Below are 56117 nucleotides of genomic sequence, written 5' to 3' on the forward strand. Positions count from 1 at the left end.
GGTTCGTTCGACTACACGCCGGACTCCGGCTTCATTGGCAGCGAGACGGTGACCTACACGATCAGCGATGGCTTCGTCACGAGTTCGGGGAGCCTCACGATCGAGGTTGCCAATGCGGCGCCGGTTGCCAACGACGACAGCTATACGATGCGCCCGGGCGACGTGCTGAACATCGCCTCGCCGGGCGTTCTGGCGAATGACACCGACCCGGATGGCGACGCGCTTGTCGTCGTCTCCTACCAGTCGCCGAGCAACGGGTCCCTGGTGATGCGGACGGACGGTTCGTTCGACTACACGCCGGACTCCGGCTTCATTGGCAGCGAGACGGTGACCTACACGATCAGCGATGGCTTCGTCACGAGTTCGGGGAGCCTCACGATCGAGGTTGCCAATGCGGCGCCGGTTGCCAACGACGACAGCTATACCACCGCCTTTGGCGAAGTGCTGACCGTGGCGGCAGGCGCCGGGCTTCTGATTAACGACACCGACGCGGATGGCGATCCACTGAACGTGGTCAGCTACCAGCAGTCGTCGCTGGGCGTGGTGAATATGACGGCGGACGGGTCGTTCACCTTTACGCCTGGTGCGGGCGTGTCCGGGACCGAGACGCTGACCTATACGATCAGTGACGGCTTCGGAACCAGTTCCGGGAGTTATTCGCTGACCATCGAGCCGGAAAATATGCCGCCGGTCGCCGCGGATGACAGTTTTGCCATTCTGGAAAGCGACCTCATATCGGCGGGCGAGGTGTTCGCGGACAATGGATCGGGGCCGGACAGCGATCCGGAGGCCGATCCTTTCTTCGTGACCGAAGTCAATGGCTCGGCCGCCTCGGTCGGTACGCAGATCCTTTTGGCCTCGGGGGCGTTGCTGACGCTGGGGGCGGATGGTCTCTTTGAGTATGATCCCAACGGCGCGTTCGACAGCCTGCCCGCAGCCGGTTCGGGGGCTGCGAACCTCGGGGCGACCGACAGCTTCACCTATACGCTGACCGGTGGGGATGCAGCGACGGTGACGATCACCTTGAGCGGTGAGGACAGCGACGACCTGCTGTTGGGAACCTCGGGAGATGACCAGCTTGACGGTGGCATCGGCGACGACACCATGATCGGCAATGAGGGGGCGGACCAGTTCACCGGCGGCGACGGGTTCGACATCATCAGCTATGCCGGCGCGGCCGAACGCGCGCGGGTCGACTTCCTGAACGACGTGGCGGGCAACGGCCGGGCTGCGGCGGGCGATCTCTTCACCGATATCGTTGTGGGTAAGGTGGTCGACATCGAAGGCGTGATCGGCACCGATTTCGACGACCTGCTGATGACCGACCTGAGCGACAATTCGCTGGACGGCGGCCTTGGCGATGACGTGCTGCGCGGGCGCAAGGGCCGCGACACCATGACCGGTGGCGACGGCAATGACGAGCTCGATGGCGGCAAGGGCCGCGACCGGATGGAAGCGGGCGACGGCGACGACACCCTGATCGGTCGGCGCGGGCATGACAACATGCGCGGCGGCACGGGCAACGACACGATGGATGGCTGTACCGGTAAGGACATCCTGGTCGGAGGCAGAGGCAGTGACGTGCTGATCGGGGCCCAGGACAACGACACGATCCAGGGCAACACGGGCGACGACGTGTTCGTGTTTGCCGATGGGCACGGCGTCGATATCGTGCTGGATTTCGAGGCGACGAACGACAACGAGAAGCTGGATTTCTCGGGTCTGAGCTCGATCTCGGACATCGCGGCCTTTGGTCTGGCAGCGAGCCAGGTCGGCGCGGATGTGCTGATCGACACCGGCGGCGGGAAGTCGATCCTGCTGGAGAACGTCGATCTGGGCCAACTGGACGCGGCCGACTTCATCTTCTGAGGCTGAATATCCCCACCCGCCATGCGCGGGTGGGGTATTCCTGACTGATGCGATGCCGCGTTGCGTGGCATCATGGGGTCATTTCCTGGAGGGATTGACCCATGCGTTTTCATCACAAGATCATTTTGCTGGCCCTTGTCGTCGCGGCCCTCGCGACAGGGGTGTCAGGCGTTGCCGCCGATACTGCACGGGTGGCCGACCCGGGCTGGTGGCTGGCGCTGGGCGAGGGGCTGATCGGGGCCTCCGAGAACGGCTGGTGCAGCTGCGGCTGATCAGAGCGAGGGGTAGAGCCGCAATCCGTGGCGCGAAAAGGCGACCGTGGTGCCCGACAGGAGCTCTTCGGCGAAGTGGCGCGCGATGGTCTGGCGCGCGGTCACGACGCCCTTGCGCACGAGCGCGGAGCGGCGCGGAAGCGGCGTGTTGGCGCCGGGGCCGATGGCCGCCTGGGCCCAGACCAGCGGATGCAGTTCGAAAAGGTACTCGGCCAGGATCCAGTCGAGCGTTTCGGTCACTGCCACGCGGGTCTTTCGCACGATATCGGGGGCGTCCTTGGGCAGGCGTGCCGGGTCCATCTCGATCGCGGCATAGGCGGCCATGAGATTGGCGAAATGCTGGTCCGGGCGGTTGGCGAGGATGTCGCGCATCCCGTCGATGAAGAAATCGAGATCGACGATACGCGAGGCCCCAGGATCGACCGAAAGCGCATCCATGAAAACCCAGGTATAGGCGCCGTTGCCCCAGGTTTCGCCGGTGCGCGCGGCGGTGCGGCGGGCCTCGAGCTCGAGCGCGTCGTAGGAGCCGAACCAGCGCGGCAGAAGGTGATAGCCGAGTGCCCGCATCGGGCGCGGATTGCGCGGGTCGAGATCGATCAGGCGCTCGTAGTCGTCGGCGAGCCGGTTCTGCGGGGCGGGATCGCCGATCAGCAGGGTGCAGAGCGCCGAGGCGACGAGCGGCGAGTCGGGATGGGCGGGAACCATCGGCGCGAGGATTTCGCGGGCGCGGTCGAAATGCGTCTCGAAGAGCTTGATGTTGCGTTCCGGGATTTCATGCGGCCAATCACCGCCGCGCCAGGCCCAGCCGATATCGGCATGTGTGAGCGCCACGGTGACGGCGACCGGGTAATCGTCGGGATATTCGGACAGCAGTTCCTCGAACGCCTCGATGCCCTCGATCGAGGGGCGGACCCCATCGGCCAGGGCCTCTTCGGTGGCGTGGACCACGTCGGCGCGGGCGCCGAAGCAGTAGAGCTCGGCATGCGACATCGCGCAGGTGGTGGCCTGGCGTTCGGCATCCGCGGTGCGGATCAGCTCGGATAATTCGTCCCAGCGGTCCTGCCGCGAGAGGAACTGGCCGCGATCCTGTATGGCGCCGCGCGAAAGCTCTTCGGCGGGATCGTCGGCGCAGGGCAGGATCAGCTGCCGGTCGAGCCGCTCGGCGAGTGCCTTGTCGAGCGCATCCTCGGCCCGGGCCGCGAGACGGCGCAGGGGCACGTTGCGCATGCCGCCCTGAAGGTTGGCCAGCGTGCGCGCCATCACATCCTGAATACCGCCGATCCGTTTCATTGCCTCACCGTGCCGTCGTTCTGCGCGATTTCACACGGCGCCCGGTATGGTCCGGCATTCGGGCCAAAAGAGGGCGCGGCCAAGGAGTTTCGCGGGTAAAATCCCGCGAGAAGCGGGCGGAAATTGGCGCAACGCCTGCGCCAGTCGGGTGAGGCGAGGCGCGCAAGTGCTTGCCTTTGATGAAAAATGCCGCTTTGATCGCGCGATGACCTGGGGTTTGACCTGCGCGCGCCTGGGCGCGCTGGCCGCTTTGCTGCTTGCGGCCATTCCCACGGTAGCACCCGCCGAGGCGGTGGCGCCGCCCGTTGGCGTGGACAATCCCGCCGCGCCCGCGCCTGCCGCCATCGAGATCGTGCGCGCCGAGCCGGCCCGCGCCGCCGCCCCGGGCCCGAGGCCGCAGGCACGGCGCGAGGCGGTGCCGCATGCGCGCTGGGCGCATCGCGGAGAGGCCTATCTGTGGACCCGCGCGGCGCTGTCGGCGCTGGGCGATCACGGCGCGCCGTTGGTGCGGATGGTGCCGGGCGACATCCAGACCTGGTGCCCGGCCTATCCGCAGGCCAGCCCCGATCAGCGCGCGGCCTTCTGGGTGGGGTTCCTGTCGGCGCTGACCAAGCATGAAAGCACCTATCGGCCCGAGGCCGTGGGCGGCGGCGGGCTGTGGTACGGGCTGTTGCAGATCCTGCCGTCGACGGCGCGGCTCTACGATTGCCGGGCGCGCTCGGGCGCGGCCCTGAAGAACGGGGCGGCGAACCTGAGCTGCGCGATCCGGATCATGGCCAAGACGGTGCCACGCGACGGCGTGATCCATGCGTATTCGAGCCAGTACAAGCGCAAGTGGCGCGGCGTTTCGGCCGATTGGGGGCCGATGCGGTCTTCGGCGAAGCGGGCGGATATGGCGGGCTGGTTGCGGGCGCAGAGCTATTGCAAGCCGTTGTCGAGCCTGCGGCCGCGGCCACGGCCCAAGGGGCTGGTGCCGGGCTGAACCGCGAGACGCGCGGTGCGGCGGCCCACCCGCCCGCCCATGCCGCGCGCACCGCGCGTTGGGGGCGTCAAGAAGGGGTGGCGTTGGCCACCATGGCAAGCGGTTGATTGAGAATTTTTGCCAAGAAAGAGCGGCGGGTCAGCCCATAAGGGAAAAGTGGTGGCGTTCGGTGGCGATGCCGCGCGATCTGAGCGCGTCTTCGAAGGGTTGATGCGGGGGCGTGGCGGCGTGCGGCAGGCGGATGCGGCGCCCGTCGCGCAGGTGCAGGGTGACGCGCACCGAGAGATCGAGCCGCGTGTCGAGGCGGACCTTGTCGAGGAGCGCCAGCGGCAGCTCATCGCCGGTGCGGTGGGTGCGCCACCTGAGTCCGCGATCGTCGAGGACGAGTTCGGCGCGCGGATCGGTGACGAATTCCCAGAGCGCGGGCAGGGTGAAGAGCGCGATGCCAGCGGCGATCCACCAGGCCATGTCGATGAGCCCCACGAGCAGGAGCAGCGCGGCATAGATCGCGACGAGCACGAGCGCCGCCCTGGGGCTGCGGCCGCGGTTTTCGAACCGGAATTCGGTCATCGTCCGCCGGCGACGTCGAGGAAGCTCTTGGTGACGTAGGACGCCTGGGGCGAAAGCAGCCAGAGCACGGTTTCGGCCACTTCCATGGCCGAGCCGGCGCGGCCCATGGGCACGGTATGCGAGAGCCGCGCGAGGCGGTCTGGCTCACCGCCCTTGGCGTGGATGTCGGTTTCGATGAGGCCCGGGCGCACGGCGTTGACGCGGATACCTTCGGGGGCGAGTTCGTCGGCCAGCCCCAGTGTGAGCGTGTCGATCGCGCCTTTGGTGGCGGCGTAATCGATATACTGGTTGGCCGAGCCGAGCCGGGCGGCGGCCGAGGAGATGTTGACGATATGGCCGATACGCGGCGCCGCGCGCATATGCGCGACGGCGTGTTGCGCCACGAGGATGGCGCCCACGACGTTGACCGCGAAGATGCTGGTCAGCCGGTCTGACGTGAGATCGGCGAGCGAGGCTTTGGCGCCGACGATGCCCGCGTTGTTGACGAGATCGATGGGCGTGGCCGGGTCGATCGCGGCGAAGAGCGCCGCGATCTGGGCCGGATCGCCCACATCGCAGCGCAGCACCTGCGCCGATTGGCCGGCGGCGCGGATGTCGCTGGCCACGGCCTCGGCCCCTGCGAGGTCGGAGTTGTAGGTGAGGATCACGTCGCGGCCCTGGCGGGCGGCGAGGCGGGCGCAGGCGGCGCCGATGCCGGCGGAACCGCCGGTGACGAGGAGGGTGTTCTGATCGGTCATGTGATACGGAAGGCGCGGCGGACGTCGTCCAGCGCCTCTTTCTGTTTGAGGTTGAGACTGTCGGTGCACGAGGCAAGCGTGCCGTTGACCACGGTCAGGAGCGCGGTGAGGCTTTGCTGGCCGGAGAGGCGCACCAGTTTGCGGGTGAGGCGGGAGATCGCGGCCTGGGCGGTGCCGCATTCGCTGGCCAGCCAGCGGCCGAGGATCGAAAGCTCGTCCGCGTCCTGCGCCGAGAGATCGAGCGTGTCGCGCATCGCGCGCGTGAGCGCCGAGCGCTGGTTCGAGGTGGGCAGGTCGTCGAGTTCGAGAAAGGCCGAGGCAATGCCGGCAATGGCGATATTCGGGTCCTCGATCGATTCCACCGGATGCAGGTTGGCCTGTCGGCGAAAGCCGAAGCGGCGCGCCGCATTGCGCACGTCATGGGCCATGTCCATCAGATCGGAAGCCGTGCCGGCGGCATTGCGGGCGCGGATCACGACGATGAGCACGGCAGTAACAAGGCCGAGAAGGGCAAGGATGGCGGGCATGAAGACACCTGTAGCACCGGATACCGGGCGAGGGTATGCGCCCGGTCCCGCGCGGGCAAGGCCCTGTCAGGCGGTTTCGACCGCGGCGTAGCCTTCGTAGGCGATGTCGCCCGACCAGCGCCAGGCGGCGATGAAAGGGGCATCGCGCGTCAGGGTCTGGTGCGGGATCATCGAGGGGTGAAAGATGATCTCGCCGGTGTGGCGGCGCGCCGGGGCATCGCCGTTCGTGGCCCAGAAGGAGCCGCCGCCGAGAAGGATATAGGTTTCTTCCGCCGGATGGGTGCGCAACCCGTAATGAAAGCCGGGCATCTGGACGAAAAGCCCGACCCGGACGGAGGGGTGGTGGAACTGTCCCGAAGGGCCGAGAAGTTCGTTCACGAGCATGCCCGAGGCCCAGTCGGGTTTGAGCCCCGGCATGGCGCCGCTGGCATCGGTCCAGGCGATGTGCGGCAGGGCGCGTTCGATCACCTCGCGGCCCGGGTGGGCGTCGGTCGCGAGCGCGTCGAGCGCGACCTGTGGTGGGGTATCGACGGGCAGCGGACCCGAGGGTTCGGTGGCAGCGGCGATCAGCGCCTGCGCGGTGTCGCGGCCGCCGGGGCGGCCTTCGCCGGAATAAAGACCGGCAAGAAACAGCTTGAGCGAGCTGAGCGGGTGCGGAGATGTCTGCTGCATGGCGCCACCTGTTGAACGTGGTTGGCGCTGTTTGACTGGATTCGCGGCTCTTCTCTGGCTGGAAAGCGGCGTGGGAAAGTCGTGATCAGGGGGCTTGAAAGCGACCGGGTGGGTCGCTTTCAAGCGGATGCGGTCCTAGCCGAGGATGCGGGTGACCATTTCCGTCGTGTCGCGCGAGAGACCAGGGGTTGAGAGGATGCGCTCCAGCTGGGCCCTGATCAGCGCCTGGCGGGCATCGTCGTAGCGCCGCCAGGTTTCGAACGCCGTGCACATGCGCGCGGTGGTCTGCGGGTTCAGCGGGTCGAGCCGGATCAGCCAGTCGGCCAGCAGCGCATAGCCCGCGCCGGAGGCATGGTGGAAGCCCGCGCCCGACATCGCCAGCGCGCCCAGGGTGGCGCGGAAGCGGTTGGGGTTTTTCATCGTGAAATCGGGGTGTTCGGTGAGGGTTTTCGCAACTTGAGCCACGTCTTCGGGGCGGGCGTTCACGATCTGGGCGGAGAACCATTTGTCGATCACCAGCCGGTCATGCTGCCACTGGTCGTAGAACCGGGTGACCGCCGCATCGCCCTTGCCTGCGGAGATGAGCGCGGAGAGCGCGGCGAGCTGCTGGGTCATGTTGTCGGCGCTGTCGAACTGTTTCTGTGCCAGCGCGCCGCCATCGAGGCGGTTCAGCATCGACATCGCCGCATTGGCGAGCGCCCGGGCGCCGGTTTGTTCGGCGCTGGCGGCGTAAGCTTCGGTCACCTGATATTGGGCATGCAGCCGGGTGGCGGTGTCCTGGTAGGCCTCGGCCCGGGCCTGTTTGAGGGTTTCCAGCGCGTCCCAGATGGCCTGCGGATCGGGCGTGGTTCCCTGATCGTGGAGAGTCTGAGCCAGTTCGTCCTGCGAGGGCAGGCCGAGCGCGAGGGCGCGAAAGGCGGGGTCCTGCGCGTCATCGCGGATGAGGGTGTGGAGCGCGTCGAGATAGGCGCTGTCGGGCGTGGCGCCATCGCGGATCATGCGGATCAGGCAATCGAGCGCCAGATCGCGGCCCGCCTGCCAGCGGTTGAACGGGTCGGTGTCATGCGCCAAGAGGAAGGCGCGTTCGGCATTGTCGCTTTCGCGCTCGAGGATCACGGGGGCCGAGAAATCGCGCAGGATCGACGGCACCGGTTTGGAGGCGAGCCCTTCGAAGCTGAAGCTTTGCTCGGCGTCGGTCATCTCGAGAATGGTGGTGGGCTGCACCTCGTCCCCGTTGGGGTTCAAAAGGCCCACGGCGATGGGGATGACGCGCGGGTCTTTCGTGGGCTGGCCGGGTGTGGGCGGCGTTTCCTGTTTGAAATGAAGGGTGTAGGTGCCATCGTTGAAGCTGTCTGACACGGTCAGACGCGGGGTGCCTGCCTCATCATACCAGCGCTTGAACTGGGCCAGGTCGCGGCCGGTGGCGTCTTCGAACACCTTGAGCCAGTCCTCGATCGTGGCGGCATCGCCATCGTGGCGCTGAAAATAGAGATCGAGCGCCTTGTAATAGTCGGCCTCGCCGACAAGCGTTTTCAGCATGCCGATGAGCTCGGCGCCTTTTTCGTAGACGGTGGCGGTGTAGAAGTTGTTGATCTCGACAAAGCTGTCGGGGCGGACGGGGTGGGCGAGCGGGCCGTTGTCTTCGCGGAACTGCCGGCCGCGGAGCATGATGACATCCTCGATGCGTTTCACCGGGGCGCTGCGCAAATCGGAGGTGAATTGCGCGTCGCGGAAGACGGTGAGACCTTCCTTCAGGCAGAGCTGGAACCAGTCGCGGCAGGTGATGCGGTTGCCGGTCCAGTTGTGGAAATACTCATGCGCGATGATCGCCTCGATCCGTTCGAAATTGGCGTCGGTGCTGGTTTCCGGGCTGGCAAGCACGCAGGAGGAGTTGAAGATGTTCAGCCCCTTGTTCTCCATCGCGCCCATGTTGAAATCGTCGACCGCGACGATGTTGAAAACATCGAGATCGTATTCGCGGCCATAGGTCTCTTCATCCCATTTCATCGAGTCCTTCAATGCCTGCATGCCGAAGGCGCATTTGTCTTCGTCGCCCGGGCGGACCCAGATGTTGAGCTCGACCTCTTTGCCGGAGGCGGTAGTGAAGCTGTCGGGGTGGTTCACCAGGTCGCCGGCGACGAGCGCGAAGAGATAGGCCGGTTTCGGCCAGGGATCGTGCCATTCGGCAAAGCCTGCGTCCCGCGCGCCGGGGTTGCCGTTCGACAGCATGACGGGCTCGTCGCCCTCGATGCGCACGGTGAAGGGCGCCATCACGTCGGGGCGGTCGGGATACCAGGTGATCTTGCGAAAGCCCTCGGCCTCGCACTGGGTGCAGTACATGCCGTTGGACATATAGAGCCCTTCGAGCGCGGTATTGGCGGCGGGGTCAATCTCGACCTCGGCCTCGAAGGTGAAGGGGGTGTCGGGGGCATCACATTCGATGCCGCCGGGGACAGGGCGTGGGGTGATGTCGGCCCCGTCGATTTTCGTGGAGATGGGGCGCAGGTCTTCGCCGTGGAGGAAGAAGCGGCGATCGGGGGCGTCGGGGTTGGGCGCGAAGCGGATACGCGACAGGACCCGCGTGGCATTGGGTGCAAGCCGGAAGGTGAGATCGACCTTTTCGATCACGTAGCCGAAGGGGGTGTAATCCTTGAGGTAGATCGTCTGGGGTGCGGCATCCTTCATCGCGCGTCTCCTTTGGCTGTCCTGACGGGCAGACGTTAGGGCGGGCCGGGCGGGGCTTCAATGGGTGATCCGCCAGCGTGGTTGTTGCGTAACCTTTTGGAAAGGGGAAGCGGTATGACAAAACGGCCGGTCATATGCTGGTTCAAGCGGGATCTGCGGGTCGAGGATCATCCGGCGCTGGCCCGTGCGGCGGCGTTTGGGCCGGTGGTGCCGCTTTATGTCGTGGAGCCGGACCTGTGGACGCAGAGCGATGCATCGGGCCGGCAGTATGCCTTTGTGCTGGACTGTCTTGACAGCCTGCGCGAGGGGCTGGCGCGGATCGGCCTGACGCTGATCGTGCGGGTGGGCGACGCGGTGGAGGTGCTGGAGGACTTACGGCGCGAGACCGGAGCGGAGCGGCTGGTGAGCCACGAGGAAACCGGCAACGGGTGGAGTTTTGCGCGAGACCGCCGGGTGGCGGACTGGGCACGCGGGCAGGGGGTGATCTGGGACGAGTTGGCGCAATGCGGCGTGGTACGGCGGCTGGCGAGCCGCGACGCATGGCAGGGCCGGCGGGACGCGTTCATGGCGCGGGACATTGTGCCGGTGCCCGAGGGTGCGCGCGCGTTGAGCGTTTCGGGTGTGGCGCCGCCCGCGGCGCAGGCGCTGGGGCTGGAGGATCATTGCCCGGAGCGGCAGCGCGGCGGGCGGGCGCGGGCGATGCGCGCTCTGGGCAGTTTCCTGACCGAGCGGGGCGAGAGTTATCAATGGGCGATGTCGCGGCCGGCCGAGGGCGCGCGGGCCTGTTCACGGCTGAGCCCGCACCTGGCCTTTGGCACGCTGTCGGTGCGCGAGGCGGTGCAGGCGGGGCGGGCCGCGCCCAATGGGCGCGGCAAGGCCTGGGCGGGCGCGATGCGGGCCTTTCAGGCGCGGCTGGCGTGGCGCGATCATTTCATGCAGAAGCTTGAGGACGAGCCCGAGATCGAGTGGCGCGCGATGCACCGGGCCTATGACGGGCTGCGCCCGCGGGAGCCGGACGCGGTGCGGCTGGCGGCCTGGGCCAAGGGCGAGACGGGGTTGCCCTTTGTCGATGCCTGCATGCGGTCGCTGCGCGCGACCGGGTGGCTGAATTTCCGGATGCGCAGCATGGTGATGGCGGTGGCCTCCTATCATCTGTGGTTGGACTGGCGGGCGACGGGGCAGGTTCTGGCGCGGTATTTCACCGATTACGAACCGGGCATTCACTGGAGCCAGGTGCAGATGCAATCTGGCACCACCGGGATGAACACGATCCGGATCTACAACCCGGTGAAACAGGGGCATGACCAGGACGCCGGCGGCGCGTTCACGCGGCGCTGGGTGCCCGAGTTGCGCGACGTACCGGAGGCGTATCTTCAGGAGCCGTGGCGCTGGGAGGGGGCTGGAAGCCTGGCCTATCCGGCGCCGGTCGTCGATGTGGCAGCAAGCGCGCGTGCCGCGCGCGAGGCGGTCTGGGCGGTGCGGCGGCAGGATAGTTTCCGCGACGAGAAGGCGCGGGTGATCGCCCGGCATGCCAGCCGCAAGCGGGCGCCGCGCCGGCGCGGTGACGACCGGCAGTTGAGGTTGGAGCTGTGAGCCGGATGCGTCGCAAGGGAGAGTTGCCGCAAAAGACCTGCGCAGCCTGCGGGCGCCCCTTTGCGTGGCGGCGCAAATGGGCGCGGGACTGGGCCGAAGTGAAATACTGTTCCGAGCGATGCCGGCGGAACAAAACGGTGCGATCTGATGGGCGGGATTGAAGGCGTATCCGATTGTTCGGCATTTTTTGAAACGACTTCGCGTTAATTGGTAAAAATACTTTACCAGTTATGTTGCCTATCGGAAACTTTTTCGCTAACCGTGGCGCACCACGCAACAGGAGAGCATCATGACGGACCGAGTTGACCGAGAGGGGCTGAGGGTTGACGCCGCGTTGGCGGCTTTCATCGAGGAGCGTGCCCTGGCGGGCACCGATGTTACGCCGGACGCGTTCTGGAGCGGGTTTTCGGCGCTGGTGCATGAACTGGGCCCGAAGAACCGCGCATTGCTGGACAAGCGCGAGGAGATTCAGTCGAAGCTCGATGCGTGGCACCTGGAGCGGCGTGGCAAGGCGCATGATGCGGCGGCCTATCGTGCGTTTCTGGAAGAGATCGGATACCTGGTCCCCGAAGGGCCGGATTTCGCGGTGGAGACGCAGAACGTGGACCCCGAGATCGCCGAGGTGCCCGGGCCGCAGCTGGTGGTGCCGATCACCAATGCGCGGTTCGCGCTGAACGCCGCGAACGCGCGTTGGGGCTCGCTCTATGATGCGCTTTACGGCACGGATGCACTGGGTGATCTGCCGGGCGGCGGTGGTTATGACGCAGCGCGCGGCGCGCGGGTGATCGCCTGGGGCCGCGAGTTCCTGGATAAGGCGGTGCCGCTGGTCGGCGGGGCCTGGGCCGACATTTCGGCACTGACGGTCGAGAATGGCGTGCTGAGCCCGGCGCTGAAGGATGCGGGCCAATTCGCGGGCTACACGGGCGACGCGGCTGCGCCGAGCGCGATTGTCCTGAAAAACAACGGCTTGCATATCATTATTGATGTGAACCGCGACGGCAATATCGGCAAGGACGATGTCGCCGGGATCAACGATATCCGGCTGGAATCGGCCATGTCGACGATCATGGATTGCGAGGATTCGGTGGCCTGTGTGGATGCCGAGGACAAGGTGCAGGCCTATTCCAACTGGCTGGGCCTGATGGATGGCACGCTGACCGAGGAGGTCAGCAAGGGCGGCACGACGTTTACCCGGGCCCTGAACCCCGATCTGGAGTTCACCGGGGCCGATGGCAGCGCGCAGGTTCTGAAGGGCCGGTCGCTGATGCTGGTGCGCAACGTGGGCCACCTGATGACCAACCCCGCGATCCTGGACCGCGACGGCAACGAGGTTTTCGAAGGCCTGATGGATGCGGCGGTGACGGTGCTGATCGCCAGGCACGACAAGGGCCGCAACTCGGTTCACGGCTCGGTCTACGTGGTGAAGCCGAAGATGCACGGGCCCGAGGAAGTGGCGTTTGCCGACGAGATCTTTACCCGGGTCGAGGGGTTCCTGGGCCTGGCGCAGAACACCGTGAAGCTGGGCATCATGGACGAGGAACGCCGCACCAGTGCCAACCTGAAAGAGTGCATCCGGGCGGCGAAGCACCGGGTGGCCTTCATCAATACCGGGTTCCTGGATCGGACGGGTGACGAGATTCACACCAGTATGGAAGCCGGGCCGATGCTGCCCAAGGGCGAGATGAAGACCCAGCCCTGGATCCTGTCCTACGAGGACCGCAACGTCGATATCGGGCTGGCCTGCGGGCTGCGCGGCAAGGCGCAGATCGGCAAGGGCATGTGGGCAATGCCGGACCTGATGGGCCAGATGCTGAAAGAGAAGATCGGCCACCCGAAAGCGGGCGCAAACTGTGCCTGGGTGCCGAGCCCGACAGCGGCGACGCTGCATGCCACGCATTACCACGAGGTCGATGTTCTGGCGCGCCAGGAGGAGATCGCAAGTGGGGGCGCGCGCGGCACGCTTGAGGATCTGCTGACCATCCCGGTGATGGTGGGCCGCAACCTGAGCGACGAGGAACTGACCCGCGAGATCGAGAACAATGCGCAGGGCATTCTGGGCTATGTCGTGCGCTGGATCGACCAGGGCGTCGGCTGTTCCAAGGTGCCGGACATCCATGACGTTGGCCTGATGGAAGATCGCGCGACCTGCCGGATTTCCAGCCAGGCGCTGGCCAACTGGCTGCATCATGGCGTGGTGGACGAACACGCAGTGATGGCGGCGATGAAGCGCATGGCCAAGGTGGTGGACGGCCAGAACGCGGGCGATGCGGCCTATCGGCCGATGGCGCCGGGCTTTGACGGCCTCGCGTTCCAGGCGGCCTGCGATCTGGTCTTCAAGGGGCGGGTGCAGCCCAGCGGATATACCGAACCGGTGCTGCACCGCCGCCGGTTGGAACTGAAAGCACAGGGATAAGAGAGATGGCCATGATCACCTTGAGAAAGGCGCGCACGATCGTGCGCAAGGCGCTGGAAAAGGGCCGCGAGATGGAGTTGAAGCCGCTGTCGGTGGTGGTGCTGGACGCGGGCGGGCACGTGATTGCCTTTGAACGCGAGGACGGGGCGAGCCCCGGCCGCTTTGGCATCGCGCAGGGCAAGGCCTATGGCGCGGTGATGCTGGGCATGGCGGGTACGGCGCAGATGGCGCGGGCCGAGCAACAGGCCTATTTCATGGCCGCGGTGAACGGGGTTTACGGCGGGCAGGTGGTGCCCGTGCCGGGCGGCGTGTTGGTGCGCGACAAGCGCGGCGATGTGATCGGCGCGGTGGGTGTGACCGGCGACACCAGCGACAACGACGCGGCAGCGGCAGTGGCAGGCGTCGAAGCGGCCGGGCTGGAAGCCGAGGCGTAACCCGTCAGGGGGTCATGGTGGCGTGGTCCGGCACGATGCGCCGGGCCAGCCAGGCGGCCAGAAGGAAGGCGAGAACGCCAGCCAGCAGATCGAGAAGGTGGTGGCCGCCATGCGACAGAATCGCCGGCACCATCGCCGTGTTGAGCGCGAGCGCCGGCACGAAGAGCGCCGTGCCGCGCAGGTAGACCACTGCCAGAAGCGCCATCACCGTGTGATAGGACGGAAAGGCGATCGTGCCCTCGATCGTGCCGGGGGCGATGACGGGCAGGCCGTCGCGGGCCAGCTGTTGTAGCATCGCGCCGAACTCGGCGTTGGTGACGAGGCCCATGCCGGCCTCGATCACCGGGTCGATGGCACGATGGGCCGCTGGCCCGATGCTGGGCGCGAGCCACCAGGTGGCGGTTGTCATCAGTAGCGCGATGGTCCCGGTCAGCACCGCCCGGTGCAGGGATGCCCGCCGCAGCGTGAGTGCAAGGAAAACGATCAACAGCGCTAGCTGGGGCAGGGAGCTGAATTAGACCCAGGCCAGCCCGCGCGAGAGGGCGGGATACTGGCCAATGGTTTCGGTGAAGGCGACCCAGTCATAGCCTAGGCGCGCATCGAGCGCGATGATCGCTTCGTCCAAAAGTGCGGTTTCGATGGGAAAGCGCAGGTAGATCATGACCGCGATCACGCCGGAAAAGCCAAAATAGACGGCAAGCCCCACGGCCAGCATCGCCAGGCGTTCCAGCCCCTTGACGTGACGGGCGTAAAGCCCGAGTGCCAGAAGGCCGATGGCGGGCAGGTAGCTGAGCCCGAAACCGGCCCAGTCGACCCGCTGGCCAGTGGCCGCGGCGGTGCCGATGGCCAGCACGGCAACCAGCAGTGTGAGCGCGACAAGCGCGGCTTCGCCCCGGTGCAGGAGTGCGGCGCGCGGCAGGGCGAGGGTCTGGCCAAAGCCGTCAGCTGTCTCGGCGGTGGATTTCATCTGTTGCGGTCCAAGAGGTTCCGATTGGTCCCGACCACGTTCGCAGGGCAATGTGGCCGCAGCGTGGAAGCAAATTGACATCTTATTGTGCACTGTGGCCGGGTTTGCGCGGATGCAGGGCAGGCCTGCGCGCTTTGGTATTTCATTTATGCCTGTGTCATATTATTTAGGGATCATCTTAACGCGCAGGACAGAACATGACCCGCCCCGTTGTTGGCATTATCGGCAATCAGCACATGATCAACGACACCTACGAGGTGCATGCCGGTGGCTCGATGAACTCGGCCGCGGTGGCCGAGGTGTCGGGCTGCATGCCGCTGTTGATCCCGTCGGATCCGCGGTTCGTGAATGTCGATGAGCTGATGGAAGTGTGCGACGGGTTCCTGCTGACTGGCGGGCGGCCGAACGTGCACCCCGAGGAATACGGGCACGAGCCCACACCCGCGCATGGCGATTTCGACCGCGGGCGCGATGCGATCACCCTGCCGCTGGTGCGCAAATGCGTCGAGCGCGGCCAGCCCTTCCTGGGCATCTGCCGCGGGTTCCAGGAGGTGGCGGTAGCCTTCGGTTCGACCCTGCACCCCGAGATCCGCGACCTGCCGGGGCGCGACAACCACCGGATGCCGCCGGATGGGACGCTGGAAGAGAAATTTGCCCTGCGCCACACGGTGACATTCACCGAGGACGGCGTTTTTCACCGCCTCATGGGCGCGCAGGAAGTGCTGACCAACACGCTGCACGGGCAGGGGATATCCAAGCCGGGCACGCGGGTGGTGATAGACGGGCATGCCCATGACGGCACCCCCGAGGCGATCTATATCAAGGATGCGCCGGGCTTTACCCTGTCGGTGCAGTGGCACCCGGAATGGAACGCGGCCAACGATCCGGTTTCGCGGCCGCTGTTCGTGGCGTTCGGCGATGCGGCGCGTGCCTGGGCCGACGGCCGCAAGGCCACACCTATCCTGAAATCTGCCTGATTTCCCGGGCCGTTACGCGGCTGCCTTGCGCGGCTCGTTCGGTTTTGCCTTGTGCATGCGCGCAAGAAGCGCGCGGGACTCATGCGCCTTGAGGCAGGGCCGTGCCGTGGGACCGTGCGCGGTGATGTCATCACGCAGGTCGGGATAGGCCGAAAAGATCTCGTCGTGCGCCTGGGGAACAAGGGCACCGAGGCTGAGGTCGCTGACGTGGAAGCTCTCGGTGGGGGCGCCTTCGGCATAGATCACCTGGTGGCGGTCGAACATCAGGTGGATATAGGTCACCTGTTCGGCCGGGGTGGGTTCGGCGCCGTGAAACTCGAGCATATGGGTGGCGGGCACGAAGACCTCGGCCTCGCCGAACAGGAGTTCGGCGCGCCAGTCGGCGATCATAATCCGGTGCTGGGGCGACACGGTAAGGGCGCGGCGCCCGCCAGTGAGTTCGGGGGTAAGCGTGATGGGGGCGAACCTGTCCAGTCCCGGCACGGTGGAGCGGCCGACCCAGCCCAGAGGTTGCGGGCCGTCGTCACGGGTAAGCACCAGATCGCCGGGGCGAAGCTCTTCGACCGGGCGATCGCCCTCAGGCGTGGCGATCAGCGCGCCGGGGGTGAAGCAGATGATGTTCTCGATGTTCGAGAAAGTGACGATCGTGCCGTCGAGCAGTTCGACCGTGCCGTTATAGGCGTCCGGGTCGGTGGTGGAGGCGGTGAAGCTGAGCGTGGTGCGGTCGGCGATGCCGTTGAGATCGAGCGTGTCGCCGCCCGGCTCGCCGATATTGCTGCCTTCGATGGTGATGGTGCCGCTGCCGGCCTCAGCCAGGTCGGTGAGGATGAAGAGGTCTTCGCCGTCGCCGCCTTCGGCGACGTCGCCCTGGGCGAGGTAGAAGACATCGTTGCCTGTGCCGCCGACCAGCGAGTCCGCGCCGGTGCCGCCGATCAGCGTGTCATTGCCCACCTCGCCGAAGATCGTGTCGGCGCCGGCATCGCCGATCAGGCTGTCATTGCCCGTGACTTCGGTCACCGCGTCGAAATGTACGTCCGAGATATAGATGCCATGGGTGCCGCCCTGGCCATTGGAATAGAAGATCTCGATCGAGGAGACGGGCCCGGCGATCTCGACTAGGGCCGAAGCGGCGGCGTCGGTTTCGGTTTCGTTGACGACGCCTGCGGTGATCGTATTGCCGGTGACGCTATCGGTTGCGCCCGGGGTGATCGTGACGGTGACCGGGTTGCCGTCGGCGTCATAGGCATTGACCGTGATGATATCGGTGTGGTTGCCGGAAAAGCCGTCGATGTCGTTGAGCCGGAACGAGACGTTTTCGACCTCGTCGAGCGCGGTGCTGCCCGTGGCAGCGGTGAAGTCGATGGTGATGTCGGCGGTTTCCGCATCGCCATCGCCGTAGACATAGGCCGAGGAATTCGCATCAAAGTCTTCGCCGCCCGTAACATAGGTGGGATTGGTGGAGACGTTGAAGGTGCTGTTGTTGTTGCCCGGATCGGTGAAGGAGACGGTGACGTCAATTTCGCCGGTGTTCTGGGTGAAGCCGCCGGAAAGATCGGTGCCGGTGGCGCCCTCGTCCGTCCAATCGAGCACTTCCTGCGACAGGGGCGCCGTGGGGCCGTCGTAGTCGCCATAGATCAGATCGTTGTCGGCGCCGCCGTCGATCGTATCGTCGCCGCCTTCGCCAAAGATCGTGTCGTCGCCCGCGCCGCCCGAGAGGCTGTCATCGCCGCCTTCGGCCGCCATCGTGTCGAAATGCACGTCGCTGATCCAGAGCGCCTGGCCCGAGGCACCGCCGTTTTCATAGATCACCTCGATCGAAGCCACAGGCCCCGTAATCTCGACCAGGACCGAGCCATTGGCGGAAGCGGCACTATCGCTTGCAGCACCCGAGGTGATCGTGTTGCCCGAGATACTGTCATCGCCGGCGGCGGTCAGCGTGACGGCGACGGGATTGCCGGCGAGGTCATAGGCATTGACGGTGATGATGTCCTGCCAGCCGCTCGAGTCGATATCGTTGATCCGGAACGAGACATTCTCGGCCGTCGCTGCGAAGCCCGCGGTGGCGGGTTCGAAATCGATCCGGGTGGTGGAGGTGACGCCCGGGCCGCCGCCGGTAAGGTTGAGCGAGGAATTGGGATCGAAGCTTTCGCCAGGGGCGACATAGACCGTATCGGTGCTTTCCACCGTTATCCCGGTGGTCAGCGGCGTGGTCTCGAAGCTGACTGCGACATTCATGTCGCCGGTGTTCTGGGTGAAACCGCTGGAGATGTCGGCCTCGTCGGCGCCCGCGAGGCTCCAGTTGAGCGTTTCGGTGCCGGGGATGACCGTGGCTCCGCCGAAATCGCCGAAGATCAGGTCGGCGCCGTCTTCGCCGAGGATCGTGTCGTCGCCCACGCCGCCATAGGCGGTATCATTGCCCGCGCCGGCCTCGATGCTGTCGGAAAAGATGTTCGCGCCTGCGCCGGGATCGTTGTCGATCTGGTCGGTGTCGGGGTCGAGGTAGCTCCCATCGATCAGGTCGTCGCCGGAAGTGCCCGAAACGGTGCCATCCTGGAAGCCCGCGGCGAAATCGGTGGCGGAAAAGGCGATATCGCCCGCGGTGACATCAGGGTTGCTGTCATAGGCGAGGATTACGTAAGTGTGGCCGGGAACAAGGGGTATCTCGGAGAGGGTGTAATCGCCCGCCGCGCCGCCGGTTTCCACATCGAACTCGGCGATTTCGAAGATCTCGCCGGTGGTCGTGTCCTGCACGGTCCAAACGCGCTCGGCATCGACAGTTGTTCCGGTGGAGGTGACGCCGGCGATGCTGACATCGGCGGTGGCGCTTTCGCCGCCGGCGTTGTCGTCATCAAGGGTCAGGCCTTCGGTCCCGCTTTCGGGGTCGTAGACGGTGGCGAGCCCGTCGGCCGTGGCCGGGCCGGAATAGGTAAACGTGCTGCCCGTGCCCGTCGGGATCACGCCCCAGGGATCAAAATCGTAAAATCGTACCGTATACGTCGCCATCGAACTGCTCTGCTCCTCGAGAGGCGCCTGGTCTTGTGCCAGGGTTGTCCCCTTGGCCTTGTTTCGGGCCGTTGTTTCCAAACGGGATACAAAGCGGGTGAGGCCGGATTGCGCGCGGTTTTAGGAAAATTCGTGCCGAACTTGACGGATTGTCGCGGCGATGCGGACAATTCGAGGGAAAAGCCACGCATTTGCCCCAATCTGTCGGGACAGCGCGAGGCGCGCCGGTTCATGGCGGGCGACACGGGGCAAGGCGGGGCCGGTTCAGGTCACGCGGGCGCGGGCCTTGTATTCGGGGTGGTCCCACAGGCGGTTCTGCATGATGTCGTGCAGGATTTCCGCGGCCGCGATCACGTCGGCTTCGTCGATGTAGAGCGGGGTGAAACCGAAGCGCATAATGTCTGGCGCGCGGAAATCACCGATCACGCCGCGGGCGATGAGCGCCTGCATCGCTGCATAGCCGTGCTCGAACCGGAAACTGACCTGGCTGCCGCGCTGGGCGGGATCGCGCGGGGTGGCAAGCGAAAGGTCGGGGCAGCGCGCCTCGACCTCCTCGATGAAGAGAGAGGTGAGGGCGATCGACTTGGCGCGGATGTCGTCCATCGTGGTCATGTCCCAGATGTCGAGCGCGGATTCGAGAGCGGCGAGGGCGAGCACCGGCGGCGTGCCGACCCGCATGCGTTCAATGCCCGCGCCGGGGCGGTAGCCCAGCTCGAAGGCGAAGGGGGCATCGTGGCCCAGCCAGCCCGAGAGGGCGGGGCGGGCGGCCGCGGCATGGCGGGGCGCGACGTAGATGAAGGCCGGCGCCCCTGGGCCGCCATTGAGATACTTGTAGGTGCAGCCGACGGCGAAATCGACGTTGGCACCAGAGAGATCGACCGGGGTGGCCCCCGCGGTATGCGCCAGATCCCAGACGGTGAGCGCGCCCACGGCGTGCGCTTTTTCGGTCAGGCGTTTCATGTCGTGCAGGCGGCCGGTGCGGTAATCGACCTCGGTGATGAGGGTGACGGCGACTTCGTCGGTGATGTTGGCCGCGACGTCTTCGGGGGCCACCACGCGCAGCTCATGGTCACGGCCCAGCGACTTGATCAGCCCCTCGGCCATGTAGAGATCGGACGGGAAATTGCCGCTGTCGCTGAGAATGACCTTGCGGTCGGGGCGCATGTCGAGCGCAGAGGCGAGCGCCTGGTAGACCTTGATGGAGAGCGTATCGCCCATCACGACATGGCCCGGTTCGGCCCCGATCAGGCGCGCGATGCGGTCGCCCACGCGGGTGGGTTGCTCCATCCAGCCGGCCTTGTTCCAGCCGGTGATGAGCATCTCGCCCCATTCATCCTGCATGACCTGATCCATCCTGGCCGCTGCGGCCTTGGGTAAGGGGCCGAGCGAGTTGCCGTCGAGATAGATCACGCCCTCCGGTAGGTGGAAAAGCGACTTGGTCTTGCGGAAATCGGTCATGGTCTGGCGTCCGGCGTGGTGGGGTGAAACCCCACCCTACGCCATCACGCGCGAAGGTCTAGACCTGACCGCCGGCGATGCGCACCTCGGTGCCGTTGGTGCTTTCGCTCAAGGGGTTGCAGAGCCACATGGCGGCGGCGGCGACCTCTTCGGGAGAGATCAGTTTCTTGTGGCGGTTCATCTGCACCATCATGTCGCGGGCCTCGTCTTTCGACACGCCGGCGCGGCTGGCGATGGCATCGGTGTTGCGGGTCACGATGGGGGTGTCCACGTAGCCCGGGCAGATCGAGTTGAACGTGTAGGGCTGGCCCAGGAAATCCTCGGCGAAGCTGCGGACCATGCCGATGACGCCGTGTTTCGAGGCGGCATAGGCGCCTGCGCCGGGCGTGCCGCGCAGGCCGGCGATGGAGGAAACGGCGATGACGCGGCCCCAGTCGGTCTGCGTCATCGAGCGCAGCGATTCGCGGATGGTGAAAAAGCAGCCGTCGAGGTTGATCGACATGATGCGGCGCCAGAGCTCGGTATCGGTCTTGTGCAGCTTGCGGCCTTCGGCGATGCCCGCGTTGGCCACGCAGACCTGGATGGGGCCGAGGCGGTTCACCGCCTCGTCGATCACGGTGGTGACCTGGTCTTCGTCAGCCACGTCCATCGCCATGGGGTGCATGCCGTCGACCGCCACCTCCTGCAGCACCGACAGGCGCCGCCCGGTGATGGTGACCTGTGCCCCCTCGGCCACGAGAGCCCGGGCGATGGCGAGGCCGATTCCCGTGCCGCCACCCGTGACGAGCGCATGTTTTCCCTCTAGCATCATGAACGTATCCTCCCTTTTCGGGAGAGCCTAGCGCAGGGACGGTGGCGGGCAAGCGCGCCGTTCCGTCATTTCTGTAGACATTCATGAAGCTGAATTTGTATAAGGTGCAATGACCGGAGGGGGCATGACATGATCGACACCGCAAAAGCCATGGCCGTGCTGCTGTGCGCCGCGCTTCCGGCGCTGGCGCGCGCCGACGATCCGGTGGCCGAGGCGATCATCGACTACATGGATTTCGCCACCGAGGCGGCGGGGATCATCCTGGCCCAGCAGATCGACGAAGAGGTGTTCAATGCCGCGCGTTTCGTCGATGTGCGCAGCGCGGATGAATTCGACGCTGGTCATATTCCCGGTGCGACGAATATCGAGTGGTGCGCGCTGCCGGCGCGGCTGGACGAGATACCGGAAAGCGGGATGGTCGTGTTCTACTGCAACACCGGCATGCGCTCGGCGCAGGTGACATTCGCGGCGCGGCTGATGGGGCGCGAAAACGTGCTGGTCCTGCAGGGTGGCATCAACGAGTGGCAGAATTCGGCGGCGTTCAAACCTTGAAGAGCTGGCTGGATATCCCGCCCATGTGGCTGGCGCTGTGCCTGGGAGCCGCCTGGTGGCAGGCGGCGCATTACCCGATGGGGCTGAGCTTTGGCGGGGCGCTGGCGGATTTCATCGGCGGCGTGCTGGTGGGCGCGGGACTGCTGCTGATGGCGCTGGCCTTCTACGAAATGCGCCGCCAGCGCACGACGGTGATCCCGCATCGCGAGGCCAGCGCGCTCGTGCAGTCGGGGATATTTTCGCGCACGCGCAACCCGATCTACCTGGGCGATGCGCTGGTTCTGGCGGGGCTGATCATCTACTGGGACGCGGTTCTGAGCCTGCCGCTGGTGCCGATTTTCGTGTGGTGGATCGAACGGCATTTCATCATTCCCGAGGAAAACCGCCTGCGCCGCAAGTTTCGCGCCGATTTCGCGCGCTACAGCCAAAAGACGCGGCGTTGGGTTTGACGATGGGGGACCGTGCCTGCATGGAGTGTTTTGCAAGTTTACGTGGCCGGAATGCGACATTCCGGCAATCGAAGATGCGGCGGAGATGTGCCATAACGGCGGTCAGCCACGCGTAAAGGAGCCATGCCCGGGGGGACATGGCCGGAGAAGACGAACAAAAGGGAAGTGAAACGTTGATAATCGGAACGCCAAAAGAAGTCATCGAGGGGGAAGCGCGTGTCGCGATGACCCCGGACTCGGCGCTGCAACTGCAGAAGCTGGGCTATGAATGCATGATCGAAACCGGCGCCGGCGAGGCCGCCGGGTTTACCGACGCGGCCTATAAAGAGGCCGGGGCGACGGTGAAGAAGACCGCCAATGCGCTTTGGAAAGATGCCGACATCATTGCCAAGGTGCGCATTCCCACCGACGAGGAAATGAAGCGCCTGACCAAGGGCAAGACGCTGATTTCCTTCTTCAATCCCGGCGGGAACGAGAAGGGCCTGGAAGAGGCCAAGGCCAAGGGCGCCAACGTGATCGCCATGGAGATGGTGCCGCGGATTTCGCGGGCCCAGAAGATGGACGCGCTGAGCTCGATGGCGAATATCGCGGGCTATCGCGCGGTGATCGAGGCGGGCAACAACTATGGCCGTTTCTTCACCGGGCAGATCACCGCCGCGGGCAAGGTGCCGCCGGCCAAGGTGCTGGTCGTGGGCGCCGGTGTCGCCGGTCTGGCCGCGATCGGCGCGGCCGTGAGCCTGGGCGCGGTTGTCTATGCCTTCGACGTGCGCCCGGAAGTGGCCGAGCAGGTCGAATCGATGGGCGCCGAGTTCGTCTATCTGGATTTTGAGGAGGAGCAGCAGGACGGTGCGGCCACCGGCGGGTATGCCAGCGTGTCGTCGCCTGAGTTCCGTGAGGCGCAGCTGGCCAAGTTCCGCGAGCTGGCGCCCGAAATGGACATCGTGATCACCACCGCGCTGATCCCCAACCGCGAGGCACCGAAGCTGTGGCTGGATGACATGGTTAAAGCCATGAGGCGCGGTTCGGTCATCGTGGACCTGGCCGCCGAGAAGGGCGGCAACGTGGAAGGCACGGTGATGGACGAGAAGGTGGTCACCGACAACGGTGTCACCATCATCGGCTATACCGACTTCCCCAGCCGGATGGCGGCGCAGGCCTCGAGCCTTTATGCCACCAACATCCGCCACATGATGACCGACCTGACCCCCGAGAAGGACGGTCAGATCAATCATAACATGGAAGATGACGTGATCCGCGGCGCGACCGTGACCTATGAGGGTGACATCACCTTCCCGCCGCCGCCGCCCAAGGTGCAGGCGATCGCGGCGCAGAAGAAGCCCGAGGTCAAGGAACTGACGCCCGAGGAGAAGCGCGCGGCCGAAATCGCCGCCTTCAAGGCGCAGACCAAACAGCAGTTCACTCTGCTGGGCGTGGGTGGTGCGCTGATCCTGCTGGCAGGGCTTTATGCGCCGGCCAGTTTCATGCAGCATTTCATCGTCTTCGTGCTGGCCGTCTTCGTGGGTTTCCAGGTGATCTGGAACGTGTCGCACAGCCTGCACACGCCGCTGATGGCGGTGACGAACGCGATTTCGTCGATCATCATCCTGGGCGCGCTGATGCAGATCGGATCGGGCTCGTTCCTGGTGATCCTGCTGGCCGCGGTTTCGGTTTTCATGGCCGGGATCAACATCTTCGGCGGCTTCCTCGTCACCCGGCGCATGCTCGCCATGTTCCAGAAATCATAAGGAGGCCGGGGATATGGAATACGGTTTCACTACGGCAGCCTATGTGGTTGCGGCTGTTCTTTTCATCCTGTCGCTTGGTGGCCTGAGCGGGCAGGAAAGCGCGAAACGCGCGGTATGGTACGGCATTGTCGGCATGGCGCTGGCGGTGCTTGCCACGGTAATCGGGCCGGGCTCGGGGTTGTGGCTGTTGTCGCTGATCCTTGTTGCCGCCGGTGGCGTCATCGGGACCTACGTGGCCAAGCGCGTGCAGATGACCGAGATGCCGCAGCTGGTCGCCGCGATGCACAGCCTTGTCGGCCTGGCCGCGGTTTTCGTGGGCTTCAACGCCGATTTTACTATCAGCGCAGTACAGGCGGCGCAGGCCGCGGGCGAGGATGTGGTTGGCACCTTTGCCGATCTCGTGGCGCACAAGACACCCACCGAGATCAACATCCTGCGGGTCGAGCTGTTCCTGGGCATCTTCATCGGGGCCGTGACCTTTACCGGGTCGGTGATTGCCTATGGCAAGCTGGCCGGCAAGGTGACCTCGGCCGCGGAAAAACTGCCCGGCGGGCATGTTCTGAACGCGACCGCGGCGATCGTCTCGCTGATCTGCCTGATCTGGTATTTCAACACCGGCGGGCTGCTGCCGCTGATCATCATGACGGTGATGGCGCTCTTCATCGGCTATCACCTGATCATGGGCATCGGTGGCGCCGACATGCCAGTGGTGGTGTCGATGCTGAACTCCTATTCGGGGTGGGCCGCGGCCGCGATCGGCTTCAGCCTGGGCAATGACCTGCTGATCGTCGTGGGCGCGCTTGTGGGCTCGTCCGGTGCGATCCTCAGCTACATCATGTGCAAGGCGATGAACCGGTCGTTCATCAGCGTGATCCTGGGCGGCTTTGGCGGTCCGGCGGGTGAGCAGATGGCGGTCGAGGGCGAGCAGATCGCCATCGAGGCCGATGGCGTGGCGCAGGCGCTGGACGAAGCCGACGAGATCATCATCGTGCCGGGCTATGGCATGGCCGTGGCGCAGGCGCAGCAATCGGTATCGGAACTAACCAAGCGCCTGCGGGCCAAGGGCAAGAACGTGCGTTTCGCCATCCACCCGGTGGCGGGCCGTCTGCCCGGGCACATGAACGTGCTTCTGGCCGAGGCCAAGGTGCCCTATGACATCGTGCTGGAGATGGACGAGATCAACGACGATTTCCCTGAAACCGACGTGGTGATCGTGATCGGCTCGAACGACATCGTGAACCCGGCCGCACAGGAAGACCCCAACAGCCCCATCGCCGGCATGCCGGTGCTGGAGGTGTGGAAAGCCAAGCAGGTCTTCGTGTCGAAGCGTGGCCAGGGCACCGGCTACTCGGGCATCGAGAACCCGCTCTTCTACAAGGAGAACACGCGGATGTTCTATGGCGACGCTAAGCAGAGCCTGGACAAGCTGCTGACGATGATCGACTGATCCGGTTGATCCAGAACGAGAGAGGGCGCGCCGCGGGTGCGCCCTTTTTCTTTTGGACATGCGTTGCGGATGAGTATTTTTGGCAAGATGAAGCGACAGGTGCCGCAACGGCATTCGCGCTGCGCGTTGATCGCGGGGCGGCCATGGCCTAGCAATCGGGGCAACCGGACAGGAGACGAGCCATGAGCGAGAATATCGTGATCACCCGCGAAGAACGCGTCGTGACGCTGACGATCAGCCGCGTCGAGAAGAAGAACGCGCTGACGCAGGAGATGTATGGCGCGTTGGCCGATGCGCTGGAGGCCTATGGCGAAAGCGATGAGGACCGGGCGCTGATCATCACCGGGGCGGGCGACATGTTCACCGCTGGCAATGACCTGACCGATTTCGCCGAGGGCGACCGCGAGGCCGAGGTGCCGCCGGTCTGGCGCTTTCTGAACGCGATCCGCGATTGCCCCAAGCCGGTGATCGCCGCCGTCAACGGCCCCGGCATCGGGGTGGGGATGACGATGCTTTTGCATTGCGACCTGGTCTATGCGGGGCAAAGCGCGACGCTGAGCGTGCCCTTCGTCAAGCTGGGGCTGGTGCCCGAGGCGGGTTCGTCGGTATTGCTGCCGGCCGCGGTGGGCATGGCGGTGGCCAATGACATGCTGCTTGCGGGCAGGGTGCTGAGCGCGGAAGAGGCCGAGCGTTTCGGCCTTGTGGCGCGGGTTTTCCCGGATGGCGATCTGATGGACGCGGTGCAGGGCATCGCGCAGGGCGTGGCTACGTCGGCGCCGGTGGCGATGAAGCTGTCGAAAGGGCTGATCCGGCACGGGCGCGAGGAAGTGGCGGCGCATATGGCGCGCGAGGCCAGACATTTCGCAGCGCAGTTGCAGGGCCCCGAGTTTGCCGAGAGCGTGGCGGCGATGGCCGCGAAACGCACGCCCGATTACGGCTGAGCCCCGCGCGGATTTGGCAGGTTGAGGGCCGCCGCTGCAGCGCTATTCTGAGAGCCAGGACAAGGCGCAAGAGGGGCAGGGCCCGTGGAAGACCATCCGCTGAGATACGAGCTGGCCAATGAGATGCATGCGCGGCCCTTCCCGTCGCTGGAGGTGCCGTGCACGGCGGTGTTCCTGGCGCTGAAGAAGCCCGGCAATGCGGCGGGGCGCGACCGGGCCGAGGACATGGCGCATCTGTGCGCGCTGCTGGACCGCCACGGCGCGCCGCATCCGCAGCCCGACGCCACGCATTATTTCGGCAAGATCGGGCGACACTGGCTGAAGTGGGAAAGCCATACCGAGGTGGTGACTTATACCGCCTTTTCAGCGGGCCTGTCGGTCCGGCCGTTTGATCCGGCGGATTTCGAGGTGTTCCCGGGCGATTGGCTGAACCAGGCGCCGGGGATGCGGATCACCTCGGCGCTCATTCGGGTGGAGCCCAAAACGGAAGAGGCCGAGATGTCGGCGCAGATGGCCGACTGGTTCGTGCCGGAAAGCCTGGCGGCAAGCCGGGTGCTGGATGATGCGGCGGTGATGGCGGGCGATTTCCGCATCGATCCGGCGGGGCATCTGCGGTTTGCCGTGTTCGTCGACAAGGGGGTGGGCCAGCGCCGTGTCGGGCGGATCGTACAGCGGCTGTGCGAGGTCGAGACCTACAAGACGCTGTCTCTCCTGGGTTTTGCGCGGGCGCGGGCGTTGTCGCCGGAACTGGCGGGCGTAGGCGCACGCCTGTCGTCGCTGGTCGAGGATATGGGCGAGGACGACAAACCGGCCGACGAGACGCTGAAGGCGTTGTTGGGCGTCTCAGGTGAACTGGAGCAGATTGCGGCGCAGACCTCGTTCAGGTTCAGCGCGACGGCCGCCTATGAGCGGCTGGCGCATGAACGGGTCGAGGTGATGCGCGAGGCACGCTTTGCCGGGCGCCAGACATTCGCCGAGTTCATGCTGCGCCGGTTCGATCCGGCGATGCGGACGGTCAAGGCCACCGAAGCGCGGCTGAACGCGATGGTGGCGCGCGCCACGCGGGCCGCCGATCTGTTGCGCACACGTGTCGACGTGGAGCGCAGCGCGCAGAACCAGGCCCTGCTGGAAAGCATGGACCGACGCGCCGACCTGCAGTTGCGGTTGCAAAGGACGGTTGAAGGGCTGAGTGTGGTGGCGATTTCCTATTACGCGATCAACCTGGTGACTTACGGTCTTTTTCCGCTGGCCAAGGCAATGGATGTCGACAAGACGATGCTGACGGCGGCGGCGACGCCGGTGGTGGTGCTGATCGTGTGGTGGGTGGTGCGACGGATCCGCAAGGCGCATTGAGCCGGGTCGCAGACCCAAGAATATCGTGCCGGCGAGGCGGCTGCGCAGAGCACGATGCCGAAAACCTGCATGTTCAACTGTGATATGGCGGTCTGGGCTTTCGTCTGCCTGGCAAGGTGATGCCGGCAGGAGAGGGGTGGTCTGTACGTGCCTTTGCAACGGTCAGCCGGGATTGTCCTCCAACACCATGTCTGCGCCCTTTTCGCCGATCATCAGGGCGGCGGCGTTGAGGTTGCCCGAGACCATCGTGGGCATGATCGAGCAGTCGATCACGCGCAGACCCTTGATGCTTTTGACCCGCAGACGTTCATCGACCACCGCGCCATCGTCCACCCCCATGCGGCAGGTTGACGACGGGTGATAGACCGTCGAGGCGGTGGCGCGGATATAGACCAGCAATTCGTCGTCCGATTGCACGTCCGGGCCCGGTTCGATCTCTCGCTTGCGGTGTCTTGTCATGGCGGGGTTGTCCATGATCGACCGAAGCAGGCGCAGCCCGTCGATATTGGTGCGACGGTCGGTTTCGGTGGAAAGGTAGTTGCACCAGATATCCGGTGGCTCGTGTGGATCGGCAGAGCGGATATGGACGTGACCGGTGCTTTCGGGGCGCAGCTGGTAGAAGGAGGCGGTGAAGCCCGAAAAACCATGCAGCCGGTCGCCCATTCGGTCGGTGGAGAAGATGATGAACAGGCTTTGAATGTCGGGGGTGAGCAGATCCGGGCGGGTTTTGAAGAAGCTGCCGGCATAGCCTGCGCTGACAGTCAGCGGACCCCGGCGGCGGAAGAGGAAATCGAGGCCAAGCCCGATGCGGCGAAACAGGTTGTTGTACTGGTCGTTGAGCGTGTTGGCGGAGCCGCTTTCATGGACCGTGCGGACCTGAAGGTGATCTTGCAGGTTCTCTCCCAGTTGAGGCAACGCATGCAGCGTGGTGATGCCGTGGCGGGACAGGATATCGGGGTTGCCGATGCCGGAAAGCTCGAGGAGCTGTGGCGAGTTGATGGACCCGGCAGAAAGCAGCACTTCGCGGGTGGCGCGGGCTGTTTGACGCTGACCGTGACGTTCATACTCGATGCCCACGGCGCGCTTGCCTTCGAACAGGATGCGAGTGGTCAGCGCGTGGGTAAGAACCGTCAGGTTTGCGCGGCCCCGCGCCGGTTTGAGATAGGATTTGGCGGCGCTCCAGCGCAGGCCATCGCGGTGGGTGGACTGGTAGTAGCCGGTGCCCTCTTGCGTTGCGCCGTTGAAATCGGGGTTATCCGGCAATCCGTAGGCACGGCAAGCGTCGATATAGGCATCGCAAAGCGGGTGGGGCGCGGTGGCGTTCGAGACGGGTTGCGGGCCATCCCCGCCACGCCATTCATCCCCGCCGTTCTCGTTGGCCTCGGAGCGTTTGAAATAGGGAAGAACGCCATCAAAGCCCCAATCGGTCAGGCCGGTCTGGGCCCAGGCGTCGAAATCCTGTTTCTGGCCGCGCACATAGAGCAGGCCGTTGACCGAGGAGCTTCCGCCCAGGACCTTGCCGCGCGGGTGATAGACCGTGCGGCCGTTCAGCGCCTCTTCGGGGACGCCATCGTAGCACCAGTTGAGGCGCGGGTTGCGGAAGAGCTTGCCATAGCCCAGCGGGATGTGGATCCAGGGATTGCGGTCTTCGCCGCCGGCTTCGACCAGCAGGACCTTGTGGCGGCCATTGGCAGTCAGGCGGTTGGCCAGAACGCAACCGGCCGATCCGGCGCCGACGATGATGAAATCGAAAGCTGCCGCATCGTCCAATTCGAAGTGCTCCTGGTGCCGGAAAGGCTTCAGCGTCCGCGGATCCGCGGATCGAGCGCGTCGCGCAAGCCGTCGCCGAGGTAGTTCACCGACAACACGGTGAGCGAGATCATCACCCCGGGCAGCATCACGCGTTCGGGGAATTCCTGCATGCGCGGGACCGCGTCGGCCAGCATCTTGCCCCAGGTCGGGAAGTCAGAGGGGAAGCCCACGCCAAGGAAGGAAAGCGCGCTTTCGGTGATGATGGCGGTAGCCAGGCCCAGCGTGGCCGAGACCATAATCGGGCTGAGCACGTTGGGCAGCAGGTGGCGGAAGATGATGCCCTTGGACGTGGTGCCCGAGGCGCGCGCGGCCAATACGAATTCACGTTCCTTCAGCGCGAGGATGTCGCCGCGCACGATGCGCGCGGTCTGCATCCAGGAGGTCACGCCGATGACGCCCACGATGAGGATGAACATCCCCATCTCGGGCCCGAAATTCGCCCTGAGAGGCTGGCGGAAGAGTGTGACCGCCACCAGCAGCAACGGCAGGATGGGCAGCGACAGCACGAGATCGGTGAAGCGCATCAACGGGCCGTCGAGCCGTTTGAAGTAGCCGGCCAGAACGCCGATGGTGGTGCCGATCAGCATGGTCAGGATCATCGCGGCCCAGCCCACCGCCATGGAGGCGCGCCCGCCGGCGATGATCTGGGCCATGTGATCGCGGCCGAGGTTGTCCGAACCCAGCGGATGCGCCCAGCTGACCTTGGCATCGGAATTCCAGATTGCGGTATAGATCGGGCGGATGTCCTTGTTGCGGATATCGAGCTTTTTCGGATCGAGCTGCCAGACCATGTCGCCGAACAGAACGGCCAGCGTGACGAACAGCAGAAACCCACCGCCGAGTAGCGCGCCCTTGTGATGCTTGAACTGGTCCCAGACCTCGCGCCATTGAGAGCGGGGCGGGCGCGTGATGTCGCGGTCCTGCAGCGCATTGAGCGGGGTGTTGGGGTTCGGGGCCGGATCAGTCATAGCGGATCCTCGGATCGAGAACGCCGTAGAGCACATCGGCGATAAGGTTGAAGAGAACGATGAGCACCGCGAACATGAAGGTCAGCGTCTGTACCATCGGCAGGTCATTGGCGAAAAGCGCGGTGATCAGCAACTGGCCGATCCCGTTTACCGAGAAGACGACCTCGGTGATGATGGCGCCGCCGAAGATGCCGGGGACGCCGAGCGCGATGACCGTGATCACCGGGATCATCGAGTTGCGCAGCACGTGCACGATAACCACCACCGCTTCGCTCAGGCCCTTGGCGCGGGCCGTGCGCACGTAGTCCTGGTTGAGGTTGTCGAGCATCGCCGCGCGCATGAAACGGCTGATCTGTGCCGTGGTCTGCAGGGCAAGCACCATAACGGGCATGACCATCTGCTTGAGCTGGAACAAGAAGCTGTCCCAGTCGTTCACGACATGGGTGGTGTCATAGATGAAGGGGAACCATCCCAGCTGTACCGAGAAGATGACGATTAGCAGCGGGCCGGTGAAGAAGGGCGGGATCGAAAAGCCGATCATGGTGATGAAGGTCCCCGCCTGATCGAAGACCGAGTATTGACGGTAGGCCGAATAGATGCCGATCGGGATGGCGATGAGTATGCCGACGACGTAGGACATGCCCACCACCCATAGGGTCTGGGGCAGGCGCTGCACCACGATGTCCATCACCGGAGAGCGCGTCTGCCAGGACAGGACGCGCAGGTCGCAGGGGCCTTCCACGGTTGGGCCGCAGGGCGTGTAGAAATTGGTGTCGGGCAGCCACCCGAGGAGCGTGCTGCGGTTTGTCAGGTAATCGATCAGGACCTGCGGTTCGATCCAGAAGAGCTGAACCAGCCATTTCAGGAACTGGATGTGCAGCGGTTGTCCGAGGCCGAGTGCCTCGCGCATCTTTTCCTTCACCTCGGGGGGAATGGTCAGCGGGACGCTGGCCATCGGATCGCCAGGGGCGAGTTGCAGCAGAAGGAAGATGATCAGAGCGATGAAAAAAAGCGTCGGGATGGACAGCACCAACCGTCGGATCGTGTAGGTCAGCATGTGGCGGCGCCTTTTTTGATCGGTCTTATCGTTCTTGGGCGGAAGAGGGCGCCCACGGGTGTGCGGGCGCCCTCGTAGTCAGGACCTGATTACTTCATCCGGTACCAGTCAGCCGCGTTCCAAAGCTCGTTGTCCCAGGTGTTCAGGACAAAGCCGCCGAGCGTGTTGCTGACACCGGTCACACGACCACGGTCGACCAGCGGGACGATGACATAGCTGTCTTTGGTCAGCATGTCGTTCATCTTCTTGGCGAGGGCCGCGCGTTCGTTGATGTCGCCGGTCCGGGCGAGCTGATCGATCAGCTTGTCGTATTCCGGGTCGCAGAAGCGGTTGATGTTCTGGCCGTTCCACTGGTTCGACGGCTGCGGCTCGTTATCGCAGCGATACATCGACAGGTAAGCCTGCGGATCGGTGCCGTCGAAGTTGTTGGCGTACATTTCGACATCGGCATAGAACTTCTGGAAGGTGTCGGGCGAGCCCGGGTCACCACCGAAGAACACCGATGCGTTGATGTTGCGCAGTTCGGTTTCGACACCGATTTCCGCCCACCACTGCTTGATCAGCGCCTGGAAGTCCTGGCGGACGGCGTTGGTCGAGGTCTGGTAGAGGATCGAGAGCTTCACGCCGTCCTTGTCGCGAACGCCGTCGCCATCGCTGTCGGTCCAGCCGGCCTCATCCAGAAGCGCCTTGGCGCCTTCGATGTCCTGGGTCAGGCATTCGGTGTTATCGCTGGCATAGATCGCCGGTGCGGGCACCAGGTTGCAGGTGGCACGGCCGGCGGTGCCATACCCGATTTCCACCAGCAGGTTGCGGTCGATCGCCATGGAAAGCGCCTTGCGCACTTTCATGTCCGTGAGGAACGGGTGCGGTGCTTCGCGGGTCGAACGGGTGTTCGCGTCCAGCGCCGGATCGGGGTTGGTGAGGTTCATTTCCAGACGCTCGACCAGGGTGCCGAAGCCCGAGCGGGCCTGGCCCTTGCCGCCTTCGGCCATCTTGGCAAGGACGTCGGGCGCCAGCTGCAGGTTCCAGGCGATATCGTATTCGCCGGTTTCCAGCACGGCGCGACCGGCGCCGGTCGCGTCACCGCCGCCTTTCAGCGTCATGGTGGCGAAGGCGGGTTTCGCCGGGTCACGATAGTTCGGGTTGGCCTCGAACTGGATCACGTCGTTGGGCTTGAATTCCTTGATCACGAAGGGGCCGGTGCCGATCGGATAGAAGTTCTGATCGGTGCATTCCTGTGCCTTTTCACCCAGGCAGTTCTGGAACTGGGCCTTCTGGATGATCGGGGTCTGACCGCCGACGAAGGGACCGTAGGGGTTGGGCGTGGCTTCGCCGAAAGTGATCTTGACGGTCAGGTCGTCCACCGCTTCGACCGAGGTGACACCATCGAATTTCGAAAGCTGCGCGCAACCGCCTTCGGGATGCATGCAGTATTCGGCGGTAAACGCCACGTCAGCCGCCGTAACAGCCGAGCCGTCCGACCATTTGAGGCCCGACTTCAGCTTCCAGGTGATGGTCTTGAGGTCCTCGGATACGCCGCCATTGTCGAGCGTCGGGATGCCTTCGGCGAGGAAGGGCACCATGTTGCCGTCCTGGTCGTAGCGGGCCAGCGGTTCAAGTACGACCGAGGCGGCGTCGCCGTCCTTGGTGCCGCCCGACAGGTAGGGGCTGGGGATCGACGGGGCCTGCCAGTAGATCACGCCGACATGGCCGTCAGAGCCGCGTTCTGCGCTGGCCGCTGGGGCCAAGGCAAAGGCAGCTGCTGCGCCGAGAAGTGTTGTGCGAAGCATCATGTTTCTCTCCTTGTTGGACAGGGCGTTTCGCCTCTGTGCTCGTTGCCGCGCGTGGGGCGCGGATGAATTTTGCCGAAAGGGAAACATAGATAAAGGCGGAGCATCACCCCCGCCGCCCTTGCACCCTCCCAGGCAACTGAGGGGTATCTCAGACCGAGTGGCGACAAAATGCAAGCCTTGCCTGAGGGGAAAGGTTGCTTTTTTCGGCGTTTGCCCGTCCGTTTGACAGTGGCGCCGGGCTGAGCTTAGCGTTCAACGTCGGAAATTTGCGGGAGCGAAACATGCTCGACCAGACCAACCAGCCGATTGCGCGCATCGAAAACCTGCGGGTCGAGTTCCAGACCAAGGACGGGCCGGTTGTGGGCGTCGAGGACGTTTCCTTTGAGGTCAATCCGGGCGAAACCGTATGCATCGTTGGGGAATCCGGCTCGGGCAAGTCGGTGTCGTCTCTGTCGCTGATGCGGCTTGTGGAGTTCGGTGGCGGCGACATTGCGGGCGGGCGGCTGCTGTTCGACCGGCGCGATGGCGATGAGATCGACCTGGGAAAAACCGACCAGAACCTGATGCGAACGATTCGCGGCAACGAGATCGGAATGATCTTCCAGGAGCCGATGACGGCGCTGAACCCGGTGTTCACCGTAGGCCGCCAGCTGACAGAGGGTCTGCGCCTGCACAAGGGAATGACCAAGAAACAGGCAGAAGCCCGCGCGCTGGAACTGCTCAAGCAGGTGCGAATTCCCGAAGCCGAGCGGCGCTTGAAGCAATATCCGCACGAACTTTCGGGCGGGATGCGGCAGCGCGTTGTGATCGCCATGGCGCTGGCCTGCGAGCCGCGGCTTCTGATCGCCGACGAACCGACGACGGCACTGGATGTGACGATCCAGGCCGAGATCCTGGCGCTGATGGATCGGCTGAAGCGCGAGACTGGAACGGCGGTGATGTTCATCACCCATGACATGGCCGTGGTGGCGCAGATGGCGGACCGCGTGGTCGTCATGTACCGCGGCAACAAGGTGGAAGAAGGCCCGGTCGAACAGATATTCGAAAATCCGCAGCACGATTATACCAAGGCGCTGCTATCGGCGGTGCCGCGGCTGGGCGAGATGACGGGCAAGGATCTGCCCGAACCGATGAAGCTTCTGGGATACGAGGATCATCCGACCGATCCCATTCCCGGCAGCGACGAGGTGCTGCTGGAAGTCAGGAACCTGACCACGCGGTTCGCGGTGAAAGGCGGGTTTTTCCGCCGCACGGTGGCGAATGTGCACGCGGTCGAGGATGTGTCCTTTACCCTGCGCAAGGGGCGCACGCTGAGCCTGGTGGGGGAATCGGGCTGCGGCAAATCTACGGTTGGCCGATCGCTTCTGCGTCTGGTCGAGCCGCTGGAGGGCCATGTGACGCTGGATGGCGTGGACATCATGGCGCTGGATCACAAGGGGCTGCGAAAGGCGCGGCAGGACATGCAGATGGTGTTCCAGGACCCGTTTGCCAGCCTCAATCCGCAGATGCAGCTGATGGACCAGGTGGCCGAGCCGCTGCGCAATTATCACGCGGCTTCCGGATCGGAATTGCAGGATCGGGTCGCGCATCTTTTCGACCGGGTGGAACTGCCGCGCAGCTTCCTGCGGCGGTTCCCGCACGAGTTGTCGGGCGGCCAGCGGCAGCGGGTCGCGATTGCCCGGGCGCTGGCACTGAACCCCAAGCTGATCGTTGCGGACGAGGCCGTTTCAGCCCTGGACGTGAGCGTGCAGGCGCAGGTGTTGAACCTGATGATGGAACTGCAGGCCGAACTGGGCCTCAGCTACCTGTTCATCAGCCACGACATGGCGGTTGTCGAACGGGTCAGCCATGACGTGGGCGTGATGTATCTGGGCCGGATCGTCGAGTTGGGCCCGCGCCGCGCGGTGTTCGAGGATCCGCAGCATCCTTACACGAAGGCATTGATGAAGGCGGTGCCGATCGCCGATCCGCACAAGCGGAAATCGGAGAAAGAGCTGAACTTCAAGCCGATCCCGTCACCCATCCATCCGGTGGGATACGAACCAGCTCCTTCCGAATACGAGGAGATCAGCCCGGGGCACTTCATCCTGACCACAGATAGCGGGTATTGAGTGCGTTTTCACCGACGCGAACGATGACAATTGCTTGCTAACGAAAAACCGGTATTATTTCAGGGTGACTGTCGAATTGTTCGCGCAAGCAAAGCGTGCGCGGAGTTGTAGAAACAACAGAAAAGGATGGGACTATGAAAAAGATTGCACTGACTGCGGCGGTTGTGGCGTCGCTTGCTGCGCCGGCCATGGCGGAAACGAAAACCACGACGGCACCCGATCCGTTCGTGTCCACCCAGATGGCGGGTGGTCTTGCCGGCATGGGCATGGGCGGTGCCCTGGTTGTTACGACCTTCGCCGTCATCACGGCAGCGGCGGCTTCCGGCACCTAAGGCTGCGCCGCACGGGCAAATGAAGAACGCGGGCGTCCCCAGGGCGCCCGTTTTCTTTTTCGCGCAAGGGCGATTGCGCCCGCTGCAACGGCAAGCTAGCGTGGCGGCGTTGCGGGCCGGTCGCTGCCGGTGCGAGCTCAGCGAACAGGATACACCCCATGCGAAAACTGTCGCCACTCGAACTCATGGAAAAGCTGGTGAGCTTTCCCACTGTCAGCCGTGATTCGAACCTGCCTCTCGTCGACTGGGTCGAGGAGTACCTGACCGGGCATGGCATTACATGTCACAGACATTACCGGGAAGATAACGAACAGGCCGCCCTTTTCGCCCATGTCGGACCCGAGGTGGAAGGCGGGGTAATTCTGTCGGGTCATACGGACGTGGTGCCCGTGGATGGCCAGCCATGGGCCAGCGATCCTTTCACCGTGGTTGAACGGGACGGCAGGTACTACGGGCGTGGCACCTGCGACATGAAAGGCTTCGACGCGCTGGCGCTGTGGGCGCTGGTCGAGGCGAAGGAAGCCGGTGTGAAACGCCCGCTGCAGATCGCGTTGAGCTACGACGAAGAGGTGGGCTGTACCGGGGCGCCGCCGATGATCCAGGCAATGCAGGGCCCGTTGCCCAAGGCAAGCGCGGTAATCGTCGGCGAGCCGTCGATGATGAAGGCTGTCACAGGTCACAAGGGCGGGATCGGGATCGCCACCCATGTCGTGGGCTTCGAGGTGCACTCGTCGCTGATGCATACCGGCGTGAACGCGATCATGGAGGCGGCAAAGCTGATCGACTGGGCTAACCAGGTCAACGCCGAGGAAATGGCAAAGGACCCCGACGAGATGGCCGCGATGTTCGAGCCGCCCTGGACCCTGGGCCATGTCGGCACCATCGAGGGCGGCACGGCCAACAACATCACCGCCAAGGATTGCCATTTCATCATGGGCTATCGCGTGGTGCCGAGCCAGACCAAGGAATATTGGCGCGACCGTTACCTGGAGAAGGTGCGCGAGGTCGAAGCCGAGATGAAGAAGGTGCACCCGGACGCGCGCATCGACGTCGACATGCGCTTCGATGTGCCCGGACTGAAACCCGAAGACGACGGCGAGGCCGAGGCGCTGGTGCGCCGGATCACCGGCGACAACGCCACCCATGTGGTGAGCTATGGCACCGAAGCCGGACAGTTCCAGGAGGTGGGTTATTCCTCGGTCATTTGCGGGCCAGGCAGCATCGAACAGGCCCACCAGCCCGACGAGTATATCAGCAAGGACCAGTTCGAGGCCGGGCATCAGTTCATGCGCGACCTGATCGCGGTTCTGAGACAGGGGTAATTCCATGGCCGTGCGTAACAGGATCGCCGAGATGGCGGATGAGATCGCCGGGTGGCGGCGGGATTTCCATGCCCATCCAGAACTGCGCTTCGAAGAACATCGCACCGCGGCCCGGGTGGCGGAACTGCTGCGAGACTTCGGCTGTGACGAGGTGGTCGAAGGCGTGGGCCAGACCGGCGTCGTGGGCGTAATTCACGGGCGTGAACAGGGCTCGGGCCGGACGATTGCGTTTCGTGCCGACATGGATGCGCTGCCGATCGAGGAGGCGACGGGATCGCCGCACGCCTCGACCATCCCCGGCAAAATGCATGCCTGCGGCCACGACGGACATACCGCGATGCTGTTGGGGGCTGCGAAATACCTGTGTGAAACCAGGGGGTTCAATGGCAGTGTCGTGCTGCTGTTCCAGCCCGCCGAGGAGGGCGGAGGCGGCGCGCAGGCGATGATCGACGATGGCGCCATCGAGCGGTGGAGCATCGACGAGGTGTATGGCATGCACAACTGGCCGGGGCTGGGCATTGGCAAATTCGCTACCCGCCCGGGGCCATTCCTGGCCGCGCCATCGACCTTCGAGATCACGATCACCGGCAAGGGCGGGCACGGCGCGATGCCGCATCTGGCGGCGGACCCGACACTGGCCGGGGCGCATCTGGTCACGCAGCTGCAATCCATCGTGGCGCGCAACCTCGATCCGTTGAAACCCGGAGTGCTGTCGGTCTGCGGGTTCCGCACATCGAGCGACGCGTTCAACGTGATCCCCGATGCGGTGACGCTGCGCGGCACCGTGCGCACGATGGAGCCCGAGGTGCGCAAGATGATCCGCGCGCGCATGCAGGCGCTGGTCGAGGCGACAGCGCAGGGCTTTGGCGTGCGCGCCGAGATGGATTTCACAGCCTTCCGTGAAGCGCTGGTCAACGATCCGACCGGCGCGGCCCAGGCGGGCGAGGCAGCCGCCGCCGTGGTCGGCGATGCCGCGGTAGAGCTGGAGAGCGACCCGGCCATGGGCAGCGAGGATTTCGCCGATTTCCTGGATGTGAGGCCCGGCGCCTTTGTCTTTATCGGCAACGGGGCAAGCGCGGACCTGCACAACCCCGCCTATGAATTCAACGATGCGGCCATCCCCTATGGCGCCAGTTTTTTCACTGAGCTGGCCGAGCGGCGGATGCCCTTGAGCTAAGCGAACAGGAGAGCAAGACATGCCCGTGAAGAACCGATTTGCCGAATTGCAGGCCGAGATCACCGAATGGCGGCGGGATATCCACGCCCATCCCGAAATCCTGTTCGACACGCACCGGACCTCGGCGCTGGTGGCTGCGAAGCTGAAGGAATTCGGCTGTGACGAGGTGGTTACCGGCATCGGCCGCACCGGCGTGGTGGGCGTGATCAAGGGCAAGAGCGACAGGTCGGGCAAGGTGATCGGGCTGCGCGCGGACATGGATGCGCTGCCGATCGAGGAAGCGACGGGGCTGGATTACGCGTCGCAAACGCCGGGTGCGATGCATGCCTGCGGCCATGACGGGCATACGGCGATGCTGCTCGGGGCGGCGAAATACCTGGCCGAGACGCGCAATTTCGACGGCACCGCGGTGGTGATCTTCCAGCCTGCCGAGGAAGGCGGCGGCGGCGGCAAGGAGATGTGCGACGACGGCATGATGAAGCGGTTCAACATTCACGAGGTGTACGGCATGCATAACTGGCCGGGTAAACCGGTGGGTAGTTTCGCCATCCGCTCGGGCCCGTTTTTCGCCGCGACAGATGTTTTCGACATCCATTTCAAGGGGTTGGGTGGCCATGCGGCCAAGCCGCAGGAGACCGTGGACCCCACGGTGATGGCGGCGCAGGCGGTGCTGGCGTTGCAGACCATCGCCAGCCGCAACGCCGACCCTGTGGATCGCATCGTGGTGTCGGTCACGTCGTTCGAGACCTCGTCGAAGGCGTTCAACGTGATCCCGCAATCGGTGCAGATCAAGGGTACGGTTCGCACCATGTCGGCGGAGATGCGCGACCTGGCAGAGCGGCGGATCAACGAGATCTGCAACGGCATTGCCGGCACGTTCGGCGGCAATGCCGAGGTGGAGTATGTCCGCGGCTACCCGGTGATGGAGAACCACCCCGAGCAGACCGATTTCGCCATCGAGGTCGCCAAGTCGATCTCGGGCGATTGCGAGGAAGCGCCGCTGGTGATGGGGGGCGAGGATTTCGCCTTCATGCTGGAGGAGCGCCCCGGGGCCTATATCCTGGTCGGCAATGGCGACACCGCGATGGTTCACCACCCGGAATATAACTTCAACGACGAGGCCATTCCGGCCGGATGTTCGTGGTTTGCCGAAGTGGTCGAGAAGCGGCTGCCGGCCGGGTAAGTCACTGAAAAGAATGGGTGGGCTGAAAGCCCACCCTACGGTTTAGCCGCCGGTGTGACTCATGTGGCGGGGCATCTGCCCGCCGACTTCCTGCCGCGAATAGTCGAAATCATGGCCTTTGGGCTTGCGCTCGATCGCGGCGCGGATCGCGGCTTCGAGCGGGGCATCGTCGCCTGGGTGGGCGCGCAGCGGCGCACGCAGGTCGGCCTGGTCCTCCTGACCGAGGCACATGAAGAGCTCGCCGGTGCAGGTGAGGCGGACGCGGTTGCAGCTTTCGCAGAAATTATGCGTGAGCGGCGTGATGAAGCCTATCTTCTGGCCGGTTTCCTCGATCCTAACGTAGCGCGCGGGCCCGCCCGTGCGCTCGGCCAGGTCGGTGAGCGTGTAGCGTGATTCGAGCTGCGTGCGCAGATCCTTGAGCGACCAGTACTGGTCGAGCCGGTCCTCGTTGCCGATATCGCCCATCGGCATGACCTCGATCCAGGTCAGGTCCATGTCACGGCTGGCCGCCCAGTCAGTCATGGTGAAAAGCTCTTCGTCGTTCACGCCCTTGAGCGCGACGGCGTTGATCTTGACGCGCAGGCCCGCCTCTTGCGCGGCGTCGAGACCGCGCATCACGTTGTCGAGCCGCCCCCAGCGGGTGATGGCGGCGAATTTGTCGGGGTCGAGCGTGTCGAGCGAGATGTTCACCCGGCGCACGCCGGCGTCATGCAACTCCCCGGCAAAACGATGCAATTGGCTGCCATTGGTGGTCAGCGTCAGCTCTTTCAGCGCGCCGGACTCGAGGTGGCGTGTCATCGCGCGGAAGAAGGTCATGATATCGCGACGCACCAAGGGTTCGCCCCCGGTGATGCGCAGTTTCTCGACCCCCATGCGCACGAAGGTCGAGCACATGCGGTCAAGCTCTTCCAGAGTCAGAAGCTCTTTCTTGGGCAGAAAGGTCATGTTTTCCGACATGCAGTAGACGCAGCGGAAATCGCAGCGGTCGGTGACGGAGACGCGCAGGTAGGAAATCGCGCGCTGGAAGGGATCGATCAGGGGTGCTGTCATGACCCGGTGAATCTAGGCATGTGCGGCGCGGCGCGCAAGGGTGATTTGCGTGATTGATGGGGGCGCGGGAAGGGCGTAACCTGAAATGCATGAGACAGGGTTTTTTGAGTATTGGACTGGCCGTGATGGCCGCGGGGTGCGCGCAGATTTCCGTGACGGATCAGCCGGTTGCACCGGAGGTGAGCGGATCGGACCAGACCAGGCCGGTATCGCGGCCCGAGAGCGTGGCCACGGCGGTGCGCCCGCCGGCCGGTGCACGTACCGTGGAGCAGTTCGACACCACATCGGCCGAGGAAAAAAAGGCGGCCGCGGCGGCTGCGCAGGATGCGCAGGCCAGTGGCGCAGGGCGGCTGCTTGGGCGGACGGTTGCCTCGCTTGGGGATCCGGCGAAGCCGGGGTTGTGGATCAAGACACCACTGGTCCGCCAGCCCGGCAAGGGGCGCGTGGTCTACCCGAAAAACGGCAAGGCGGTCGAACTGGAGCTGATCCCGCTCGACGGGCCGGCCACGGCGGGCAGCCGCATGTCGCTGGCTGCACTGCGGGTGATCGAGGCGCCGTTGACCGACCTGCCCGAGGTTGAGGTTTACGCAGAGTGAAGGTTCCGCGCACCGTGGTAAATCGCGCCGCGCCGCCGCATGCGGCAGGGGGTGATCTTCGGCAGGCATCCGGCTGACATCCGTGCACCGCCGCAGCGCGGCAAATCTTAACGCTTTTTTCAGTTAACGGTGCGTGCGGTGGGCCGCCCCCCGGCACACGGCCCGCCCGCCCACCCCCGTGTGCCGGGGGGCTTGGTGTTTGCCCGCGACGGGGTGCGGGCCGAACGGGGCCATTCGAGTATTTCAGCCAAGAAAGACCAGCGGGGTCACTCTTCGATTGTCGGCTTGCGCGCGGTGGGGTTCTGCGGCAGCAGTGCGGCGGGGCTTTTCCAGCGCAGATCGTAGATCGGTTTTTCGAAGCGGCGATAGCTCCACTCGGCCAGCGCGATGATAAGGGGCACGCCGGTGAGCAGGATGAGCGTGGCGAGCCGGGGGATTTCCAGAACGTCGATGGTTTGTGCCTGGGGCAGGACCGAGGGGAACAGGCGGGCAAAGACGCGGGCCGCCTGGGCCATGATCCACCAGACCGCGGAATGGATGAGATAGATACCGAAGCTGGTCGTGCCGAGGCGCACGAGCAGCGGCTGGCTGAGCGCGCGTTTGATCAGCCCGTCTTCGGGCGAGCGGAAGAGCACCAGCAGAAGCGCGATGAAGGCTACAGAGAACAGCACCGAATAGCCCCTGTCATAGGGCCAGGGCCCCGTGATCAGCAGCGTGCCGACGGCGATGAAGGTGAGGTTAAGCGTCCGGGTGGAAAAGGTGAGCCGCGTTCCGGCGACGAAATGCGCCAGCAGCACGCCGACGAAGAAGGCGTAGATCGAGCGGGCAAGGCCGTGTGGGCGCTCATGTCGTGGCTGAGCAGGAAGTGGAAGCCCATCGCGGCGATGAGCCCCGAGGCCAGCAGAAAGGCGCGGGGGCGGCGGCGCAGGGTAAAGGCCAGCGCGGCATAGAGCACGTAGGTCCAGAATTCGGCCGAGATCGACCAACTGGGTTTGTTCCATGTCAGGTGATCCATGAACAGCATATGCGTCATGAAGAGATTGTGCAGGAAGGAATGCGCATCGTTGACGGCGAAGGGGGCGATTCCGCGATTTGGACCGAGAATTGTCGCCGGAGGGCCGAAGGTGGCCGGAGCTTCCGTGGATTGTTCCCGGAACCGCGCCAATCGCTGGGCGCGTGTCGCGGGCCTAGGGCAGGTGCCGGGCCGCTTCCTTGCGGGCGAAAGGTTTCATCCGGTCGCCATAGCGGGCCAGGAAGGCGCGGGTGCGGTCGGGATCGTGTTTCGAGAGATCGCGGAGCCACCAGGCCACGGCCTTCTGTATGAACCATTCGGGATCGTCCACGTAGGCCGCGGCCCAGCCCAGCACCCGATCGCGGATCGCCAGGTCGGCGGGTTTGGGGTGGTTCTGCTTCGTCCAGGGCAGGGTGATGACGAGCGCGGCGCGGCGGGTCCACATGTGATCGGAGCGGGTCCAGGCTTCGACGTCCTCGATGCGGGCGGGATCGGCCAGAAGGCGTTTCTGACCGGCCATGCAGACGTGATCGGCAATGGCCCAGCTGTCGAAATCGGGTACCCAGCTCTGGATCAGGGTCCAGGCGGCCTCATCTGGGCGCAGGCGGGCCTGGGTGAGCAGTTTGGCGGCGGCGATGCGGGCCTCGAAGATGTCGGCCTTCCAGAGTTGATCGGCGAGGGCGACGCGCTCTGGGACAGAGAGGGTCTGCCGCCAGGTTTTCGAAATCTCGTTCAGCGCGGGGTTGGGGATGCCCAGCACCGGCCGCGTCTGCTTGTGGTATTTCGCCTGGCCTTCGGCGCGGCCGGGCTCGATCCGGGCGCGCAACTGGTTCAGCGCCTCTTCGAGGGTCATCTTGTGGGCGCCCCGTCGAGCGTGACGCTGTTACGTTCGGCCCAGTAGGTGCGGATCACGTCCTCGCCCTTGTCCTCGCTCCACTTGTCGAGCGTGTCGCGGTCGCACTGGAAGTCCATGAAGGGCACGGCATAGCCGCAGGAGGTCTGCACCAGGTCGATGGCCATGTCATAGACCTGGCGCGCGCCGGGATGGGGCGGGAAATGGGCGCCCAGCGCGTCCCAATCGGGATCGCCGGCATGGATGGTGCGGGCGGTGCCATAGGCGCGCAGGATGAGCGGCCGGGTCGTGAAGGAGCACCACATCAGCGTCATGCGGTTTTCCTGCAGCAGGTGGCCGGCGGTTTCATTGCCCGAGCCGGTGAGATTGCGCCAGAGAATCCGGTTGGGGCCAAGAACGCGCAGGCTGTCGCTGCCCTTGGGGGAGATGTTGACCCGGCCGGTGGGGGCGGCAGTGCCGGTGAAGAAGATGTGCTGGTCTTCGATGAAGGCTTTGTGCACGTCCTCGAGGGCTGGGAACTGCTTGGCCATTATTCCACCGTCACCGATTTGGCGAGGTTGCGCGGCTGGTCGACATCGGTGCCCTTGGCGACGGCGGTGTGATAGGCCAGCAGCTGTGCGGGCAGGGCGTAGAGGATGGGGGTCAGTAGCGCATCGACCTGCGGCATCAGGAGGGTGATCCAGGCGTCGTCGGCAGCCTCGGACGCGCCGGCCTCGTCGGTGATCAGGAGCACGCGGCCGCCGCGGGCGATGACCTCTTGCATGTTCGAGGTGGTCTTGTCGAAGAGGCCGTCGCGGGGGGCCATCACCACCACCGGTACGTGCTTGTCGATCAGGGCAATGGGGCCGTGCTTGAGTTCGCCCGATGCATAAGCTTCGGCGTGTATATAGCTGATTTCTTTAAGTTTAAGCGCGCCCTCAAGGGCGAGGGGATACATCAGGCCGCGGCCCAGGAAAAGGATATCGCGGGCCTCGGCCAGCTTGCGCGCGGCGTCGGCCATCGGGCGCGAGCGGTCGAGCGCGGTGTTGAAGGCCGAGGGCAGCGCGCGCAGCTGGCTGAGCAGATCGGCCAGCCGGTCGGCATCCAGCGCGCCGCGATCATGCGCGGCCTTGAGGGCGAGCATGTAGAGCACGGTGAGCTGGCAGGTGAACGCCTTGGTCGAGGCGACGCCGATTTCCGTGCCGGCCAGGATCGGCAGGGCGAGATCGGATTCGCGCGCGATCGAGCTTTCGGGGACGTTGACGACCGACAGGATGGTGGAGGCCCTGCCTTCGCAAAAGCGCAGGGCGGCCAGGGTGTCGGCGGTTTCGCCGGATTGCGAGACGAAAAGCGCGGCGGTGCGCGCCGGAATGGGCGGTTCGCGGTAGCGGAACTCGGACGCGATATCGACATCGACGGGAATGCCGGCCAGCTGCTCGAACCAGTATTTCGCGGTCAGGCAGGCATAGAAGGCGGTGCCGCAGGCCACCATGGTGAGCCGGTCGATCCCGGTGAAATCGAGCCCGGCGCCGGGCAGGACCACCGATTTCCCGTCTTCGGAGAGGTAGTGCATGATCGCCTCGCCGATGACCTTGGGCTGTTCGGCGATCTCCTTGGCCATGAAATGCTTGTGCCCGCCCTTGTCGACCTGGGTGTTCTCGATCGACACCGCGCGGATTTCGCGGTTGGCCGGGCGACCTGCGGAATCGAGGATTTCGAGCGTGTCGCGGGTGATGACGGCGAAATCGCCCTCTTCGAGATAGGTGATCTGGTTGGTCATCGGCGCCAGCGCGATGGCGTCACTGCCCACGAACATCTCGCCCTCGCCATGGCCGATGGCCAGGGGCGAGCCCTGGCGCGCGGCGATCAGCAGGTCATCTTCGCCCTCGAAAAGGAAGCAGAGCGCATAGGCGCCTTCGAGACGCTTGATGGTTTCCAGCGCGGCATCACGCGGGGACAGGCCCTGGTCCATGTAGTATTGCACCAGCAGCGCGACGGTTTCGGTATCGGTTTCGGTCGAGAAATGGATGCCCTTTTCGGCGAGATCGGCGCGGATGTCGCGGAAATTCTCGATGATGCCGTTGTGCACGACGGCGACGGGGCCGGCGCGATGGGGATGGGCATTGTCGACCGTGGGTGCGCCGTGCGTGGCCCAGCGGGTATGGCCGATCCCGGCCTTTCCGGCGAGCGGATCATGCACCAGCAGGTCGGAGAGATTGACCAGCTTGCCCACCGCGCGGCGGCGGTCGAGATGGCCTTCGTTCAGCGTGGCGATGCCGGCGCTGTCATAGCCGCGATATTCCAGCCGCTTGAGCGCCTCGACGAGGAGTGGGGCGGCTTCGTGATTGCCGAGGACCCCTACAATACCGCACATTATCCGGCCTCCTTGTCGCGTTTTGCTTTCTTGACCTTTAACATTTCGAACAATTTGACGGCGAGGCCGGGTTTGTTGACCTGCTCGGCCCGGCCGATGGCCATGGCGCCGTCGGGCACGTTCTTGTTCACGATCGTGCCGGTTGCCGTCATCGCGTCGTCGCCAACGGTGACCGGGGCGACCAGCATGGTGTTCGAGCCGACAAAGGCCCGTGCGCCGATGCTGGTGTGGTGTTTCATCACGCCATCGTAGTTGCAGGTGATGGTGCCCGCGCCGATATTCGTGGCCTCGCCAACGCTGGCATCGCCGATATAGGTCAGGTGGTTGGCCTTGGCGCCTTCGGCCAGCGTGGCGTTCTTGATCTCGACGAAATTGCCGACATGGACGTTTTCCGAAAGCTCGGCCCCGGGGCGCAGGCGGGCATAGGGCCCGACGATGGCGCCGCGGCTGACATGGCAGCCTTCGAGGTGGGAGAAGGCGCGGATGCGGGCGCCGGATTCGATGGTGACGCCGGGGCCGAAGACCACGTTCTGTTCGATCAGCGCATCGCGGCCGATCACCGTGTCATGGGCGAAATGCACGGTTTCGGGCGCCGGGAGGGTGATGCCGTTCTCGAGTGCCTCGGCCCGGGCGCGGGCCTGAAAGGAGGCTTCGGCCTGGGCCAGTTGCGCGCGGGAATTCACGCCCATGGTTTCCGCCTCGTCACAGGTGACGGCGGTGGCCGAAAGGTCGCGGTCGCGGGCAATGGCGATGATATCGGTCAGGTAGTATTCGCCGCTGGCATTGTCGTTGCTGACGTCATCGAGTAGGTCGAAGAGTGTTTTTGTGGAAGCGGCAATAACACCGCTATTGCAGAGAGTTATCGCGCGCTCTTCATCTGATGCGTCAGCGTGTTCGACGATCCGTTCCAGGGTGTCGCCGGACATCACCAGCCGGCCGTAGCGGCCCGGATCGGCGGCTTCGAACCCCAGCACGACAACGTCGTGGCGGGTGCGCGCGGCGGCCATGTCGGCCAGGGTTTCGGGGCGGATGAAAGGCGTGTCCCCATAGAGCACGATCACGTCGCCGTCCTGATCGGCGAGGGCATCGCGCGCGCAGAGAACCGCGTGACCGGTGCCGAGCTGTTCGTCCTGGAGCACGACCTCGGCCGTCTCGTCGAACGCCTGCGCGGCAGCGGCGACGAGATCGGCGCCGACCCCGGCGACGATCACGGTTTTTTCCGGCTCGAGCGCCGCGCCGGATTTCATCGCGTGCACGAGAAGGGGCGCGCCGGCGACTTCGTGCAGAACTTTCGGGAGGTCCGATTTCATCCGCGTGCCTTGCCCCGCGGCGAGGATGATCAGGCTCGTGCTCATCAAGGTTTCTCTTGTTATTGCCTTCGCGCCCGTTTTATCCGGTTCAAGTCGTATGGCAAGGGCGGGCGCGATCAATATAGATTGCGGCATGTGACAGGGGCAGGCGGGTTTTCGCCGGAAGGACGGACCAATGAAATCTGTGATTTTCGATCTGGACGGGACGCTGGCGGACACCAGCGGAGATCTGATCGCGGCGGCGAATGCCTGTTTCCGGGCGATGGGCGCGGGCGACATGCTGGATGCCATGGGCGATGCCGGAACGGCGCTGCGCGGCGGCAAGGCGATGCTGCGGCTGGGGCTGTCGCGGCTGGAGCGGGCAGACGAGGCCGAGATCGAGCGCTGGTATCCGCGCCTTCTGGAGGAGTATGCCGGGGCGATCGACCATCATACGGTGCTGTATCCCGGGGCAATGGAGGTGGTCGAGTTTCTGGCGGGGGCAGGGTTCGGCGTGGGGATCTGCACCAACAAGCCCGAGGCGCTGGCCGAGCGGCTGATGCAGAGCCTGGGCGCGCGGGATGCCTTTGGCGCGCTGGTGGGCGCCGACACGCTGCCGGTGCGCAAGCCCGACCCCGAGCCGCTGCGCGAAACGGCCCGGCGCCTGGGCGGAGATCCGGCGCGCTGCCTGCTGGTGGGGGACAGCGACACCGACCGCAACACCGCCCGCGCGGCCGGCGTGCCCAGTGTCCTGGTCACCTTCGGCCCATCGGGAGAGGACATGGCGGCGCTGGAACCCGAGGCACTGATCGATGCCTTCGAGGAATTGCCGGACGTGGTGGAGCGGCTGTTGGGGTAAGCCCGGCCAAGCTACTGCCCAAGGTTGTGAAGCTTGACCCGGGCAACACCGGGGTGGCAGCCTGCCAGCAGTGATTTAATGCGTACGCTTTTGTCCCTGACAGAAACAACGCGACCGATTTTGATGAACGAGACCCGGATTCTGGATCTGGTGGACCTGTGTTACCAGGCGCTGGATTGCGCGGATACATGGCAGCATTTCGTGGCCGAGGCCTGCGACATGTTTCAGGCGGATGCCTGTGATTTCACTGTCGAGGACTACAACTCGGGCGTGGCGACCGCATTGGGCTCGGTCGGGTTCGATCCGGGCTTTCGGGTGGATTATGATATTGATTTCCTGGGGGAAAACGGCTGGATCGAGCAACTGAAGAACCTGCCGCTTGGGCGCGCCTTCGAAAACCAGATGGAGCCCGAGGATTTTGAAAACTCAGCCTATTACAACGAATGGGTTCGGCCACAGGGATTTCGCCATGCGATCGGGGCATTGCTGGACAATTCCGGCGCGCGGGCGATCCATTTCGGCCTGTTGCGGTTGCGGGATCGCGATATGTTCGAAAGAGACGATGCGCGCCTGATCGACCGGGTCTTGCCGCATATGCGCCGCGTGGTCGACCTGCGCGGCCGGCTTGCGCGGATCGGGGCGGCAGAGGCCGCTATGCAGCACCTTGTCGAAAGTCTGCAGATGCCGGCTCTGTTGCTGGATGAAGATGCGCGCCTGGTGGAAGCCAACACCGCTGCGCAGGAGTTCCTGCGCGCAGAAGAGGAGATGCGGGTCCGTCGGGGCGTGCTGCGGTTTCGGGACCGAGAGGCCGAGCTTGCGTTGGGTCATGCGCTCGCGACGGCTGCGCATATCGAGCTTCTGGCCGAGAGCCCGCAGCGGTGCGAGATCGTTCTTCGGCGGCGAGATTTAGCTTCACCGGCGATGATCATCGATGTCATCCCGCTGCGTTTTGGTTCGAGCCATGGCGCGCAAGGGCCGCTTTCCCTGGTCATCATCACGGATCCGGCAGCATCAGTCGATGATACGTCCGCCGTGTTGTCGCAGATCTGGGGGCTGACGCCGACCGAGGCGAAACTGTCGCTGGCCCTGGCCAACGGCGAGAGCCTGGCGGCGTTCAGCGCGCGGCTGAACATGAGCATCGGGACCGCGCGCTGGCACCTGAAGAACGCCGAGGGCAAACTAGGCGTGTCCAGTATCGCGGCACTGACGGCAATGGTGCAGGGGGCCCTGCGCCGCCCGTGACAGGGCCGCCCCTCCCATGTGGTAGGGGACGGAATGCCCCTCTCTTTTCTACCTTCGAGCCACGGCCATATGGCGGGGCCGGGAATTTAAAGGAGGGCGTTTCATGGGAAGATTTCTGACAGGCGTTTTTGCCGCAATCGCATTTTCGGCCACGGTGATGAGCGGGCCGGTTCTGGCCCTTGACGTGCCGGAGAAAAAGCGCACCGACATCGGGTTGTACCTGACCGCGAGCGAAGCGGCGCAGATGCGGGCATCCCGGTCCGGGACACTTTTGATCGACGTGCGCACCCGGGCCGAGGTGGCCTTTGTCGGGCAGGCGGCGGGCGTGGATCGCAATATCCCCTACATGGTCGTCGATGAATTCTGGGAGTTCGACGCCAAGAAAAGCACCTACAAGCTGAGCGTCAATCCCGATTTCGCGGCCAGGGTCGCGGAACTGGTGGCCGCCCGCGGATTGGGCAAGGATGCCACTCTCATCCTGATGTGCCGTTCGGGCAGCCGCAGCGCGAAGGCGGCAAACCTGCTGGCCAAGCTGGGATATGCGCAGGTCTACTCGGTGGTCGACGGCTTCGAGGGGGACAAGGGGCCGAGCGGCCTGCGCGATGTGAACGGCTGGAAAAACTCGGGCCTGGCGTGGAGTTACAAGCTTCCTCCCGAAACGGTCTATTGATCGTTTCGATGCGCCTTCGGCGCCAATCGAGCGGCAGGCGGGCTGTAATGGCCCGCCTGCACCCCGATTTGGCCAGCCAGGACGATTGACGCGCGCCGCGTGCCGACGCACAAAAGGCACATGAGCGAGATTTTCAAAGGTAATTTCACCCAGCAGGAGCCGATCCCGGACGAGGCGATCGCGGCGGCCGTCGAGGTGATGAAAACCGGCCGGCTGCACCGTTACAACGTGGCAGGCGACGACCCGGGCGAAGTGGCGCTTCTGGAACAGGAATTCGCAAGGGCGATGGGGGTGAAATACTGCCTGGCCGTGGCGTCGGGCGGATATGCCATGGCCTGCGCCCTGCGCGCGGTCGGGGTAAAGCCCGGTGACAAGGTTCTGACCAACACCTTCACGCTGGCCCCGGTGCCGGGGTCCATCGCCAGCGTTGGCGCGGTGCCCGTGTTCGTGGGCGTGACCGAGGACCTGGTCATCGACCTCGATGACCTTGTGGCCAAGGTCGGGCAAGCGAAGGTGCTGATGCTGAGCCATATGCGCGGGCACCTGGCGGACATGGACCGGTTGATGGAGATCTGCGACGCGGCCGGCGTAACCGTAATCGAGGATTGCGCCCACACGATGGGCGCGAAATGGCGCGGGCGGCTGAGCGGCACCGACGGGCTTATCGGGTGCTATTCGACCCAGACGTACAAGCATCTCAACTCCGGCGAGGGCGGGTTCCTGGTGACGGATGACGAGGATGTCGCCGCGCGCGCGATCATCCTGTCGGGCTCCTACATGCTTTATGGCCGGCACCTGGCGGCGCCGGGGCCCGAGGTGTTCGAGCGGGTGAAATATGTCACCCCCAACGTGTCGGGGCGGATGGACAACCTGCGCGCAGCGATCCTGCGGCCGCAGCTGCGCCGGCTGGACGCGCAATGCGAGGCGTGGAACGCACGATACCGCGCGGTCGAGGACGGGTTGCGCGGCACGCCGGGCCTGACCGTGGTCGAGCGGCCCGCGGAGGAATATTACGTGGGCTCGTCGATCCAGTTCCTGCTGCTGGACTGGGCCGAGGAGCAGATCGACGCGGTTCTGAAACGCTGTGCCGCGCGCGGCGTCGAGCTCAAATGGTTCGGCGGGGCCGAGCCCACGGGCTTTACCAGCCGCTATGACAGCTGGCGCTATGCGCCGTCCGAGCTGATGCCCGAGAGCGACCGGGTACTGAAAGGCATCCTGGACATGCGCCTGCCGCTGACCTTCAGCCTGGAGGATTGCGCGCTGATTGCGCGGATCATCCGCGCGGAGGTGGGCGCGGTGTTCCAGGGCGAGGCGGCGTGAGGCGCATCATCGCGCTGGACCTTGCGCGCAGCGCGGCGTTGCTGCTGATGGCAGTGTTTCACTTTACCTACGACCTGGAGATGTTCGGGCTGATCGCGGGCGGCACGATCGCGTCGCCGCCCTGGCGGCTGTTTGCGGAGTGCATCGCGGGCAGTTTCATCTTTCTCTCAGGGATCAGCCTGTGGCTGGCGCATGCGCAGGGCCTGCGCTGGCGGGCGTTCTGGCGGCGGCTGGCGGTGGTTGGCGCGGCGGCGGCGCTGGTGAGCGCGGCAACGCTGATCGCGATGCCTCAGGTGTTCGTCTATTTCGGCATCCTGCATTGCATCGCGGTGTCGGGGCTGGTGGGGGTGCTGTTCCTGCGCCTGCCGGCGGTGGTGACGCTGCTGGCGGCGGTCGCGGTGTGGATGGCGCCCGAATATCTGCAGGACCCGGCGTTCAACCAGCCGTGGCTGTACTGGTCGGGGCTGGCCACCCAGGTGCGCCCGGCGATGGATTTCGTGCCGGTCCTGCCCTGGCTGGCGCCGGCGCTGGCCGGGCTGGCCCTGGCGCGGCTGGCCGATGGCGCCGGGCTGTTCGAGCGCCTGCGCGGTGGGGGGACCCCGGCGCGCGCGTGGCGCTGGCTGGCCTGGCCGGGGCGGCATAGCCTGATGGTTTACCTGCTGCACCAGCCGGTTCTGATGGGGCTGGTCTGGTTTTTCGTGCAGTTGCGCGCGCTGGCGTGACGCGAAGCGGTTGATCCGAATCGGGTGATCCGGTAGGAAATGAACAAGTGTTCAATAAACTGGAGGGCGGCCCATGTTCATGGGAGCGATGAATTTCGATCTGGGCGAGGATGTGAACGCGATGCGCGAGATGGTGCATCGCTGGGCGCAGGAGCGGATCAAGCCGATGGCCGCCGAGATCGACCAGAAGAACGAGTTTCCCAACGAGTTGTGGCGCGAATTCGGCGAGCTTGGGCTTTTGGGCGTGACCACGCCCGAGGAATACGGCGGCTCGGACATGAGTTACCTGGCGCATGTGATCGCGGTTGAGGAAATTGCCCGCGCGAGCGCCAGCGTCAGCCTGAGCTATGGCGCGCATTCAAACCTCTGCGTGAACCAGATCCGCCGCAACGCGACCCCGGAGCAGAAGGCGAAGTTCCTGCCCAAGCTGTGTTCGGGCGAGCATATTGGCGCATTGGCGATGAGCGAGCCGAGCGCCGGGTCGGACGTGGTGAGCATGAAGCTGCGCGCCGACAAGAAAAATGACCGTTACGTTCTCAATGGCAACAAGTACTGGATCACCAACGGGCCGGATGCCGATATCCTGGTGGTCTATGCCAAGACGGACATGGACGCGGGGCCGAAGGGCATCACCGCCTTCATCATCGAGAAGAGCATGGTCGGATTTTCCACCTCGAACCATTTCGACAAGCTCGGGATGCGCGGCTCGAACACGGCCGAGCTGATCTTCGACAATGTGGAAGTGCCGTTCGAGAACGTGCTTGGCGAAGAGGGCAAGGGCGTGGCCGTTCTGATGTCGGGGCTCGATTACGAGCGCGTGGTGCTGAGCGGCATCGGCACCGGGATCATGGCGGCCTGCATGGACGAGGTCATGCCGTATATGAAAGAGCGCGAGCAGTTCGGCCAGCCGATCGGGAATTTCCAGCTGATGCAGGGCAAGATCGCCGACATGTATACCAGCATGAATTCGGCCCGCGCCTATGTCTACGAGGTGGCCAAGGCCTGTGACCGCGGCGAGGTGACCCGGCAGGATGCGGCGGCCTGTGTGCTTTATGCCAGCGAAGAGGCGATGAAGGTGAGCCACCAGGCGGTGCAGGCCTTTGGCGGGGCGGGGTACCTGAACGACAACCCGGTGGGCCGGATTTTCCGGGATGCCAAGCTGATGGAGATCGGCGCGGGCACGAGCGAGATCCGCCGGATGCTGGTGGGCCGGGAACTGATGGGCCTGATGGGGTGAGGATCGTCCGGGTCCTGATGGCGCTGGCGGCAATGCTTGTCGCGCCCGCGGCGCAGGCGAAGATCGCCGGGGATATCCCGCCGTTCAAGGCCTGTGCGACAGACCTGCTGAAGGACAACGAAGGAAACCTGATGGCTCCCCTCATGGCACCGGTGATCTGCGGCGAACGCCATGTTCCGATGCGGCAAAGCTACGACTGGCCAGAGCGGTTGGACGCGGCCGAGGGCGTCCCGAGCTATGTGCTGGCCGGCATGGATCAGCAGCCGGACCACGGGCTTACCTGGGTCGCCGAAAGTTGTCCGGATGCCGACGTCGGGATCGACGCGCTGGAGGCGTGTATTTTTGCCGTCGCCAACGATGCCAGCCGCTGGGTCGATAGTCATCAATGGCTGAACGGTCGCGATCCGCGTCAGCGGGCGCGAACAGACTAGGGGGCGGTGTCAGGATGCTGGAAGCGCGTGCATTTCTCTTGCTGGTTGCTGGGACCGCCGCAGGGCGGACCCTGGCCGGGCAAGCGCCGTGCCGGAACGGACATGGGGACGCCCGGCGGCGCCCCCATTCATGTGCCCGGGCCGGTCGTGCTGCCCGGGCCGGTCGTGCTGCCCGGGCCGGTCGCATGACCGGTTCAGAATTTCATCACGTAGGCGATGCCGGCAACCAGCAGGTTGATCTTGGCGCTGCCCATGGCAACGCCGTTCAGCGTCACGTCAGGCTCGATCTGGATGTAGCGCAGATCGGCGCGGATCGCCGCCTTGTCGGAGAGTTCGTAATCGGCACCGGCATGCAGGGCAAAGCCAAAACTGTTTTCGATGCCGAGCGTGCCGAGCGGCGTCGATTCATCGAAGAAGATCGTGTAGTTGATGCCCGCGCCGATGAAAGGCGTGACCTTCCCGACGGTCGGGATGTGGTAATTGACCGAGACGGTCGGCGGCAGGTGCTTGGTTTCGCCGATATAGACGCCGTTGGAATAGATCGAGTGCTTGAACGGCGTAGCGGCCAGAACCTCGATCCCGACATTGTCACGGACGAAGTATTCGAAGGCCAGCGTCGGGCGCGTGTCGTTGCTGACGTCGATCGGCGTCGGGCCGGCCAGCGGGCCGTTATCGTCCTGCGGACGGACATAGCCGAGGCCAAAGGCAAGGGTCATGCTGCCCTGGTCCTGCGCGGTGGCAGGGATGGCGGTGAGAGCGGCGAGCGCGATGGCAGATGCGGTGGCGAGTGTTTTCTTCATGATCGTTATCCGTTGTCTTGCGCGCGTCCGATGCGACTTGTGCGCCGCGCGCGCCGTTACGGCATTGACTTGCATCAAGAAAATGAAATTTCTGCGGCCCTGTTGCCGTGGAGCTACGAGGTGCCGGGGAGGCACGCATCGCAAGCGGAGGACGTCGCATGAAACTGCAATCCCAGGCTATCCCGTCGTCGGACAGCTTCAAGGCCAATCGCGATGGCCACCTGGAGGCGTTGCGCGTGGCGCAGGAGGCGGCGGAACTTGCCGCACAGGGCGGCGGCGCGAAATCGCGCGAGCGGCATGTGTCGCGTGGCAAGATGCTGCCGCGCGAGCGGGTGGCGAACCTGCTCGATCCTGGCAGCCCGTTCCTGGAAGTCGGTGCGACGGCGGCGCACGGGATGTATGACGGGGCTGCGCCCGGCGCGGGAATGATCACGGGCATCGGCCGGGTCATGGGCCGCGAGGTGATGGTGGTGTGCAACGATGCCACCGTGAAGGGCGGCACCTATTACCCGATGACGGTGAAGAAGCACCTGCGCGCCCAGGAGATCGCGGAGCAGAACCACCTGCCATGCGTGTATCTGGTCGACAGCGGGGGTGCGAACCTGCCGCAGCAGGACGAGGTGTTCCCGGACCGGGATCATTTCGGGCGGATTTTCTACAACCAGGCCAACATGAGCGCCAAGGGCATTCCGCAGATTGCCGTGGTCATGGGATCGTGCACCGCGGGCGGCGCCTATGTGCCGGCGATGAGCGATGTCAGCATCATCGTGAAGGAACAGGGCACGATTTTCCTGGCCGGGCCGCCCCTGGTGAAGGCCGCCACCGGCGAGGTGGTGAGCGCCGAGGACCTGGGCGGGGGCGATGTGCACACGCGCCTTTCGGGTGTGGCCGATTACCTGGCCGAGGACGACGCGCATGCGCTGGCGCTGGCACGGCGGGCGGTGGGCAACCTGGGCGCGGGGCAGGCGCCCGGCCTGCAGGGGCAATCACCCGAAGAACCGGCCTATGACCCCGAGGAAATCCTGGGCGTGGTGCCGGCCGATCTGCGCACGCCCTATGACATCCGCGAGGTGATCGCACGGGTGGTGGACGGGAGCCGCTTTGACGAGTTCAAGGCGCGGTTCGGCGAAACGCTGGTCTGCGGGTTTGCGCATGTCAAAGGCATGCCCGTGGGCATTGTCGCCAATAACGGGGTGCTGTTCAGCGAAAGCGCCGTAAAGGGCGCGCATTTCGTGGAGCTGTGCAGCCAGCGCAAGATCCCGCTGGTGTTCCTGCAGAACATCACCGGCTTCATGGTGGGCCGGAAATACGAAAACGAAGGCATCGCCCGGCACGGCGCCAAGATGGTGACGGCGGTGGCCTGCACCAGGGTGCCGAAGATCACCATGCTGGTGGGCGGCAGTTTCGGAGCGGGCAACTATGGCATGGCCGGGCGGGCCTATAGCCCGCGCTTTCTGTGGACCTGGCCCAATTCGCGCATCAGCGTGATGGGCGGCGAGCAGGCGGCGGGCGTGCTGGCCACCGTGAAGCGCGATGCGATCGAGCGGGCGGGCGAAACATGGAGCGCCGAGGAAGAGGCCGAGTTCAAGCGGCCCACGATCGAGATGTTCGAGGAGCAGAGCCATCCGCTTTATGCCAGCGCGCGGCTGTGGGATGACGGCGTGGTGGACCCGCGCAAGACCCGCGACGTTCTGGCGCTGAGCCTGCGGGCGGCGCTGAACGCCCCGATCGAGGAGACACGTTTCGGCGTGTTCCGGATGTGAGCCGATGGCGGAGCGTCTGAAACCCGGCGAACGGCGCGCCACCGCGCCCAACCGCGAAACCGGCATGTCCTGGGTGACGGTAAGCCGGGAAGAGGCGCATGCGCATCCCAAGGGGCAGCTGAACTGGCTGATTTACCTGATCATCGTCTATTTCGCGGTGGTGGCCGGGCTGAAGGCCTGGGTCGTGACACAGTTCGGTGGTGGGGCCTTGCTGATGCTGGGGGCATCGGTGCTGCCGCTGCTGACGGCCGGGCTGTTGTGGCTACGCGCGGCGCTGGCGCGGGTGCTGGTGGTCGCCTCGGGTATCCTGACCGTGTTCCAGACGATGAACAGCGGGTTCAGGGGGCTGGCCGAGCTGGGCATGGGCAGTGCGCTCTATGGCCTGGCCGAGATCGTCATCATCCTGGTGATCACGATC

General features: G+C 64.9%; 52 protein-coding genes (2 of these 52 only partly in view). 29 read left to right on the top strand and 23 right to left on the bottom strand.

Translation table 11 applies throughout. The features are described 5' to 3' along the window. Positions 1-1869, top strand: partial view of an Ig-like domain-containing protein gene (locus tag E0501_RS03145; RefSeq protein ID WP_407943397.1) — the 3' portion only. It extends 21 nt beyond the left edge of the window; the window shows 1869 of its 1890 coding nt (coding positions 22-1890); the start codon falls outside the window, past its left edge; it ends in the stop codon at positions 1867-1869. A 101-nt stretch (positions 1870-1970) separates the two neighbouring features. Beyond that, positions 1971-2141 (top strand): hypothetical protein, encoded by a 171-nt coding sequence (locus E0501_RS21080; protein ID WP_161594536.1) that lies wholly within the window; start codon positions 1971-1973, stop codon positions 2139-2141. Here E0501_RS21080 and E0501_RS03150 read toward each other — a convergent pair whose 3' ends face one another. Beyond that, positions 2142-3431: a hypothetical protein gene (locus E0501_RS03150; RefSeq protein ID WP_137699887.1), complete on the bottom strand. Its 1290-nt coding sequence runs from the start codon at positions 3429-3431 to the stop codon at positions 2142-2144. It abuts the gene before it with no gap. 205 nt (positions 3432-3636) lie between these two features. Here E0501_RS03150 and E0501_RS03155 point away from each other — a divergent pair, with 205 nt between their 5' ends. Continuing rightward, positions 3637-4413 (top strand): transglycosylase SLT domain-containing protein, encoded by a 777-nt coding sequence (locus E0501_RS03155; RefSeq protein ID WP_137699888.1) that lies wholly within the window; start codon positions 3637-3639, stop codon positions 4411-4413. A 138-nt stretch (positions 4414-4551) separates the two neighbouring features. On the opposite strand, the gene E0501_RS03160 is transcribed toward E0501_RS03155, so the two are convergent. From E0501_RS03160 to pepN, 5 genes are all read right to left on the bottom strand, one after another. Next, positions 4552-4983: a hypothetical protein gene (locus E0501_RS03160; RefSeq protein ID WP_137699889.1), complete on the bottom strand. Its 432-nt coding sequence runs from the start codon at positions 4981-4983 to the stop codon at positions 4552-4554. Then, complete coding sequence (locus E0501_RS03165) at positions 4980-5720, bottom strand: SDR family oxidoreductase (protein WP_137699890.1); 741 nt, start codon at positions 5718-5720, stop codon at positions 4980-4982. Before E0501_RS03165 ends, E0501_RS03160 begins: the two co-directional genes overlap by 4 nt. Then, positions 5717-6247 (bottom strand): hypothetical protein, encoded by a 531-nt coding sequence (locus tag E0501_RS03170; protein WP_137699891.1) that lies wholly within the window; start codon positions 6245-6247, stop codon positions 5717-5719. Before E0501_RS03170 ends, E0501_RS03165 begins: the two co-directional genes overlap by 4 nt. Before the next feature lie 66 nt (positions 6248-6313). Further along, positions 6314-6919, bottom strand: coding sequence for a dimethylsulfonioproprionate lyase family protein (locus E0501_RS03175; protein ID WP_137699892.1), 606 nt, complete (start codon positions 6917-6919; stop codon positions 6314-6316). Positions 6920-7054: 135 nt separating this feature from the next. Further along, positions 7055-9604, bottom strand: coding sequence for an aminopeptidase N (gene pepN, locus E0501_RS03180; RefSeq protein ID WP_137699893.1), 2550 nt, complete (start codon positions 9602-9604; stop codon positions 7055-7057). Between the two features lie 114 nt (positions 9605-9718). Here pepN and E0501_RS03185 point away from each other — a divergent pair, with 114 nt between their 5' ends. The 4 genes from E0501_RS03185 (at position 9719) to E0501_RS03200 (ending at position 14044) form a co-directional block, all read left to right on the top strand. Further along, positions 9719-11197 (top strand): FAD-binding domain-containing protein, encoded by a 1479-nt coding sequence (locus E0501_RS03185; protein WP_137699894.1) that lies wholly within the window; start codon positions 9719-9721, stop codon positions 11195-11197. A gap of 5 nt (positions 11198-11202) precedes the next feature. Then, entirely contained in the window at positions 11203-11358 is a 156-nt protein-coding gene (locus E0501_RS03190) for a DUF2256 domain-containing protein (protein WP_137700830.1), read from the top strand. A 128-nt stretch (positions 11359-11486) separates the two neighbouring features. After that, positions 11487-13610: a malate synthase G gene (locus tag E0501_RS03195; RefSeq protein WP_137699895.1), complete on the top strand. Its 2124-nt coding sequence runs from the start codon at positions 11487-11489 to the stop codon at positions 13608-13610. A 5-nt stretch (positions 13611-13615) separates the two neighbouring features. Further along, positions 13616-14044: a GlcG/HbpS family heme-binding protein gene (locus E0501_RS03200; protein WP_137699896.1), complete on the top strand. Its 429-nt coding sequence runs from the start codon at positions 13616-13618 to the stop codon at positions 14042-14044. A gap of 4 nt (positions 14045-14048) precedes the next feature. Here the strand turns inward: E0501_RS03200 and E0501_RS03205 are convergent, their stop codons facing one another. Next, complete coding sequence (locus tag E0501_RS03205; RefSeq protein WP_137699897.1) at positions 14049-14549, bottom strand: phosphatase PAP2 family protein; 501 nt, start codon at positions 14547-14549, stop codon at positions 14049-14051. Between the two features lie 9 nt (positions 14550-14558). Then, a complete protein-coding gene (locus E0501_RS03210) occupies positions 14559-15011 on the bottom strand; it encodes a hypothetical protein (protein ID WP_137699898.1) in 453 nt (150 codons plus the stop codon). Between the two features lie 197 nt (positions 15012-15208). Here E0501_RS03210 and E0501_RS03215 point away from each other — a divergent pair, with 197 nt between their 5' ends. Further along, complete coding sequence (locus E0501_RS03215; protein ID WP_137699899.1) at positions 15209-15988, top strand: gamma-glutamyl-gamma-aminobutyrate hydrolase family protein; 780 nt, start codon at positions 15209-15211, stop codon at positions 15986-15988. Positions 15989-16000: 12 nt separating this feature from the next. Here the strand turns inward: E0501_RS03215 and E0501_RS03220 are convergent, their stop codons facing one another. The 3 genes from E0501_RS03220 to E0501_RS03230 all read right to left on the bottom strand — a co-directional run bounded on the left by E0501_RS03220 (position 16001) and on the right by E0501_RS03230 (position 21260). Continuing rightward, entirely contained in the window at positions 16001-18991 is a 2991-nt protein-coding gene (locus E0501_RS03220) for a Hint domain-containing protein (RefSeq protein WP_137699900.1), read from the bottom strand. Between the two features lie 264 nt (positions 18992-19255). Continuing rightward, positions 19256-20449: a kynureninase gene (gene kynU, locus E0501_RS03225; RefSeq protein WP_137699901.1), complete on the bottom strand. Its 1194-nt coding sequence runs from the start codon at positions 20447-20449 to the stop codon at positions 19256-19258. 58 nt (positions 20450-20507) lie between these two features. Then, positions 20508-21260, bottom strand: a complete 753-nt coding sequence (locus tag E0501_RS03230) for an SDR family NAD(P)-dependent oxidoreductase (protein WP_137699902.1) — start codon at positions 21258-21260, stop codon at positions 20508-20510. Positions 21261-21389: 129 nt separating this feature from the next. On the opposite strand from E0501_RS03230, the gene E0501_RS03235 reads away from it, so the two are divergent. The 6 genes from E0501_RS03235 to E0501_RS03260 all read left to right on the top strand — a co-directional run bounded on the left by E0501_RS03235 (position 21390) and on the right by E0501_RS03260 (position 27747). Further along, complete coding sequence (locus E0501_RS03235) at positions 21390-21812, top strand: rhodanese-like domain-containing protein (protein ID WP_137699903.1); 423 nt, start codon at positions 21390-21392, stop codon at positions 21810-21812. A gap of 23 nt (positions 21813-21835) precedes the next feature. Beyond that, entirely contained in the window at positions 21836-22261 is a 426-nt protein-coding gene (locus E0501_RS03240; protein WP_137700831.1) for a methyltransferase family protein, read from the top strand. A 173-nt stretch (positions 22262-22434) separates the two neighbouring features. Beyond that, positions 22435-24006 (top strand): Re/Si-specific NAD(P)(+) transhydrogenase subunit alpha, encoded by a 1572-nt coding sequence (locus E0501_RS03245; RefSeq protein WP_137700832.1) that lies wholly within the window; start codon positions 22435-22437, stop codon positions 24004-24006. 13 nt (positions 24007-24019) lie between these two features. After that, entirely contained in the window at positions 24020-25453 is a 1434-nt protein-coding gene (locus tag E0501_RS03250) for an NAD(P)(+) transhydrogenase (Re/Si-specific) subunit beta (protein WP_137699904.1), read from the top strand. A 182-nt stretch (positions 25454-25635) separates the two neighbouring features. Then, complete coding sequence (locus E0501_RS03255) at positions 25636-26394, top strand: enoyl-CoA hydratase (RefSeq protein WP_137699905.1); 759 nt, start codon at positions 25636-25638, stop codon at positions 26392-26394. A gap of 123 nt (positions 26395-26517) precedes the next feature. Further along, complete coding sequence (locus E0501_RS03260) at positions 26518-27747, top strand: DUF3422 family protein (protein WP_137700833.1); 1230 nt, start codon at positions 26518-26520, stop codon at positions 27745-27747. 162 nt (positions 27748-27909) lie between these two features. Here the strand turns inward: E0501_RS03260 and E0501_RS03265 are convergent, their stop codons facing one another. From E0501_RS03265 to E0501_RS03280, 4 genes are all read right to left on the bottom strand, one after another. Then, entirely contained in the window at positions 27910-29517 is a 1608-nt protein-coding gene (locus tag E0501_RS03265; protein WP_137699906.1) for a GMC family oxidoreductase, read from the bottom strand. A 29-nt stretch (positions 29518-29546) separates the two neighbouring features. Further along, positions 29547-30527, bottom strand: coding sequence for an ABC transporter permease (locus tag E0501_RS03270; RefSeq protein WP_137699907.1), 981 nt, complete (start codon positions 30525-30527; stop codon positions 29547-29549). Further along, on the bottom strand, positions 30520-31584 hold the full coding sequence (locus tag E0501_RS03275) for an ABC transporter permease (protein WP_137699908.1): 1065 nt from the start codon (positions 31582-31584) through the stop codon (positions 30520-30522). The genes E0501_RS03270 and E0501_RS03275 overlap by 8 nt, the downstream gene beginning before the upstream one ends. Before the next feature lie 89 nt (positions 31585-31673). Next, positions 31674-33377 carry a peptide ABC transporter substrate-binding protein gene (locus E0501_RS03280; protein WP_137699909.1) on the bottom strand — a complete coding sequence of 568 codons (1704 nt, stop codon included), beginning with the start codon at positions 33375-33377 and terminating at the stop codon, positions 31674-31676. A gap of 281 nt (positions 33378-33658) precedes the next feature. Between E0501_RS03280 and E0501_RS03285 the strand changes: the two genes are divergently transcribed. From E0501_RS03285 to E0501_RS03305, 5 genes are all read left to right on the top strand, one after another. Continuing rightward, a complete protein-coding gene (locus tag E0501_RS03285; protein ID WP_137699910.1) occupies positions 33659-35488 on the top strand; it encodes an ABC transporter ATP-binding protein in 1830 nt (609 codons plus the stop codon). Positions 35489-35622: 134 nt separating this feature from the next. Further along, positions 35623-35820, top strand: a complete 198-nt coding sequence (locus tag E0501_RS03290; protein ID WP_137699911.1) for a hypothetical protein — start codon at positions 35623-35625, stop codon at positions 35818-35820. A gap of 158 nt (positions 35821-35978) precedes the next feature. Next, complete coding sequence (gene argE, locus E0501_RS03295) at positions 35979-37142, top strand: acetylornithine deacetylase (protein WP_137699912.1); 1164 nt, start codon at positions 35979-35981, stop codon at positions 37140-37142. A 4-nt stretch (positions 37143-37146) separates the two neighbouring features. Then, positions 37147-38319, top strand: coding sequence for a M20 aminoacylase family protein (locus E0501_RS03300; protein ID WP_137699913.1), 1173 nt, complete (start codon positions 37147-37149; stop codon positions 38317-38319). Positions 38320-38338: 19 nt separating this feature from the next. Next, positions 38339-39502, top strand: coding sequence for a M20 aminoacylase family protein (locus tag E0501_RS03305; protein ID WP_137699914.1), 1164 nt, complete (start codon positions 38339-38341; stop codon positions 39500-39502). A gap of 42 nt (positions 39503-39544) precedes the next feature. Here E0501_RS03305 and moaA read toward each other — a convergent pair whose 3' ends face one another. After that, on the bottom strand, positions 39545-40552 hold the full coding sequence (gene moaA, locus E0501_RS03310; RefSeq protein ID WP_137699915.1) for a GTP 3',8-cyclase MoaA: 1008 nt from the start codon (positions 40550-40552) through the stop codon (positions 39545-39547). Between the two features lie 89 nt (positions 40553-40641). Between moaA and E0501_RS03315 the strand changes: the two genes are divergently transcribed. Continuing rightward, positions 40642-41148, top strand: a complete 507-nt coding sequence (locus E0501_RS03315; RefSeq protein WP_137699916.1) for a hypothetical protein — start codon at positions 40642-40644, stop codon at positions 41146-41148. Between the two features lie 266 nt (positions 41149-41414). On the opposite strand, the gene E0501_RS03320 is transcribed toward E0501_RS03315, so the two are convergent. From E0501_RS03320 to glmU, 6 genes are read right to left on the bottom strand one after another with little or no spacing between them, the layout of a single operon-like run. Further along, positions 41415-41945, bottom strand: a complete 531-nt coding sequence (locus E0501_RS03320; protein WP_161594538.1) for an acyltransferase family protein — start codon at positions 41943-41945, stop codon at positions 41415-41417. Beyond that, positions 41855-42313 carry a hypothetical protein gene (locus E0501_RS21085; RefSeq protein ID WP_161594539.1) on the bottom strand — a complete coding sequence of 153 codons (459 nt, stop codon included), beginning with the start codon at positions 42311-42313 and terminating at the stop codon, positions 41855-41857. Before E0501_RS21085 ends, E0501_RS03320 begins: the two co-directional genes overlap by 91 nt. Before the next feature lie 22 nt (positions 42314-42335). Beyond that, positions 42336-43013, bottom strand: a complete 678-nt coding sequence (locus tag E0501_RS03325) for a DNA alkylation repair protein (protein ID WP_137699918.1) — start codon at positions 43011-43013, stop codon at positions 42336-42338. After that, positions 43010-43543 (bottom strand): pyridoxamine 5'-phosphate oxidase family protein, encoded by a 534-nt coding sequence (locus E0501_RS03330; RefSeq protein ID WP_137699919.1) that lies wholly within the window; start codon positions 43541-43543, stop codon positions 43010-43012. The genes E0501_RS03325 and E0501_RS03330 overlap by 4 nt, the downstream gene beginning before the upstream one ends. Then, positions 43543-45366 (bottom strand): glutamine--fructose-6-phosphate transaminase (isomerizing), encoded by a 1824-nt coding sequence (glmS, locus tag E0501_RS03335; protein ID WP_137699920.1) that lies wholly within the window; start codon positions 45364-45366, stop codon positions 43543-43545. Before glmS ends, E0501_RS03330 begins: the two co-directional genes overlap by 1 nt. Further along, positions 45366-46721 carry a bifunctional UDP-N-acetylglucosamine diphosphorylase/glucosamine-1-phosphate N-acetyltransferase GlmU gene (gene glmU / locus E0501_RS03340; protein ID WP_137699921.1) on the bottom strand — a complete coding sequence of 452 codons (1356 nt, stop codon included), beginning with the start codon at positions 46719-46721 and terminating at the stop codon, positions 45366-45368. Before glmU ends, glmS begins: the two co-directional genes overlap by 1 nt. Positions 46722-46851: 130 nt before the next feature. On the opposite strand from glmU, the gene E0501_RS03345 reads away from it, so the two are divergent. The 7 genes from E0501_RS03345 (at position 46852) to E0501_RS03375 (ending at position 53136) form a co-directional block, all read left to right on the top strand. Further along, positions 46852-47514, top strand: coding sequence for an HAD-IA family hydrolase (locus tag E0501_RS03345; protein WP_137699922.1), 663 nt, complete (start codon positions 46852-46854; stop codon positions 47512-47514). A 123-nt stretch (positions 47515-47637) separates the two neighbouring features. Beyond that, positions 47638-48756: a helix-turn-helix transcriptional regulator gene (locus E0501_RS03350; protein WP_161594540.1), complete on the top strand. Its 1119-nt coding sequence runs from the start codon at positions 47638-47640 to the stop codon at positions 48754-48756. Positions 48757-48859: 103 nt separating this feature from the next. Beyond that, on the top strand, positions 48860-49426 hold the full coding sequence (locus tag E0501_RS03355; RefSeq protein WP_137699924.1) for a rhodanese-like domain-containing protein: 567 nt from the start codon (positions 48860-48862) through the stop codon (positions 49424-49426). 120 nt (positions 49427-49546) lie between these two features. Next, positions 49547-50746: a DegT/DnrJ/EryC1/StrS family aminotransferase gene (locus E0501_RS03360; RefSeq protein WP_137699925.1), complete on the top strand. Its 1200-nt coding sequence runs from the start codon at positions 49547-49549 to the stop codon at positions 50744-50746. Further along, entirely contained in the window at positions 50743-51468 is a 726-nt protein-coding gene (locus tag E0501_RS03365) for a heparan-alpha-glucosaminide N-acetyltransferase (protein ID WP_137699926.1), read from the top strand. The genes E0501_RS03360 and E0501_RS03365 overlap by 4 nt, the downstream gene beginning before the upstream one ends. A gap of 73 nt (positions 51469-51541) precedes the next feature. Beyond that, the gene (locus E0501_RS03370) at positions 51542-52705 is read left to right on the top strand and encodes an isovaleryl-CoA dehydrogenase (RefSeq protein ID WP_137699927.1); all 1164 of its coding nucleotides are present in this window, start codon (positions 51542-51544) and stop codon (positions 52703-52705) included. Positions 52706-52722: 17 nt separating this feature from the next. Then, positions 52723-53136 (top strand): hypothetical protein, encoded by a 414-nt coding sequence (locus E0501_RS03375; RefSeq protein ID WP_161594541.1) that lies wholly within the window; start codon positions 52723-52725, stop codon positions 53134-53136. Positions 53137-53330: 194 nt separating this feature from the next. Here E0501_RS03375 and E0501_RS03380 read toward each other — a convergent pair whose 3' ends face one another. Then, a complete protein-coding gene (locus E0501_RS03380) occupies positions 53331-53936 on the bottom strand; it encodes an OmpW/AlkL family protein (protein WP_137699929.1) in 606 nt (201 codons plus the stop codon). A 158-nt stretch (positions 53937-54094) separates the two neighbouring features. Between E0501_RS03380 and E0501_RS03385 the strand changes: the two genes are divergently transcribed. Further along, complete coding sequence (locus tag E0501_RS03385) at positions 54095-55699, top strand: carboxyl transferase domain-containing protein (RefSeq protein ID WP_137699930.1); 1605 nt, start codon at positions 54095-54097, stop codon at positions 55697-55699. A 4-nt stretch (positions 55700-55703) separates the two neighbouring features. After that, positions 55704-56117: the 5' portion of a hypothetical protein gene (locus E0501_RS03390; RefSeq protein ID WP_137699931.1), read on the top strand. It continues 93 nt past the right edge of the window; the window shows 414 of its 507 coding nt (coding positions 1-414); it begins with the start codon at positions 55704-55706; its stop codon lies off the right edge, out of view.

Source organism: Marimonas lutisalis (genome assembly GCF_005434965.1).
GTDB classification, from domain to species: domain Bacteria; phylum Pseudomonadota; class Alphaproteobacteria; order Rhodobacterales; family Rhodobacteraceae; genus Marimonas_A; species Marimonas_A lutisalis.

Excerpts from the sequence above, each read along its gene's own strand:
- E0501_RS21080 (WP_161594536.1), top strand. The coding sequence starts at position 1,971 with ATGCGTTTTCATCACAAGATCATTTTGCTGGCCCTTGTCGTCGCGGCC.
- E0501_RS03150 (WP_137699887.1), bottom strand. The coding sequence starts at position 3,431 with ATGAAACGGATCGGCGGTATTCAGGATGTGATGGCGCGCACGCTGGCC.
- E0501_RS03155 (WP_137699888.1), top strand. The coding sequence starts at position 3,637 with ATGACCTGGGGTTTGACCTGCGCGCGCCTGGGCGCGCTGGCCGCTTTG.
- E0501_RS03160 (WP_137699889.1), bottom strand. The coding sequence starts at position 4,983 with ATGACCGAATTCCGGTTCGAAAACCGCGGCCGCAGCCCCAGGGCGGCG.
- E0501_RS03165 (WP_137699890.1), bottom strand. The coding sequence starts at position 5,720 with ATGACCGATCAGAACACCCTCCTCGTCACCGGCGGTTCCGCCGGCATC.
- E0501_RS03170 (WP_137699891.1), bottom strand. The coding sequence starts at position 6,247 with ATGCCCGCCATCCTTGCCCTTCTCGGCCTTGTTACTGCCGTGCTCATC.
- E0501_RS03175 (WP_137699892.1), bottom strand. The coding sequence starts at position 6,919 with ATGCAGCAGACATCTCCGCACCCGCTCAGCTCGCTCAAGCTGTTTCTT.
- pepN (WP_137699893.1), bottom strand. The coding sequence starts at position 9,604 with ATGAAGGATGCCGCACCCCAGACGATCTACCTCAAGGATTACACCCCC.
- E0501_RS03185 (WP_137699894.1), top strand. The coding sequence starts at position 9,719 with ATGACAAAACGGCCGGTCATATGCTGGTTCAAGCGGGATCTGCGGGTC.
- E0501_RS03190 (WP_137700830.1), top strand. The coding sequence starts at position 11,203 with ATGCGTCGCAAGGGAGAGTTGCCGCAAAAGACCTGCGCAGCCTGCGGG.
- E0501_RS03195 (WP_137699895.1), top strand. The coding sequence starts at position 11,487 with ATGACGGACCGAGTTGACCGAGAGGGGCTGAGGGTTGACGCCGCGTTG.
- E0501_RS03200 (WP_137699896.1), top strand. The coding sequence starts at position 13,616 with ATGGCCATGATCACCTTGAGAAAGGCGCGCACGATCGTGCGCAAGGCG.
- E0501_RS03210 (WP_137699898.1), bottom strand. The coding sequence starts at position 15,011 with ATGAAATCCACCGCCGAGACAGCTGACGGCTTTGGCCAGACCCTCGCC.
- E0501_RS03215 (WP_137699899.1), top strand. The coding sequence starts at position 15,209 with ATGACCCGCCCCGTTGTTGGCATTATCGGCAATCAGCACATGATCAAC.
- E0501_RS03220 (WP_137699900.1), bottom strand. The coding sequence starts at position 18,991 with ATGGCGACGTATACGGTACGATTTTACGATTTTGATCCCTGGGGCGTG.
- kynU (WP_137699901.1), bottom strand. The coding sequence starts at position 20,449 with ATGACCGATTTCCGCAAGACCAAGTCGCTTTTCCACCTACCGGAGGGC.
- E0501_RS03230 (WP_137699902.1), bottom strand. The coding sequence starts at position 21,260 with ATGATGCTAGAGGGAAAACATGCGCTCGTCACGGGTGGCGGCACGGGA.
- E0501_RS03235 (WP_137699903.1), top strand. The coding sequence starts at position 21,390 with ATGATCGACACCGCAAAAGCCATGGCCGTGCTGCTGTGCGCCGCGCTT.
- E0501_RS03240 (WP_137700831.1), top strand. The coding sequence starts at position 21,836 with ATGTGGCTGGCGCTGTGCCTGGGAGCCGCCTGGTGGCAGGCGGCGCAT.
- E0501_RS03250 (WP_137699904.1), top strand. The coding sequence starts at position 24,020 with ATGGAATACGGTTTCACTACGGCAGCCTATGTGGTTGCGGCTGTTCTT.
- E0501_RS03255 (WP_137699905.1), top strand. The coding sequence starts at position 25,636 with ATGAGCGAGAATATCGTGATCACCCGCGAAGAACGCGTCGTGACGCTG.
- E0501_RS03260 (WP_137700833.1), top strand. The coding sequence starts at position 26,518 with ATGCATGCGCGGCCCTTCCCGTCGCTGGAGGTGCCGTGCACGGCGGTG.
- E0501_RS03270 (WP_137699907.1), bottom strand. The coding sequence starts at position 30,527 with ATGACTGATCCGGCCCCGAACCCCAACACCCCGCTCAATGCGCTGCAG.
- E0501_RS03275 (WP_137699908.1), bottom strand. The coding sequence starts at position 31,584 with ATGCTGACCTACACGATCCGACGGTTGGTGCTGTCCATCCCGACGCTT.
- E0501_RS03280 (WP_137699909.1), bottom strand. The coding sequence starts at position 33,377 with ATGATGCTTCGCACAACACTTCTCGGCGCAGCAGCTGCCTTTGCCTTG.
- E0501_RS03285 (WP_137699910.1), top strand. The coding sequence starts at position 33,659 with ATGCTCGACCAGACCAACCAGCCGATTGCGCGCATCGAAAACCTGCGG.
- E0501_RS03290 (WP_137699911.1), top strand. The coding sequence starts at position 35,623 with ATGAAAAAGATTGCACTGACTGCGGCGGTTGTGGCGTCGCTTGCTGCG.
- argE (WP_137699912.1), top strand. The coding sequence starts at position 35,979 with ATGCGAAAACTGTCGCCACTCGAACTCATGGAAAAGCTGGTGAGCTTT.
- E0501_RS03300 (WP_137699913.1), top strand. The coding sequence starts at position 37,147 with ATGGCCGTGCGTAACAGGATCGCCGAGATGGCGGATGAGATCGCCGGG.
- E0501_RS03305 (WP_137699914.1), top strand. The coding sequence starts at position 38,339 with ATGCCCGTGAAGAACCGATTTGCCGAATTGCAGGCCGAGATCACCGAA.
- moaA (WP_137699915.1), bottom strand. The coding sequence starts at position 40,552 with ATGACAGCACCCCTGATCGATCCCTTCCAGCGCGCGATTTCCTACCTG.
- E0501_RS03315 (WP_137699916.1), top strand. The coding sequence starts at position 40,642 with ATGAGACAGGGTTTTTTGAGTATTGGACTGGCCGTGATGGCCGCGGGG.
- E0501_RS03325 (WP_137699918.1), bottom strand. The coding sequence starts at position 43,013 with ATGACCCTCGAAGAGGCGCTGAACCAGTTGCGCGCCCGGATCGAGCCC.
- E0501_RS03330 (WP_137699919.1), bottom strand. The coding sequence starts at position 43,543 with ATGGCCAAGCAGTTCCCAGCCCTCGAGGACGTGCACAAAGCCTTCATC.
- glmS (WP_137699920.1), bottom strand. The coding sequence starts at position 45,366 with ATGTGCGGTATTGTAGGGGTCCTCGGCAATCACGAAGCCGCCCCACTC.
- glmU (WP_137699921.1), bottom strand. The coding sequence starts at position 46,721 with ATGAGCACGAGCCTGATCATCCTCGCCGCGGGGCAAGGCACGCGGATG.
- E0501_RS03345 (WP_137699922.1), top strand. The coding sequence starts at position 46,852 with ATGAAATCTGTGATTTTCGATCTGGACGGGACGCTGGCGGACACCAGC.
- E0501_RS03350 (WP_161594540.1), top strand. The coding sequence starts at position 47,638 with ATGAACGAGACCCGGATTCTGGATCTGGTGGACCTGTGTTACCAGGCG.
- E0501_RS03355 (WP_137699924.1), top strand. The coding sequence starts at position 48,860 with ATGGGAAGATTTCTGACAGGCGTTTTTGCCGCAATCGCATTTTCGGCC.
- E0501_RS03360 (WP_137699925.1), top strand. The coding sequence starts at position 49,547 with ATGAGCGAGATTTTCAAAGGTAATTTCACCCAGCAGGAGCCGATCCCG.
- E0501_RS03370 (WP_137699927.1), top strand. The coding sequence starts at position 51,542 with ATGTTCATGGGAGCGATGAATTTCGATCTGGGCGAGGATGTGAACGCG.
- E0501_RS03375 (WP_161594541.1), top strand. The coding sequence starts at position 52,723 with ATGGCGCTGGCGGCAATGCTTGTCGCGCCCGCGGCGCAGGCGAAGATC.
- E0501_RS03380 (WP_137699929.1), bottom strand. The coding sequence starts at position 53,936 with ATGAAGAAAACACTCGCCACCGCATCTGCCATCGCGCTCGCCGCTCTC.
- E0501_RS03385 (WP_137699930.1), top strand. The coding sequence starts at position 54,095 with ATGAAACTGCAATCCCAGGCTATCCCGTCGTCGGACAGCTTCAAGGCC.